Source organism: Priestia sp. 179-F W1.4 NHS (assembly GCF_045369295.1).
In the GTDB taxonomy this organism is placed as follows: Bacteria; Bacillota; Bacilli; order Bacillales; family Bacillaceae_H; genus Priestia; species Priestia zanthoxyli.
On the sequence record NZ_JBIQFF010000004.1, the window covers coordinates 173,015 to 230,685 of the forward strand.

The window sequence follows — 57,671 nt, forward strand, 5'->3', positions numbered from 1 at the left end:
GGAAATATTCACGTAACGGATGCTACAACAGCTGAAATGGTGAAAGTAATTGAAAACACATATCGTGATGTGAACATTGCCTTTGCAAATGAGCTGGCAAAAATCAGTGAAAAAATTGGTGTAAATGCGTGGGAAGCGATTAAGTTAGCGAACTATCATCCACGTGTAAACATCCATTTACCAGGTCCTGGTGTAGGCGGCCACTGTATTGCTGTTGACCCTTGGTTCTTAACGGAGCTTCAGCCAGAACTTGCGAAAATTATTTCTCTTTCTCGTCAGACAAATGATTCAATGCCTGAATATACAGCATTAAAAACGAAAAGCCTACTAGATGAAAAGGGCATTCAACATGGACGTGTAGCTGTTTTAGGTTTAGCTTTTAAAGGAAATATCGATGATATGCGTGAAAGTCCATCAACGGATGTGCTTCATCACTTAGAAAAGCTAGGTGTTGATTACACAGCATTTGATCCTCATATCAAAGAGAATAAAATCGAACGTCAGACGCAAAGTTTGGATGAAGCTGTTGCACATGCAGATGTGATTCTTATTTTAACAGATCATAATGAGTTCAAAGAGCTTCTTCCATCAGCTGTTGAAAATCATATGCGTACAAAGATTATTTTTGATACGAAAAACTGCATTCAGCGTGATCAATGGAAAGCAGCAGGCTTTGACGTAGTGTTACTTGGTGATTCAAAAGTTTCTACTTTATAAAAAGACGGGCTGAACAGCCTGTCTTTCGTTTGTAAAAAACTAAAAAATCAACATACGGGTGATTTAATGAAGGAAAACATCTTAGGAATAGACGTTTGTAGCGACACGTACGATGAGCTAGCGGTAAAGTTACTTCAGGATATAGATAAAGGCCGAAAATCATTTATTGTAGCAATCAATCCTGAAAAAATTATGAAAGCACAAGAAGATCAGGAACTAAAGTCACTGTTAAATCAAGCGACTTATCAAATTCCAGATGGAATCGGTGTGATTTTAGCTTCAAAGCTCAAAAAGGGACGTATTCGTGAGCGTGTAACGGGTATTGATATGATGCTGAAGCTGTGCAAAGAAGCAACAAATAACGGTAAAAGAATTTTTTTATACGGAGCCAAGCCCGGCATTGCAGATGAAGCCAAAGCTAAATTGGAAGAGATGTTTCCAGGGATTTTAATTGTTGGAACATTAAATGGCTATGAAAAAAATGAAGAAGTCATTGAACGTACGATTAATGATTCAGGAGCAGAAATTGTGTTTGTCGCTTTAGGCAGTCCAGCGCAAGAAAATTGGATTATTGCTCATAAAGAAAAACTCAATCCTTCTGTTTATCAAGGCGTAGGCGGCTCGTTTGATGTTATTTCAGGACGATTGAACCGGGCACCGGCTGTTTTTCAAAAATTTGGTTTAGAGTGGCTTTATCGACTATTAAAAGAACCATGGAGATGGAAGCGTCAGTTAGAATTGCCTAGGTTTCTTCTTCGAGTGTTAAGAGGTTAAAAAAGCATGCGGATGATATCCGCATGCTTTTTATTTTTAGATATCTTCTTTTTTGTTTTGTTGCTTGATTTCATCCGTTAGTTCGTGCAAGCTCTGGCGCACATTTCCTTTTCCAGAAAAGTTCTCAATCAATTCCTTTACATCTATACCTGAGGATGCTTTCAGCGATTCTTGAAGAGAAGACATTAAGTTTGTTGCATAACCAGTCACTTTATTAGCTCCGCTGTTTTCACCGTTGCTTCCTGTATCCACAACCGTAATTTTATCGATATTTGCTAAAGGACTTGCAACTTGTTTTGCATATTCAGGAAGCATTTTGATAATCATATCTAAAATAGCTGCTTGACCAAACTGCTCGAATGCTTCCGCAACTTTTTGTTTAGCCTCTGCTTCTGCTAAACCTTTTAAGCGGATAATCTCAGCTTCAGATTCACCTTGGGCACGCTGAGCGTCAGCTTTTGCTAAACCATCAATTCGAACGCGTTCAGCTTCAGCTTTAGCCATTGCTTCAATTCGATATTTGTTGGCGTCAGCTTCCGCAAGCTGTTTTGCTTTTTCAGCTTCTGCGGATTGCTCAACAGAGTAACGATCTGCATCTGCTTTCTTTTTTACTTCAGAATCGTATTGACGCTCACGACGAAGAATTTCTTTTTCTTCTAATTCAATTTGTTTCTGACGTTCAATAATGCGGATTTGCATTTCTTGTTCTGTTACATCTTGTTTCGCGCGAGCTGTTTCTAGATCATACGCTTGGTCAGCACGAGCTTTGGCAATATCTTGTTCGCGACGATATTCAGCGGTTTTTAATTGATTCATTTTTTCAGCTTCCGCGATTTCTGTATTTCGCTCAAGCTCCGCTTTTTGGGCATCTTTATGAGCCTCGGCACGCTTGATTCTTGTTTCTTTTTCAGCTTCCGCTGTTGCAATGTCAGCATCTCGCTTAACTTGAGCAATACGAGGCTTCCCTAGCGATTCTAGATAGCCGTTCTTATCCCGAACGTCTTTAATTGTAAACGATACAATAATTAATCCCATTTTAGCTAGATCTTGTGAAGCTACGCGCTGTACTTCTTGAGAGAATTTTTCACGGTTTTTATAAATTTCTTCGACCGTCATAGAACCAAGAATCGAACGAAGGTGACCTTCTAAGACTTCTCTAGCTTCGGTTTCACGATCTTCTTTTGCTTTGCCCAAAAACTGCTCAGCGGCCGTTGCGATTTCTGAAATAGAACCTCCAATTTTGATGATTGATACCCCATCAGCCATAACTGGAACACCTTGTTCTGTATATACTTCAGGTGTAGATACTTCCAGTTTGCTTGACAGCAAGCTCAGAGGCTCAGCCTGCTGAAAAACTGGCAGCACAAACGTACCGCCGCCGCGAACAATTTTAATGCGGTTTCCGGATTCATCGACGTGCACGTTTTTATTTCCGAGATAGCTCCCTGTTACAATTAACGCTTCATCTGGACCTGCTGTACGGTATTTTGTAATAAATACGGCAATCAGCGCAATTAATAAAAAAACAACAATTCCAACGACAACTAATATAGGTGTTGAAAACATAAAACTCCCCCTAATACTATTTATAATGAGTGATTGGTCATAACTTCTTCGTAAATCACAACGAGTGCGTTGCCCCTTTGTATATCTACCACAAGCACTTTGCTGCCTAAAGGTATAGCAGTGTTTTTAAAGCTGGCAGCGGGTTTGGAGATCGTGCCGCTAACCCCTTCGATAAATACTTCTCCATAACCATCTGCAGGAACGGAAGTAATAATGGTACCAAGTCTTCCTTTTAACGAATCTTCAGTAAAAGCAAGAGACTCTTCAGCCGATGATAAAGGAATCAATACGAAAACGTTGAGCAAAATAACGAGTAGAAGGGCAATAAGAGCGGAAATCGAAATAATCCAATAATTTTGCAATGACGTATAGGTGAACAAATATCCACTGGCACTAAAGAATGTTAAAAAAGAAAAAAGAAGAGTGGGGTTAAAAAAAGGTATCGCTTCAGATAATCCATCTAACAAATCGCTAAATAAAATGTATAAGAAGGTGAGACTTCCGCAGATAATTAATCCATACAAATACACTGTTTGAACAGATAGACCAAACATAGTTCATTCAACACCCCCTTTATGTAAGATGAATGATACTGTTTCTACTATGTATTACGAACCGTATCAAAAAAAGTTTCATTTTTTTGATAAAATTCCTTTTTTTGTTTAATTTTATCTCTGTCCATTTCACTATATTTTAACTTTTAGATGATATAAGATAAGGACAACGATTCAGCGAATGTGGTTTGAAGTAGTGGACATGCATAGGTCAAAAGTTTGTTCATATAATGAGTGGGGCCATGTGAAATAAAAATAAAGGTTTAAATATGCTTAATAAAAAGGAAAAAGAGTTAAAGATGACGAATAAATTAGACGAAAAGGGGGGAGTTCGCTTATATTTTAATAAAATATAGTAAAGAAAATGTTCTACATAAAATAACCACATAAGAATAAAGTAAATCAGCTGTTTATACACCAAAAAATACAGTTCTTTTCTATTAATAGTTTGTAAATGTGCTAATTTTTGAGAATAAATTTCTATTTAAGTAGTAGAATCATTGTGATATAATCCATTTTGGGAATAAGTAAGTAATTATTGTTATACGCAATTTGAAATACTATCCAATTATATAAAGTTGGATACATTTTTTATGGTTTTGGTTAACATAAACCTGAGGAGGGTCTCCATGCTATATTTGACCTTGTTTATTTGTTTTATTACATCTATTCTGATCACTCCGCTGGTTAAGAAGCTGGCGTTTAAAATAGGTGCAACGGATAAACCAAATCAACGAAAAGTTCATCAAAAAATTATGCCTCGCCTTGGAGGTTTGGCGATATTTTTTAGTTTTCTTATTGGATACCTCGTTTTACAGCCTGACAGTAAATATGCGCTGCCGATTTTAATCGGAAGCATCATTATCATCATTACCGGTGTCTTAGATGATATGATTGAGCTATCCGCTAAAATTAAATTAGGCGGTCAGCTAGTAGCGACATTAATTGTTGTTGTATACGGTGGAGTCCAAATTGACTTCATTAACTTGCCGTTTGGCGGAAAATTAGAATTCGGAATGTTAAGTATTCCAATTACGGTATTATGGATTGTAGGAATTACCAATGCTATTAATTTAATTGATGGATTGGATGGATTAGCTGCCGGCGTTTCCTCTATTGTATTGATTACCATCTCTGGTATGGCTATTATGATGGGTAATGTGTTTGTGACAAGCATGGGTTTCATCGTATTGGGAAGTACGCTTGGATTTTTGTTTTACAACTTTCACCCCGCTAAGATTTTCATGGGCGATACAGGAGCACTATTTTTAGGCTATATGATTTCTGTATTGTCTCTGTTAGGATTTAAAAATGTAGCGGTTATTTCCTTCATTGTTCCAGTTATTATTTTAGGGGTACCAATTTCAGATACGTTCTTTGCTATTATTCGCCGAATCGTAAAAAATCAACCGCTATCGGCTCCTGATAAATCTCATTTGCATCATTGCTTGTTGCGCTTAGGGTACAGCCATAGACAAACGGTTTTAATTATTTATGGAATGAGTGCGATATTTGGTTTAGCGGCAGTTATCTTTTCAAAGGTACAAACAATGTGGGGGTCTTTTCTTGTACTAGCTATCCTCCTTGTGGCGATTGAAATTATCGTTGAAAAAATAGGATTAGTTGATAAGACATATAGGCCAATTCTTAACATGGTTCGTGGGCTTCGTTTAAAAAATTAATTAAAAAGACCTCTTGGATATCCAAGAGGTCTTTTTAATTATTCTGTTGTATCTGAAGTTGATTCAATGCCTAAATGCTTGCGGAGCTTTTCACTTACTTTTTCCACTGAATCATTGTCTAGTTTGAAGTAGTAAACGCCGTTAATTTTTTCATCGCTACCGTCTAAGTTAATGGTTTCGATGTCTACTTTTTTCGAAGCGTAATCATAAAACGAAAGCATTTCACCGAACATTAAATTCGTTTTCATATTATCGCCAACCGCTTCGATAAGATTGCCATATTTATTAAGTGATCCAATGGAAGCAGCTTTTTTAATCATGGCTTCGATCAACTGCTGTTGTCTTTTTCCTCGCTCAATATCGTTGTCTTGTTTTCGTGTTCGAGCAACAGCTAACGCTTCTTCACCATTCAAATGTTGGTTTCCTGGTTTTAAGACAATAGCATTATGACGATCTTTTGAGTCCTTTTCACTCATCGCATAAGGTACATCAAAATCGATTCCCCCAAGTGAGTCTACAATGTCTGTGAAAGCTTTAAAATTCACTTTAACATAGTAATCAACAGGGACATTAAACAGCTGTTCTACCGTTTCTACAGTTGCTTTTGGACCTCCGTACGCATGCGCATGCGTAATTTTATCTTTTTTGTTCACTTCAGGTATATAAACCCGCGAATCTCGAGGTATGCTTACAAGCTTTACGGTTTTATTTGTTTCGTTAAAGGTCGCCAAAATCAAAGCATCTGTACGGGCTGATTTTCCGAACTTCCTGGTTTCACTGTCATCTACGCCCATAAATAAAATGGATATATCATCTTTTTTGGGATCGATTTTACGATCACGCATAGGAGAGTTATCGCGATCTCCAAGTCCTTCATAAGAATCAGAAGCTACTGTTTTAGCCTTAACAAATAAATAAGAGCCATAAGCGGTTGCAGAAAGCCCTAAAATAAGGATAGGTAACAGAAAAAATGTAAAAAGCCTTCGTTTTCTTTTCCGTTTGTTTACTCTTTTTTGAAAACGTCTATATTGAGCCATACGGTTTCTCCTTTTATTCGTATATTCGAACACTTATTGTGACACTTAGTATGTGTTATAAATTGGAATGTATGAATCAAACTCGTCAAAGCTATGCGTCTTTACGAGGTTTTTACTCATTGACAAGTAGCGCAACCATCAGAATAGTTGCGCTATTTATCAATTGTACAATGTTTTTTAATAAGAGTAAATAATTCATTCTACATCTTCTTCTAAATAGGTCGTCTCACCTGCTCGAATATCTGCTTGGCCGTTTGTTAGCTCGGTCATCCATTCAATAAATGCTTCTGTTTGAGCTTCCTCTACAAATGTTTCAATCTCTACCATGTCTGCGTAGTGGATTTCTTTTAATAGATAAACGGAACTGCGAAGCTCATTCTCTAATTTTCCAAGCCATGTATAGTCGACGGTTGTATGCATAACCGCCATGAGAGTTCGTTTGACTGTACCTAATTCATTTAACGCTTCGGAAACGGATTTTCCATACGCGCGCACCAATCCACCTGCGCCCAATTTAATACCTCCGAAATAGCGCGTAACGACGACTACCGTATCTTTTAAGCCTCTCTTTTTAAGCACTTCTAACATTGGTACGCCTGCTGTTCCACTTGGTTCTCCATCATCGTTTGCTTTTTGAAATTGATCTCGTTCTCCAATTAGGTAAGCTGAACAGTTATGAGTAGCATTCCAGTGCTGTTTTTTAATGTCTTGAATAAATTGCTGAGCTTCTTCTTCAGTTGTTACACGTTTCATATGACAAATGAATCTAGATTTTTGAATAGTGATTTCATGTGAACCTTCTTGTTTTACGGTATAATATTGTGATAACAATCAAAAAATCCTCCTTAGAGTTATAAATAGAAGAAAAACGGGTATTTACGTACTGTTTACTTGCTATTAGTATAAAATGTTTATGAAAAGACATCAATTAATCAAATTCAACATCACTTAAACAAGCCATACAGAATATACGTTATAATAAAATAGTGTGCAGGCTTGTATAGCTAAATAATGAAATGATTTAAACAGGCAGTTAGTCACTGTTGAAGAGTGAGCGTAAATGGTAATCTATTCAAATAACGCGAGTCAAGAGTCGATTGATGTCGAGTTTGAGGGTACTAAAACAACCGTTACTTTTTGGATATAAAAAGTCAGATAGGGAGAAAATATGGATCTTATCCTCACAATTCAGATAGGTCATACGAATACTATATATAGCATGAACGTATAGACATTTCTCCGAATGTGAGTATAGTTTGGGGTGAGTAAATGTCGAAACATAAATTAACAAGCAAGGCACTTGATGAAATTTTTGAGAAGATTATTGGCACAGTGGGAGATAGTAAAAATGAAGTCTATCGCCTTTCTGAAGATGCCAGACAAGAATATCAGCAAATTAAAGAAGAGTTAGAAGTGTTAAAAGGAAAAGTTCTTGAGACGATAGAGCAAGGTGATAAATTAGAAACTCAGGCAAGGTTGGCTCGAAAGCGTTTGTCTGATGTGAGCCGACATTTTCAAATTTATTCAGAGCCTGAAGTAAAAGACGCTTATGAAAAAGCACACGAATTACAAACCAAGCTGCTGATGAATCAGCAAAGCGAATATCAGCTGCGTAATCGTCGAGATGAACTAGAAAGACGCTTGCTTACATTGGAAGAAACGATTAAACGTGCAGATCACTTAGTAGGTCAAATTTCCGTTGTGTTAAATTATTTAACAAGTGACTTAAAACAAGTAGGGGAAATAGTAGAAGATGCTATTCAAAAAGAGTATTTTGGCTTTCGGATTATTGAAGCTCAGGAAGAGGAACGGAAACGTTTGTCAAGAGAGATTCATGACGGCCCAGCTCAAATGCTTGCAAATGTTATGATGAGATCAGAATTAATTGACCGAATTTACCGGGAACGTAGTGCAAAAGAAGCAATGGAGGAAATTCGGGATTTACGAAAAATGGTTCGTTCTGCCCTATACGAAGTACGTCGAATTATATATGATTTAAGACCGATGGCACTTGACGACTTAGGTCTAATTCCGACGCTGCGTAAATATCTTGATACAATCGAAGATTATAACGAAGGCAAGCCTCGGATTACGTTTATTTCCATTGGACAAGAGAAGCGAACTGCTTCAAAATTAGAAGTAGCACTGTTTCGTCTAGTGCAAGAAGCTGTAACGAACGCATTAAAACATGCAGACGCGACGGAAATCCAGGTGAAGATAGAGTTCAACAATGAACACGCTATTTTGCTGGTCAAAGATGACGGCTGTGGTTTTAATCAAGAAGAGAAAAAAGAGAATTCGTTCGGCTTAATAGGAATGAAAGAGCGTGTTGATTTGTTAGATGGGACTATTTCTGTTCATTCGAAAATTAATCAAGGCACGCTTGTTATGATTAAAGTACCGATTATAGCCGCTTAAAAAGGCAGAGATATGTATATAAATAGGGGTCAATATAGAGTAAAACATTTGTTGTTCGATTTGGGGAGGAATCAAACATGCAGACAAGAATTATCATAATCGACGATCACCAATTATTCCGTGAAGGAGTAAAAAGAATTTTAGATTTCGAAAAAGATTTTGAAGTAGTTGCAGAAGGTGACGACGGTAGCGAAGTTATTGACCTTGTAGAAGAACATCAACCTGATGTTGTAATCATGGATATTAACATGCCGGCTGTGAATGGTGTAGAAGCTACGAAAAAGCTTGTAGAAGTAAATCCGGATGCTAAAGTTATTATCTTATCTATTCATGATGATGAGACATATGTAACTCATGCCTTGCAAACAGGGGCACGAGGCTATCTGCTAAAAGAAATGGATGCGGATGCGTTAATTGAAGCGGTGAAAGTAGTTGCAGAAGGTGGTTCATATTTACACCCTAAAGTAACACATAGTTTAGTAAAAGAGTACCGTCGACTAGCAGCTCAAGGACAGTCGTCTTCTTATCCGCACGAACCAATTGAGATTCGCCGTCCACTGCATTTGTTAACACGTCGTGAGTGCGAAGTGCTACAATTGTTGGCTGATGGTAAAAGTAACCGAGGAATCGGAGAAGCATTATATATTAGTGAAAAAACCGTTAAAAACCATGTGAGTAATATTTTGCAAAAAATGAATGTAAATGATCGCACGCAAGCTGTTGTTGTGGCAATCAAAAACGGTTGGGTAGAAGTAAGATAAGTTCAAAAGTCCGATATACCACTAGGTATATCGGACTTTTTTTTTCTTTTTATAACTTTTTTTGAAATTGTGGGTAAAAAGTCATGTGTAATGAGAGAGGAAACCAACCGATAAGTTAAGGGAAGAAGATATCTTCTAGGAAGGCGAAGGGTGATACCTCTGTGCATTTACTCGTCCTTCAACTTTCGACAAAAGCATCCATACCTCAAAACAATGTCCATCCATTTGATGCAAGCTCTTGTAAAGGAAGGTCTTCAATACATTCAGATACATATGAGGTCGTAAAAGAATTTATTCAAACCTCAACTGGTATACTTTAAAAATTTAAGAGTTATAGCGCAACACATAGAAAATGGATTTAAAGAAGGCAAGAAGGTGATGAAGCTGAATTTTATAACGGAAGAATTAATCTATCATAAATCTCCTCAAGAGCTAACAGCTATGATGTATGAAAAATTTATTCAAAATATTGATGAAGCTGTTAGAGCAATTCAACACAGCGATTATTTTACAGCGAATGAAAAAATTAAACAGTGCAACGATATTTTATATCGTCTAGGAATTGGCTTAACATATCAAGCAGGTATTATTGCAGAGCAGTTAGATACCCTTTACAACTATATGTCTGAGAGATTAATTATGGCTAATTTAAAAAAAGATACGTTTATTTTATGTGAAGTTCAACAAATGATGAAGAAGCTTTCTAACGCTTGGAATGAAGTGTTAAAAGAGACGCCTAAAGTTACCTCTTCGCCCCGCAAAAACAAGCTGTCTTCTTATGAACAGCACATACGTATTACTCTTAGCTAAAGGATAATCATCATATCCACGCATCAGATGCCTCTCGAAACTTTTCAGCTAATCAAGCAAGCACATCTAAAAGTCTAAACTGAATGAAGTGTATACTAACAGAGAAAGGAGAGATACATAGTGGAGTTACAGCGAATTAACGGTCTTTCTTCTTCCGTGAATCTCATTAGAGAAAAAGAAGTAAGTAGTTCGGCTTCATTTACAGGAGTAATGGTAAAGAAACAAAAAGAACTGACCTATGAACATTTAACTCAAGTGATAAATAAAATTGAAGAACAGGGAAAGCAGTTAGTAAAAAGTCAAACTATTGATTCTTTGCGGAAATACAAGACGCTTGTGAAGCAGTTTATGAACGAAGTCGTTAAAAATGGTTTTGAACTGCATGAAGAAAGAGGATTTAACCACAGAGGAACCACTAAAGTATATAAGCTAGTGAAAGAAGTGGATACGAAACTAGTTGACTTGACAAATGATATCCTTCAAAAAGAAAAAGACAGTTTAAATTTACTCAAGCAGGTAGGGGAAATTCAAGGTTTGTTAATTAATATGTATACGTGAAGGAGCTTTTACTAATAGGTAAACCTCTCGTTACATGCATTTTAATCCTAAATGTTGTAGAATAGAGTGAAATTATTTTATATAACAAAGGATGGATCCCTATCTTATGAAAACAGCAATTATTACAGATAGTACCGCCTATATATCAGAGGAAATTCGATCAAACTATCATATACATATGGTACCGCTAAGCGTTATTTTTGGTGAAGAAACATATCGTGAAGAAGTAGATATGACTGCAAATCAATATTTTGAAAAAATTAAAGAAGCAAAAAATCTTCCAACCACTTCTCAGCCTGCTATTGGAGAATTTGTAGAGTTGTTTGAACAGTTAAAACGAGATCAGTTCGATGCTGCTATCGTTATTACGTTATCTAGTGGAATTAGCGGAACGTATCAGGGTGCTTTGACGGCAGGTAGCATGGTAGAAGACTTTGATGTGCACGTATTTGATTCAGAAATCAGCTGTATGGTTCAGGGCTTTTATGCGATTGAAGGAGCCGAGATGGTCCGATTAAATAAACATCCTGACGAAATCATTGCGCGTTTCGAAGAGATGAAACTATCAATGCGTGCGTATTTTATGGTAGATGATTTATCTCACTTACAGCGCGGAGGTCGCCTAAATGCTGCTCAGGCTATTATTGGCAGTCTTCTTCAAGTAAAGCCCGTGCTCCATTTTGAATCTAAAAAAATCGTTCCGTTTGAAAAAATTCGTACGCGTAAGCGAGCATTAAAACGAATTACCGAGCTTCTTGATGAAGATGCAAAAGAAAACGTACCTATGAAAGCTGTAGTTATTCATTCTAATCGTGAAAATGAAGCAAAAGAAATTCAACGAGACTTAGAACAAGAATATCCTCATATTGAATGGAGCCTTTCTTATTTTGGGGCTGTCATTGGCACGCATTTAGGTGAAGGTGCCATCGGTATAGGCTGGTATAAAAAGTAATTGAAAACCAAATCATTTGATTTGGTTTTTTTGCAGGAAAAAACACCTTTTTTTGCGTATATAGATGTGTACGATAAAAATGGAAAGGAATGAAGAGATGCTTTTTACTGTTAAACAAGAACTGCTAGATCCCGTTCAAGTGCCTAGTCCTGATGCTTTTCCTCTCTCTCAAATCGATACGTGGAGAACTCCACCTTTAAATCCTTCATACCCTTACTCTTTAGATCTTCAGCGCTCTTTAAGCGGAAAGCAGCTGCTACTCAATCAGACTCCCTATCCTTTACCCCTCATTCATGAACATTACCTAAACGGATATATTTCCTATCAAAAAGCAATCACCCAAAAAGAAAATCGATATAGATGCAATCGGTGTGGAAGTGATAGCCCTTTTTATTTCGCTTCATTTCCATGCAGTAGATGTCACCAGAACTGCTACTATTGCCGAGCATGTATTGTAATGGGCAAAGTGAGTGAATGCACACCCTTTATAAACTGGGAAGGGCCAGCAAGTAATGTCCTGCCAAAAAGCAGCGTGATGAATTGGAAAGGCACGCTGTCTAAAGCTCAAGAACGTGCTTCAAATGAACTCATTCAAGCTATAAAAAAGGATGGAGAGCTGTTAATTTGGGCTGTTTGCGGAGCAGGAAAAACGGAAATTTTATTTAAAGGTATTGAATCCGCGTTGAACAGCGGAAAGAAAGTCTGTATTGCTACTCCAAGAACAGACGTGGTTATTGAGTTAAAGCCAAGAATTCAATCGGCATTTCCGGATATATCTGTGCTGGCTATGTATGGAGGCAGCGAAGACCGTTTTCATGAATCCTCTCTTATTATTTCCACCACTCATCAACTTTTGCATTATTATCAAGCATTCGATGTGCTGATTATTGACGAAGTAGATGCATTCCCGTATTCAACAGAGCCTATGCTGCACTATGCTGTTGCAAAAGCAGCTAAACACGTTGTGTCAAAGATTTATTTAACAGCGACTCCAAGTGAATCATTAAAAAAAGACGTTGAGCAAGGAAAAAAACAAGTAGTTAAAATTCCAGCCCGCTATCACCGAATGCTTATTCCTGTTCCTCGGTTTGAATGGTGTGGCAATTGGAAGAAAAAAATAAAAACAGATACCTTGCCTGCTAATGTTGAGAAATGGGTAAAAAAAAGAATAGATGAAGGGAAACAATGCTTTGTCTTCGTCCCGCAAATTAAGTGGATTGCTCCGATCACAGACATGATTCGAAAGCTGACCGAAAAGGTAGACGGTGTCCATGCTGAAGATTCCCAGCGAAAAGAAAAAGTAATGAAATTTAGAGAAGGGCAGCTCGTTATTTTAGTAACGACAACCATATTGGAGCGAGGCGTAACGGTTCCCAACATAGATGTTGCAGTATTGGGAGCAGAAGAAACGATTTTTACTGAAAGTGCTCTTGTGCAGATTTCAGGAAGGGTGGGGAGGAGTGCTCAATTTCCAACGGGAGACGTGGTCTTTTTTCATTATGGACAATCTCTGTCTATGCGAAAAGCAAAAGGACATATTGAACATATGAATGCTCTAGCTTATAAGGAAGGGCTGATTGATCGATGACAATATGTCTGATTTGTTTTGAACCTCTTGTCTCTTCTTTCGATTGGAGGTCATTGTTAAAATCTTCTTCAACGGATAGGATTTGCACTGTTTGCTTGCAAAGATGTCCCATCATCACCAGTAGCGTTTGCAGGGGATGCGGCCGCTCTCTTGCAGACCTGGCTCCTTCTCATTATGAGCTAGACACATGTAAGGACTGTCAGAAATGGAATGATGCTTCTTTTTTTAACCGTTCTCTTTATACGTACAGTGATTTTATGCAAAGCATAATAGAGCGTTTTAAATTTCAAGGAGACTATGAAATTATCCAAGCATTCAAGGAGCAGTGGTATAAGTTCTATAAAAAAGAATGTAATCCAAAAGCTATACTAGTTCCTGTACCTTTAACGGAGGAGAGATTATACGAAAGAGGGTTTAACCAATCTTTAGCACTAGCTGAACTGATCAGTGACAACATAGAAATGCCTCTTGTTCGTTGTTCAGGAACAAAGCAATCAAAGAAAAATAGGCGAAGTCGGCTGACAGAAAGGCTGGAATTTAAAGTAGTCGACTCCTCAATGGTTACGAATCAAGAATTTCTCTTGATTGATGACATTTATACAACAGGAGCAACCGTGCGCCAAGCGGCAAAGTGTTTGCAGGAAGCTGGGGCACGTTCAGTTCGTTCGCTCACTTTAATTCGTGCATGAAGATGTATAATTTAAAACTTTGACCGATAGTAAAATAAAAAACAAATGAGGAGTTTCGAATATGGGAACGTTAGATAATTGCAGGGAATGCGGTCATTTATTTGTGAAAATTGGATCAATAAGTATATGTAAATCATGTTTTGACAAAGAAGAAGCTCTGTTTCAACGTGTTTCTTCATTCTTGAAGAAAAGAGCAAATCGTACAGCAACGACTTACGAAGTGATGAAAGAAACGGGCGTTTCAGATTTGTTAATTCATCAATTTATTCGACAAGGTCGCTTAGTGTTAGCTAACTTTCCAAATATAAGCTATCCATGCATGCAATGCAACGCTCAGATTCGGGAAGGGAAACTTTGCCATTCATGCTCTCAAGAAATTAAACATGGGTTAGAAAAGCATAATCGTGAGATGATTCGTTCAAATGAAGAGCCCACGCGTCCCACCTATCGTTCTAACGAAAGGAAAAAAGAGTAAAAGTGTGCTGAATGTTTGCAGACTCTCTATCTATAGACCTATGTTTAAGGTGGACTGTGAAAATGGTCTCAACTTCCTTGCGGATGCTAAAGGTTTAGGTGGAAATTCCGATATAATGAATAGAGATAACGGATACAAATATAAAAAGAGGTGAGAGAGATGAAGATTAACCCATCGAACTTATTTGGAATAAATCCGTACAAAAAACAATCAGAAAAAACAGAACAGGTCTCTAAAAAAAATCCACAAGATCAGATTCATATTTCATCTGAGGCGAAGAAACTTCAGGGAAATGAACCATCTCCAGAAAGACTTGAAAAATTGGAGAAGCTCAAACAGCAAATTAACAGCGGAACATACGAAATTAACGGAAAAGAAATTGCTAAAAGTATTGTAGATTTCTATAAAAAATAAAAGGACTGACATTGATTGAACGTGCAAGAAATTCAAACGATACTAGAAAAACAAGTAACGCTTCATAAAAGTTTGTATGTCATTGTTAAAGAGAAAACGAATTTTATTATTAAACAAGATGTAAAGGCATTGACGGCTTCTTTGCAAAAAGAGCAATCTCATATAGCTGCTATTTCTGCACTGGAAACAAAACGTATAGAAGCAATGGAAAAAAGCGGACATACTGCTCGCTCCATTGAAGAAATAGCAGGCTCATTCTCTGAATACTCCATCTTGATACCCTTTCAAAAACAGCTAATAGATATCATTCAAGATATAAAGTATGCAAATGACTTAAACAATCAGCTGCTCACACAGTCTTTACAGCTGATTCATACCGAACTAGACCTTCTTGTTCCATCGAAGCGAGAGGATTCGTTCAATTACACAAAAACAAATAATAGATCGTTTCAGTCCAACTCTATTTTTAATTCGAAGGCATAAAGAACGGAGGAAAGCAGAATGAGTTCAACATTTCATGGTTTGCAGGTGGCTAAACGAGGAATGGATGCCCAACAAGCGGCTCTTTACACGATTGGCCATAACGTATCTAATGCAAATACGCCGGGCTATACGCGTCAGCGAGTAAGTTTAGAAACGTTCCCAGCTTATCCGGCCCCAGGGATGAATCAGACTGGGACTGCGGGTCAAATAGGAATGGGAGTAGAAGCCAGCACGGTAGAGCGAATACGTGATACATTTTTAGATACCCAGTATCGAGATGAAACCATTAAAGTGGGGTATTGGGATGCACGCGCTGGTGCTCTTGAAAAAATGGAGGAAATTATGAATGAACCTACTGAAGATGGACTTTCAGCTGTTTTTAATCAATTCTTTGAGGCCATTCAAGATGTAGCTTCACACCCTTCAGAAGCAGGAGCCAGGTCTGTTATGATTGAACGAGCTGAAGCAGTAGGCGATACTTTCTCTTATTTATCTACTTCTTTAAAAACCATTCAAGGTGATTTACAAAACGAGCGTGACGTAGCCGTAACACAAGTAAATTCGTTGCTAGAGCAAATAAATAATGTGAACCAACAAATACAAAACGTAGAACCAAATGGCTATTTACCTAATGATTTGTATGATGAAAGAGATCGGCTGCTAGATGAGATTTCTAAATTTATGCCGGTTTCTTTAGAGTATACAAAAAGCAGCGGGAACGCTTCTGCAACGTCAGAAGGAGTGGTAACGGTTCAGCTTCAAACGTCTCAAGGACCTATTACTCTTTTAGATGGGAAAACTCATCAAATAAATGCCATCAGTTTGACAACAAATCAAGATTCCTATGTGACGGGCATTCATATAGGGGATGAGATACGGAACCCTGAGTCATTTCCTCAAGGAAAACTTAAAGGGTTAATTGAGGCTTCTGGATATATAGATAATAGTGGTAATAGAACTGGTGTTTACGCTTCAATGATTGATGATTTAGATGAAATGGCATATGAATTTGTGAACTGGTTTAATGATAAGCACGAACAAGGTGTCACGCTAGATGGTGAGAATGGTGTGTCCTTTTTTAATGAGATTTCTCAAAAAGAAGGAGCTGCAACTGGAATTGTTATTGCTGATAAAATCAAACAAAACACAAACAATATCGCTGCTGCTTCTTCGGCCTCTTCTGAAGATGATGGAACTGGCCGTAAAGGAGATGGACAAAATGCTCAGCTGTTGTCTCAATTTCGTCAAAAGGTGCTTATTAATTCCGGAAACGGAGCTGTTTCATTAGATGGATTTTATCAATCTGTCATTGGCCAAATGTCAGTAGATGCCCAACAAGCCAACCGCTTAAAAAGTAATTCAGAAACTCTCCAAGGAGCTGTGGAGCAAAGGCGCCAGTCTACCAGTGCAGTTTCATTGGATGAAGAGATGACCAATATGATTCAGTTTCAGCATGCATATAACGCTAGTGCCCGTATGGTGACTATGATTGATGAAATGCTTGATAAAATTGTAAACGGTCTTGGAACTGGAGGAAGGTAAAGATGCGTGTCACACAAGGAATGTTAGCGGCTAATTCGTTAAAACAGATTAGCAATAGCTATAATAAGCTGGAAACCCTTCAAAACCAATTATCAACGGGAAAGAAAATTACTCGTCCTTCCGATGACCCGGTAGTCGCTACGAAAGGAATGGCGTATCGGTCTAATCTTTCTGAAGTAAATCAATATAAACGTAATTTAACAGAAGCTCAGTCTTGGTTTGATAGTTCAGAATCAGGACTTGAACAAGTCAATTCCATTCTTCAGCGCACTAAAGAGCTGGTCGTGCAAGGGTTAAACGGTACGAATGAAAGTGATGACCGACAAGCGATTGCACGTGAAATTGAACAGTTAAAGCTGGATTATATGCAAGTCGGCAATACGCAGGTGGCAGGAAACTATATCTTTAACGGTGTAAATGTAGGAGCACCGCCGATTAGTGAGAATGCAAGCGGTATGATAGAATCGAATATTAATCTGGATCCTTTTTCGGTTGAGGTATCAAAAGGTATCCAGCTGAGAGTCAATATTCATCCTGAAAACATCTTTGGACAAGGTGCATTCGACTTAATGAACAATGTTCAAACAGCTTTTGAACAAAACGATGTAAACTCACTAAAAGATCTTTCTACACAGGTAGACACGCAGCTGTCTACGCTATTAGCGGAGCGATCTGAATTGGGAGCAAGGAGCAATCGGCTTGAGCTGATCGAAAACCGCCTTGATTCACAGGAAATTACGGCTACTAAGATGCTTTCAAATAATGAAGATGCAGATATTGAAAAAGTCATTACGGATTTAACCGTACAAGAAAGCGTGCATCGTGCTGCTTTGGGAGTAGGGGCTCAAATTATTCAGCCTACGCTGCTAGATTTCTTGCGTTAAAAAGCTCCTTCTAAACAGAAGGAGCTTTTTTATAATGAAAAAAGATAACAAGAAAAAATTAATTAGCAAAGGTGTGATGAGATGAAAATTTCCACAAGCTATCATGGAGATATAGAAATAGATAATCAGCAAACACTGACATTTAATCAAGGGATTCCAGGTTTTTTGGAAGAAACTGAATTTGTTATTTTACCACTTCCGGAAGCCGAAGCTTTCCAAGTTCTGCAGTCTACTCAAACCAAAGAATTAGCTTTTATTATCACGGATCCATTTCAGTTTTTTTTAGATTATGATTTTCAACTAGAACCTCAGGAAATCGAAAAGCTTCAATTACAACAAGCGGAAGATGCAGCTGTTTACGTATTGCTTACGATGTCAGATTCTGTGGAAAAGATAACGGCTAATTTGCAGGCTCCTGTTATTATTAATACAAAGCAACAGCTTGCTAAGCAAGTGATTTTAATGAATACAGCTTACGAAACGAAGCACAGGTTATTTGAGTAAGAGGAATAGATAAGGAGTGAGTCCATGCTTGTTTTAACACGAAAGTTACATGAAATAATCAAAATAGGTGATGAAATTGAAGTGACCGTCCTTGCAGTTAATGGTGATCAAGTAAAGTTAGGAATTCAAGCTCCAAAGTCTGTAGATATTCATAGACAAGAGATTTATGAAGAAATACGTAACGAAAATAAAAGTGCTTCTCAAATTACATTACATGCTATTGATATGCTGAAACAATTACCGAAAAAGAAATAAAACAATCAGGTTGAAAATAATTAAAAATATACCGTATAAATAATATCTAAATCGGGAAAGATAAACATATAGTATTCCCCACTATGTCTTAAGCCTTTCTCTTTAAGAGAAGGCTTCTTTTTTATCAAAAAATTGAACTGAATTTCTGTTTTTTTCCTTTTTATCGTGTATCATTAAATTTATTAAGTATAATTCAAATAAATTTAACAAAAGAGGAGAAGAGTAAATGAGTGATGTTCAAGAGTATCATGATTTATTAAAAGAAGCCGAAGATGTGGTTGTCAGTGCTTTAGCTGATACGATGGATTTATATGGTGTTACACCTTCAGTAGGAAGGCTGTATGGCATGCTTTATTTTATGGATGAACCTGTTACATTAGATCAAATGAGTGAAGAATTGGGTATGAGTAAACCAACGATGAGTACATCTATTCGTTCGCTGCAAAATATTGACATGGTCCACAAAGTGTGGAAAAAAGGTGTTCGAAAAGACTTATATGAAGCAGAAAAAGATTTTTCTAAGTCCTTTTTTTCATTTTTCTGTAAAAAGTGGCAAAGAGAAATTTCAGTTAATTTAGAGGCAATCGAAGAAGCGGAAAACAAGCTGCAGATTCTTTTAAATGATGAAGATGTACCTGAGGAGATCGCAGTAAAAGCAAAGCGTAATTTAGCGCAGATTATAGAGTCCAAACATTATTATCATTTCTTGAAAAAAGTAGTGAAAGTTTTTGACGACCGAAGAATCATCGATATTTTAAATGAAGAATTAGCGAAAGAGTAACATAAAAAAGGCTGTTGATTTTTCAACAGCCTTTTATCATTTTTATACGGTTAATGGTGTAGCTTCAAAACAGCGGTTATAAATCCATTCGTAACTTTTTACAGTTAAATCACGAGGATTCCCAACTGTTTGAGGATCATTAAATGCTTCTTGCGCTAAGCGAGAAACCGCTTCTTTTGGAACACCTTGTTCTTCTAAAGAAGGGATTTGTACATCTTTAACTAATTGATATACTTCACGAACAGCTGCTTGAGCTGCTTCTTCAAGTGTTAGTTCATGTGTATTAACCCCTAGAGCTTGAGCTATGCGCGCAAATTTCTCAGGCTCACCCATCCAGTTATACTCCATTACAGGACCTAGCATTGCTGCTACGCAAGGGCCATGGGCAATTGGATAAATGCCTCCTAATGTTTGAGCCATCGCGTGAGCTGCTCCTGCAGATTCACTTCCATATGAAAGGCCAGCAAGCATAGCTGCATGCGCCATTCCATAGCGTGCTTCGATATCCTGTCCATTTGCAACTGCACGTCGTAAGTATTTTCCAACGTACTCAATAGCCAATAAAGCAACAGAGTCTGTCATTGGTTGCGCAAAGTGGCATGTATAACACTCAATTGCATGAGCTAATGCGTCAATTCCTGTACCGGCCGTAATATGTGAAGGCATAGATACGTGCAGTTCTGGATCAATAATTGTTAAGTGAGCAGCAATTAAAGGTCCACCTGTATTAAACTTAAACTCACGAACAGGATCCGTAATGACGGCCCATTGTGTGACTTCGCTTCCTGTACCCGCAGTTGTAGGGATTGTTGTTAAAGGAGGGATACGTTTTGTTAAAGGTTTTTTTCCTTCAGCTGCTTCATAATCTAAGACGGGAGCATTATGAGCTACTTCTACACCAATAGCTTTTGCCGTATCCATTGAACTTCCGCCTCCAACAGCTACTAGTCCGTTGCATCCATTTTCCTTGTACATTTTTGTGCCGTCTGCTACTACGTGAATAGAAGGGTTGGCTTCTACTTGGTCAAATAGAATAACGTCTACGTCCGCTTCTTTTAAACTAGCGATTACGGGATCTGCTAAACCTACTTTTTTTACACCAGGATCTGTTACTAATAAAACTTTAGACACACCTAGGTTTTTTACTTCCTCTCCAGTATGTTTTACAGCACCAATTCCATGTTTTACAACCGTTGGCATCTCAAAACTTTTTAAACGTTCCATTCTTTCAAATCGCATAAACATCTTTAAATTCCCCCTTAATTTTTATTGAAACCAGCGCATTGGCTGTGGATTTGTATTGGTATAAATATGTTTAATTTCCGTATACTCTTCTAGACCGATATGGCTAAGCTCTCTTCCAATCCCAGATTGCTTATAACCTCCCCAAGGAGCCTGCGGGAAGTAGGGATGATAATCGTTAATCCAAGTTGTTCCCATACGGAGTGCTTTCACTACACGTTCAGCTCGGTTCATATCACTTGTCCAAACAGCTCCAGCTAATCCATAGATCGTATCGTTAGCAAGTGCGACTGCTTCTTCTTCAGTACTGAAGCGCTCAATTGTCATAATCGGACCAAATGACTCTTCTTGGACAACTTTCATGTCTCCATGACAGTTTGTAAAAATAGTTGGTTCGATAAATAATCCTTTTTGTAAAGAATCCTGAGTTGGACGCTTGCCTCCTAAAACAAGAGAAGCACCTTCTTGTTTCCCTAGCTCAATATAATGTTCCACTTTAGCTAGATGTTCTTTTGAGATAACGGGTCCCATTTGAGTGGCTTCGTCCATGCCGTCCCCTAGCTTAATTTTTTTGGCTTGTTCAATAACTGCTGAAACAAATTTATCGTGAATATCATCTTGAACGAGTAATCTCGCACCAGCTGAACAAACTTGACCAGCATGAAAGAAGACCGCATTTAATGCATAGTCAACCGCAGTGTCAAAGTCAGCGTCAGCAAAGACGATATTCGGATTTTTCCCTCCGAGTTCAAGAGCAATTTTTTTAAAGTTGCCTGCGGCAGCCTGCATGACTTTACGTCCAGATACTCCGCCACCTGTAAAGGAAACTAAATCTACTAAGTGACTCTCTGCCATTTCTTGTCCAACGGTCGCACCTGGACCGAGTACAATGTTAATGACGCCTGCTGGAAAGCCAACTCTTTCAAAAATTTTCATCATATGAATAGTTGTTAAAGGGGTGATTTCGCTTGGTTTAATAACAATTGTGTTCCCAGCAGCAAGTGCGGGAGCCAATTTCCAAGAGGCTTGCAATAACGGGTAATTCCAAGGAGTAATTTGGCTGCACACGCCTACAGGCTCACGGACAACGCGGCTAACAGAATCGGGATTAGGTGACTCAATCATCTGTCCGCCATCTTTATCTGCTAATCCAGCATAGTATTGAAAGACATCAGCAATTCCATCCATGTCTGCTAGGCTTTCAACGAGGGTTTTTCCGGTATTTAAGGTTTCAAGCTTTGCTAGTTCCTCGCGATCATTGCGAATTTCTTCCGCTACTTTAAATAACAAAGAACCTCTTTCGGCCGCTGTAAATTTAGACCATTCACCTGCATCAAAAGCTTTTCTAGCTGCTTCAATGGCTTCTATGGCATCAGCACGATTTCCTTCTGTAACGACAGCGATAACCTCTTGATTAAAGGGGTTTACAATTTCTCTTTTCTCGCCGCTGCGTGCTTCAACCCATTGGCCATTTATGTGCATTTTCTCAAGCATAAGTGTTTGTTCCAATAGCATCGACCTCCAAATAATAGAATTTGTTAAATTTATATTTAACGTTCTTAACAATTTGAATTATAGCATCGGCCATTTAATTTAGTCAAATCCAAAAACTTTAAATGTTCTGAATTTAAATTGATTTTCTTCTCTATTAAGAGCTGATTATTCGGATATTAAGAAAAAATTTAACAAAAAGTAATTAAAAAATACTGATTGCTATGTCCCTTGATACAAAAGGTTTTTTTATGTATGAGCTATGAGAATATTATTCTTTTTTTATATGAAAACCCTTAAACTTTTTTGACAATATCCTAAACATTCAGATATATTAACCATAGTACGATATCTGCTTGCATACAAACCTTGAGAAACAAAGGATTTTGAATGTGGAAATTAAGAAAGGAGTTTAGAGAGAAGATGAAAATAATTATGAATTTTTAGCTGAATAATAAAATAAGTCAATTTAAATTATTTTAATATAATTATATAAACGTAATTTCTCCCCTTCGTATTGGTATTTATAATCCAACTATTTATAGTTTATTCTAAAAAAATCTATTTTTAGGTTTAATTGTATGCTGGTAGGAAAAAGGAATAGAGGACAGTTATGTCTTTAGATTTCTTTATCAATTTAAAGGATGTGAGACGATGCAAAATGCTAAAAAGCCATTTCGTTCAGACACACAACAAGCCAGGCCTGAAAAGTCGAATGAGACTTCTGACTTTTCAGGGAAATCAAACAGAAACAACCGTCTACTAACCCCCTTATGGACAACTATTATAGGATTTTTCATCTTTATGGTTGTCGCATTTATCTATTCTCTCTATAATCCAGATCTCTATTGGCCAGGCCTCATTTTAATGTTCATTATGTATGGTGTTATTTACTTTATTGGTGCTCGAGCTGCTGCAAGTAAAAAAGGAAAATCAGATGATATGCTTGTTGCGGGAAGATCTATGCCGCTATGGATTTCAATGTTCACAATGACCGCTACTTGGGTAGGTGGAGGGTATATTGCTGGAACGGCCGAAACTGTTTATTCCTCAGGACTGACTTGGACGCAAGCGCCATGGTGTTATTCAATCAGCTTAATTTTAGGCGGTATCTTTTTTGCTAGAAAGATGAGAAGGTTTGAGTTTATGACAATGCTCGATCCTCTAGAATCTCGTTTCGGTAAGAAAATGGCTACGGTTCTTTATTTTCCAGCTATATTAGGAGAGCTGTTTTGGAGCGCAGCTATCTTAACTGCTTTAGGAACAACATTCGGTGTGATTTTAGGCCTCAGTTTTTCAATTTCCATCATTCTTTCCGCACTTATTGCCATTGCATACACCGTGATTGGCGGCTTGTGGGCAGTAGCACATACCGATATCTTACAGCTTTCTATTATGTTTTTAGGATTATTTCTGGTGCTTCCTTTTGCATTTTCGAATACGGGAGGGGTGGGAGCCGTTTTTTCTACTTATTCAGAAGGTATGACTGGTTCTCTTCATTTATTTCCTCCATTAAAAGGCTGGGAAGATCCAAAATGGGGAAATACATATTGGCAATGGTGGGATAGCACATTTTTACTTATTTTTGGTGGTATTCCATGGCAGATTTATTTTCAGCGCGTGTTATCTGCTAAAAATGAAAAAGCAGCAATGTGGCTATCTATTACAGCCGGCATTTTTTGCGCTCTAGCGGCCTTGCCTCCAACTTTAATAGGAATGATTGGTTACAGTGCGGACTGGTCTTCATTTGGAGCGTCAAGCCCTGAGAGCGCGTCTATGATTTTAACATACGTATTTAAATATCTAACGCCTGATTTAGTAGGAGCGATTGCGCTTGGAGGACTAGCTGCTGCCGTCATGGCTGCAGTAGCGGCTTCGTTACTTTCAGCTTCGGGAATGGCAGCTTGGAACGTGTATCGTCCGATTGTAAAACCAAATGCGACACAGGCGCAGTTAGATAAAGTTATTAAACGTTCTATCATTATCATTGGAACTGGAGCAACTTTAATTGCTTTAAACTCTGAGAGTGTCTACTCCTTATGGTATTTATCAGGGGACCTAGTGTATTGTATTCTTTTTCCACAATTGGTTTGCGCTTTGTTCTTTAAAGGAGCAAACTGGTACGGATCTTTGGCTGGATTCATTGTGTCTCTTGTTCTTCGAATCGGTGGAGGGGAACCGCTGCTTCATTTAAAAGCGCTGCTTCCGTATCCGATGATAGAAGACGGGGTGGTCATGTTTCCATTTCGTACATTTGCGATGGTAGGCGGGTTGTTAACTATTTTTATTGTTTCTTACGCAACGCGACGTATTTGCCCTCCTCAGCCGCTTCGAAACCTTCATCGTGACATATCGGTTGAGAAATAATCAAAAACAAAATAAAAAAAGCCGCAGATGCGGCTTTTTTTATTTTGCAATATTTTCTGACTCGGAAAATTGATCGTCAGGTCGCTTGTTATTTGTTTTTTTGATGAACGAGTATGAAAGAAGAACAACAGCGGTTAATCCAAGAGTTAAGAAAAACTGTGAGCGCATCGAATCAATAAATGCCATTGATAAGAAGATCACGGTAATAACAGCAATTGTTACGTATGTTAAATACGGGAACAACCACATTTTCATTCCTTTAATTGGCTGGTTGGCTTGAATCATTTTCTTACGCAGGCGTAAATGCGAAATAGCGATAGCTAAGTACACAATAAGAGCAATGGCTCCTGATGCGTTAACTAAGAATAAAAAGAGTTTATCCGGCGAAACGAAGCTAAAGATAGCACATACATATGCGGCAGCTGTGCTAATCCATACGGCTCTTGCCGGCACGCCTGATTTGCTTACCTTTGCTAAAGCACGAGGAGCTTGTCCTTTTTGAGCTAATGATAAAATCATTCGCGAGTTCGTATATAAAGCAGAGTTTAAGCAAGACAAAACGGATACTAATACGACTAAATTCATAATTTGTGCAGCTGCTGGAATGTTGACCATTTCTAACATCGTTACGTACGGACTTTTTAGTAAATCAGCTGAGTTCCAAGGTAAAAGAGTTACTAAAATAGCAACTGAACCAATATAGAAAATTAAAATTCGCCATACGACACTGCGAATAGCAGTTGTAATAGCTTTTGCTGGATTTTCTGATTCACTAGCTGCAATAGCCGCAATTTCAGCTCCAAAATAAGAGAAAATAACGGTAATAACTCCTAAAAAGATAGAGTTCGTACCTTTTGGCATAAAGCCTCCGTGCCCCGTTAAATTAGCTAAACCAGGTGAAGATGTACCTGGGATTAATCCGAAAATAATAGCTAAACCGATTCCCATAAAAGCAACGATTGCCACAATTTTAATCATTGCAAACCAATATTCAAATTCTCCAAATGATTTGACAGAGAATAAGTTTGTTAAGGTTAATGCAAAGGTTAAGATTAAGCTTAAAAGCCAAATTGGTACGGAAGGGAGCCATTCATGAACAATTGCTCCTCCTGCAGTGGCTTCGATTGCAATTACAATTAGCCAGAAAAACCAGTAAAGCCATCCAACAGCATAACCTGCCCACGGCCCAATTCCTTGCTGAGCATATGTCGCGAATGAACCTTTATCTGGATTTACCATAGCCATTTCACCGAGCATACGCATTAATAGAACGACTAACAGTCCGGCTGCTGCATATGAAACTACTGCTGCTGGGCCTGTTGCGTTAATAACGGATCCGCTTCCTACAAACAAGCCGGCCCCGATAATACCTGCAATGGAAATCATGGAAACGTGACGTTGCTTTAACTTTCCGTGTGATTCTGTTTTGTTTCCCATCGTATTCACTCCTTTAAAATTATCGAAAGACTATTAGAAAATAAAGTAAATTCTGAAAATATAAATAGAAATTCCTCCCCTTACCTTTATAATAAGCAAGAAGTGTGCCAATTATCAAATTCCTATAAAAATCGACTTTAAGTTACTAAAATCGACGCATTTTAAGTCGAAAATGACTCGTTTTATTCACTATAGACTTATTCTCCATTTGGGATGTCGAGTATATACGTACATTTTATACAAGTTTTCGACATACATCTTATTTATCTTGTATGATAAAAGATAAATCGGTATTATGTTCCAAGAAGAATGTTTGAAAGGGTGCGTGTGTTTGAGAAAATTTATAGCTGTTATTTTTCTATTTATTATCCTTTTATTTGGGTTGTATTTTTTCGTTAGTCCAGTTAGAAATGTTGAAAAGCTTGATCAGACTGCTTCATTATCTTCACTAGCACAAGAAAAGTCCGCTCGTGCGACGTCGCTAGAACTGAACGGAGGCTCTCCTATTTTAGGCTACCGATTGAGCGAGAGCGATGTTAACGATTATTTGCGCAGCTACCTTTATGAAAATGATGAAACGGTTGAGGGAGCAGAAGCGGAGTTGCTTCCGGAACATATAAAATTTTATATTAATAAACATGTAGTATCTTTTATGGAATCACAGTTTGTAGTTGATGTAACACCAAATGCCGAGAATGGAAAGCTTGTTTTGAAGGTGAATAGTGTGCATTTAGGAAGAATGCCGATTCCGAGGTCTCTTGTATGGGATCGCTTAAATATTAACGAGTCTTCTGATGTCACGGTCGATAAAGAAATGAATGAAATTACTCTGCTCAATAATTTGCCAGATTCCATTTCGTTTGAGCAAGCAGATACAACGGATGAATATATAAATTTATCTGCCTCTGTAACCATTGATTCGTTACGAGATATTATAAATCTAGCACCATACCTTATTCCTAAGGATATTCAAAGGAATTTATCCCAGAAACTGAACTTGTTTGGCCAATAATAAAAAGCTTACTTATTGTAAAAAAATAAGTGAGCTTTTTCTATCTTGTACCCTTTGACCTATGAAAAAAATGTTCGTTTTACCGATACAAAATAGAGAAGTGGTGAACCTATGAACGAATAGGGAGATTCGAAAAAATATACTTATATTTTATGGCTAGCAGTTGATGGATAGATGAATAAAAAAACGGTGGTGATGGTAAGTGGTAAGAGTAAGTGGATTAGCAAGTGGGATGGATATTGATCAAATCGTCAGTGATTTAATGAAGGCTGAACGAATGCCTATTGATAAGATGAAAAAACAAAAGCAAACGTTAGAGTGGCAGCGCGACGATTATCGCTCTATGAATTTGCTGTTATCAGACTTTAATAATCTTGCTTTTAATATGACCTTGCAGTCTTCTTATTCGTCCAAAACGGTATCTTCAGCAGATGAAACAAAAGTAAAAGCAGCAGCTACTTCCTCAGCAGGAAATGCGTCTTATACCCTTTCAAACGTGACAATGGCGACTGCTGCGCAAAATATCAGTAGTGGGAAAATTTCAGAAGGCACTATTGACCCTACTAAAAGTTTATGGGAACAAAAAACCTTGCTTGGCAGTGCGTGGAGTGGAAAAGAGGTCAAGCAACCTGACATTATAATAAGTGCTGATACAAAGACTGCCAAGTTATCCAAAGGAGCCATTTTTGAGGGAAGCCTGCCTTCCTCTATTCAAGTGAAAAATGGAGAATCTTCTCAAGAATTTAATATAAAAACTACAGGTGATCCTACTTTAATAGGAGAGAATGATGTATTCGTTAATATGAATACGGGCGAAATGACATTCGGTTCCACGTTAGCAAACGGTAGTACTGTTCAAGGATTTACGTATAAGCAAAATGTCCTCCAGTTTTCTATTACAACGTATGACAGCAATGGAAAAGCAACAGGAGATAACGGAGACGGCAGTATGTCATTTGAATTTGATGGTTCAGCGTCATTAAATACTGTTTTGACCCAACTTAGTAATTCAAAAGTAGGTATTTCAGCCTTTTACGATGAAGGAACAGATAAAGTTGTCTTTACTCGCAAAGACACAGGAGATTTGTCAAAAACCGGTAGTGCAGGCGGTCAAAAAATGGTGTTCTCAGGAGAGTTTTTAACCAATTTCTTAAAATTAAATACTCAAAAAGAAACCGGCGGAACAGACGCAAAATTTACGCTAAACGGTCTAGAAACAACTCGTAAGTCTAATACATTTACAACGGGAGGCGTTACCTATACCCTTCAAAATAATTTCACAGGAGATGTGCGCGTTAACGTAAGCAATGATACGCAAAAAGTATTTGATACAATCAAAGATTTTGTGACTAAATATAATGAGCTGATTGAGAAAATTAATGGAAAGATTACCGAAGAAAGAGACCGAAACTATCAGCCTTTGACGGATCAAGAAAGAGAAAAGCTAACGGACAAACAAGCTGAGCAGTGGGATGATAAAGCAAAAAGCGGTTTGTTAAAAGGAGACACAATTTTATCAAGCGGGCTGAATCAAATGCGTTCTAACTGGTATGCCTCTGTATCAGGAGTGAGCGGAGCATTTTCACAGCTAACGGACATCGGTATTTCAACTAGCGCAAACTATAGTGATCGAGGCAAGCTAGTGATTGAAGGTGACGGGACTAAATTAAAAGAAGCAATTGAAAAAGACCCGCAGTCTGTTATGGATTTATTTATGAAAAGTGGAAGTACAACAAGTGAAAAAGGGATTGTACGACGTTTACGAGATACGATTACTCAAACCGTATCCAAAGTTGAGCAGCGCGCTGGCCGTTCAACATGGACAAGTGCACAATTTTTGCTTGGGCGGAATTTAAAAAGCGTAAACAGCCAAATTACTAGTTTTGAAAGCAGGCTCACACAAGTAGAGGACCGGTATTATCGTCAGTTTACAGCAATGGAGAAAGCCATTCAAAATGCAAATGCTCAAAGCGCGCAGTTATCGCAATATTTTAGTTAAGAAGGAGTGAACGTTTATGGCAGCAAATAATCCATATCAAGCGTATCAGCAGGGAGCTGTTCAGACTGCCTCTCCAGGAGAGTTAACGCTTATGCTGTATAACGGGTGTTTGAAATTTATCAAACTTGCACGAACAGGCATACAGGAAAAAAATATTGAGCTAAAAAATACGAATTTGTTAAAAGCACAAAATATTATTCAAGAATTAATGATTACCCTTGATACAAACGTGCAAGTTGCTAAGTCTATGATGACTATGTATGACTATATCAACCAGTGTTTAATTGAAGCGAACACAAAAAATGACATAGAGAGCTTGGATGAAGCCGAACAATATGTAACAGAGTTCCGCGATACGTGGAAGCAAGTTGTGCAGCTTCACCGCCAGCAAGTCCATGGAAGCGGCGGCCAAGCATAAATATGATAAACGAACTGTATCAGATAACTGACGAGATTTACCGACTTACTCAAATAACTTCTGACAAAAATCGAGAAGAGGACATTCAGAAATTAGAGTATCTTCTATTAAAAAGGCGTGACCTCATGGAGAAGCTGCCGCCAAAAAGTAGAGATCATGAATGGATGGGTAAGAAAATTGTCGAAATGAATAAGACGATTGATCAAAATCTGATCTTCATCCGGCATCGAATCATGGAAGATCTCCGTTTGCTAAAAGTGAAAAAAAAGCATAATAACAGCTATGTAAACCCTTACGAAATGAAATCGTTTGATGGGATGTTTTACGATAAAAAAAATTAATTTTGCGTAAAAAATACAACCCTTCTTCTTATGAAGAAGGTCTATTTTTTGGGTTTTTTCATAAACTTTTCTCAGGTTCCAAAAATTTTCACTAAATTTTCTAAAAATTTTAATAGTTTAGGAAGGGATTGTGTCGGGTATTGTAGAATTGTAGAGGTATAGCAATGGATTAAAGGAGGAGTTCGAACATGATGTATAACATTCGCGGTGAAAACATTGAGGTGACTCCAGCAATTAGGGAATACGTAGAGAAAAAGCTTGGTAAGTTAGAGCGTTATTTCGACGAGACACCAACTGCTGACGTAAATGTAAACTTAAAAGTCTACAATAACGATCAAAAAATAGAAGTCACAATCCCAATGAATGATCTCGTATTGAGAGCTGAAGAGACCCACAGTGATTTATACGCAGCTGTCGATCTTGTCCTAGATAAATTAGAGCGTCAAATTCGTAAACATAAAACAAAAGTGAATCGAAAAATGCGTGAAAAAGGTGCTGAGAAGTATCTATTTGCAGCATTAGAAAGTGAAGCGAACGTAGCTGTTGCAACTGAAGAGGATGAATTAGAGCTAGTTCGTACAAAACGATTTAATTTAAAACCAATGGATAGCGAAGAGGCTATTTTACAAATGAATATGTTAGGACATAGTTTCTTTGTATTTACAAATGCTGAGACAAACATTACAAACGTTGTGTACCGAAGAAAAGATGGCCGATATGGATTGATTGAACCAAACTAAAGGTTACAGTCTTTCTTAAATAAGAGCAGTAAAATAAAAGCAGCGTGCTTCCGCACGCTGCTTTTTTAGCTATTTAAAAAAATAGTTCCATAACTACATAGCGTGTAGAAGATTTGGTGAATACACGCGTGGTTTCTTTCATTTTGAATGCCTGATAAAAAGATACTTTATTTTCTCGTGCGTTACACCAGACCCTTCGTATCCCAAGATTCTTGAGTTTGAACAAAACCTCTTTTAGCAAATGACTGCCGTACCCTTTTCCTTGTTCTTCTTTGAGCGTAGCAAATTTCCGGAATTGAGCTTCATCACCTGTTATAAATAAGGAAACAACTGATTTTAACTCTCCTTCTGCAAACAGTCCATAGTGCATGCCTGATGGATCCTCTTTCAGCTGAACATAACTGAAATCTTTATGAGGCCACATGACGATATGTCGGACTTCCCAAGCTTGTTCTTTCGTAATCGTTTGAACGTTCATTCTACATTCCCCTTTTTTATTGTAAGAGTGAGGCAGGGAAAATCACAATAGAAAATAACTCCTTAATAGAGTAGTACTAGTAAAGAGACAGACGAAAAAGGGTACAAGTTGCTACTTGTTTAGCTGCAATGTTACAATTTTACTCAGAATGTTTTATAATGAAAGATACAGATATGAATGAAAATAGTATAAAATGTACTGATTATAAATAGAGGAGCGTTTTAATATGCTTGGATTATTTAAAAAAGTGTTTGACGGCAATCAGCGCCAAATCGGCCGTTTAGAAAAAATGGCGGACCAAATTGATGCGTTAGGTCCTGAAATAGCGTCTTTAACGGACGATCAGCTTCGTGAAAAAACAGCTGAATTTCAACAACGCTACCAAAATGGTGAATCGCTCGATAACCTATTAGATGAAGCTTTTGCGGTTGTACGTGAAGCAGCGAAACGTGTGTTAGGCATGTATCCGTACAAAGTTCAGCTAATGGGGGGTATTTCTCTGCATGAAGGGAATATCTCGGAAATGAAAACGGGTGAAGGTAAAACGTTGACAGCTACTATGCCTGTATACTTAAACGCCATTACAGGCAAAGGTGTACATGTAGTAACAGTCAATGAATACTTAGCGAGCCGTGATGCTAGTGAAATGGGTCGTTTATATGAATTCCTAGGCTTGAAAGTAGGGTTAAACTTAAACCATTTAACGCGTGAAGAAAAACAAGAAGCATATGCAGCGGATATTACGTATAGTACAAATAATGAACTAGGATTTGACTATTTACGTGATAACATGGTGCTTTATAAAGAACAAATGGTTCAACGTCCGCTTCATTTTGCTGTAATCGATGAAGTTGACTCTATCTTAATTGATGAAGCACGTACGCCGCTTATTATATCCGGCAGCGCACAGAAATCGACTGCGCTTTATATTCAAGCTAATGCATTCGTTCGCACGCTTGATAAAGAAACCGATTTTACTTTTGATATCAAAACAAAAAGCGTTCAGCTAACCGAAGAAGGTATGTCAAAAGCGGAGCGCGCATTTGGCATTGAAAACTTATTTGATATTTCACACGTAGCGCTAAACCATCACATCAACCAAGCGCTTAAAGCACATGTAACGATGCAAAACGATGTGGATTATGTAATTGATGAAGATCAAGTCGTAATCGTTGACCAATTTACTGGTCGTTTGATGAAAGGAAGACGTTTTAGTGACGGCTTGCATCAAGCTATCGAAGCTAAAGAGAACGTTGAGATTCAAAATGAAAGCATGACGTTAGCTACAATTACATTCCAAAACTACTTCCGTATGTATGAAAAATTATCAGGTATGACGGGTACAGCTAAAACGGAAGAAGAAGAATTCCGTAATATCTACAACATGCACGTTGTCGTTATTCCGACAAACAAGCCAATTTCACGTGATGATAAAGCGGATTTAATTTACAAGTCAATGGAAGGCAAGTTTAATGCGGTAGTGGAAGATATTGCCGAGCGCCACGCAAAAGGACAGCCTGTTCTTGTTGGTACAGTTGCGATTGAAACATCTGAAGTTTTATCAGCATTATTAAAGAAAAAAGGCATTCGCCATCACGTTTTAAATGCAAAACAGCATGAGCGTGAAGCGGATATTATCGAGAATGCGGGTCACAAAGGTGCGGTAACAATCGCAACGAATATGGCCGGTCGTGGTACGGATATTAAACTAGGTGAAGGTGTCGTTGAAGCTGGAGGTCTTGCTGTAATTGGTACAGAGCGTCATGAATCACGCCGTATTGATAATCAGCTCCGCGGACGTGCTGGACGTCAAGGGGACCCAGGGGTGTCTCAATTCTATCTATCCATGGAAGATGAATTAATGCGCCGATTTGGTTCTGATAATATGATGGCGATGATGGATCGTCTTGGTATGGATGATTCACAGCCAATTCAAAGTAAAATTGTAACAAGAGCTGTTGAATCCGCTCAAAAACGCGTTGAAGGTAATAACTTTGATGCGCGTAAACAATTGCTTCAATATGATGATGTTCTTCGTCAGCAGCGTGAAGTTATTTACAAACAGCGCTTTGAAGTGCTTGATTCAGACAACTTACGTGCGATTGTAGAACGTATGATTGAATCAACGCTACAGCGTGTGGTTGAGGTAAATACACCGCGTGAAGAATTAGAAGAAGAATGGAATTTACAAGCGATTATTGATTACGTAAATGCTAATGTTCTTGAGGAAGGCGAAGTCACAGAAGAAGATCTTCGCCGTAAAGAGCCTGAAGAAATGGTAGAACTGCTGGTAGATCATGCAAAAGCTCGTTATAATGAAAAAGAAGAGCAGCTCCCTGAAGAACAAATGCGTGAATTCGAAAAAGTAGTTGTTCTTAGAGCAGTTGATTCTAAATGGATGGATCATATCGATACGATGGATCAGCTTCGCCAAGGTATCCACCTTCGTGCGTACGGCCAAACAGATCCTCTTCGCGAATACCAAATGGAAGGTTTTGCGATGTTTGAAAATATGATTGCAACCATTGAAGAAGAAGTGACGAAGTATATCATGAAAGCAGAAATTAACAACAACCTTGAGCGTCAAGAAGTAGCGCAAGGTCAGGCGGCTGTTCATCCAAAAGAAGGAGACGCGCCGGCTAAGAAGAAGCCAAAAGTAAATGCGATAGAAGTTGGCCGAAATGATCCTTGTATCTGTGGAAGTGGCAAAAAGTATAAAAACTGCTGCGGTAAAGAATCATAAAATAAGAGTCAATTAGTATAGAATGAACTAGTACAGGAAGGAAATGAGTCTTCTCATTTCCTTCCTGTGCGTCAAAAATAAAATAGAGGTGTTTAACTCATGGATTTAGTAGAAATTAAGCAAGAACTTGACAAAACAGCTAAGCGATTAGCGGACTTTAGGGGGTCTCTTTGACCTCGATACAAAACAAGCTCGTATCGATGAATTAGATGAGACTATGGCTGATCCAAATTTTTGGAATGACCAGCAGGCAGCTCAGACTGTTATTAATGAAGCCAATGGTTTAAAAGATGCAGTAAATCAATTTAACCACTTAGATGAAACATACGAAAATTTACAGATATCTCATGAACTTGTAAAAGAAGAATACGATGAAGATTTAGCAGAAGAACTAGTTAGTGAACTAAAAGAGCTTATTTCAGGCATGAACGACTTTGAATTACAGCTGCTTTTAAGCGAGCCGTATGATAAAAATAACGCCATTTTAGAATTGCACCCAGGTGCTGGTGGAACAGAATCACAGGATTGGGGTTCAATGTTACTACGTATGTATACGCGCTGGGCGGAGAAAAAAGGTTTCAAAGTAGAAACACTTGATTACTTACCTGGGGATGAAGCTGGTATTAAAAGTGTAACGCTTTTAATTAAAGGCCATAATGCGTACGGGTATTTAAAAGCTGAAAAAGGCGTTCATCGTCTCGTTCGTATTTCTCCGTTTGATTCATCAGGCCGTCGCCATACGTCGTTCGTATCGTGCGACATAATGCCGGAATTTAACGATGAAATTTCAATTGATATTCGTACGGAAGATTTGAAGGTTGATACGTACCGTGCAAGCGGTGCCGGAGGTCAGCATATCAATACAACAGATTCAGCTGTTCGTATTACTCACCTCCCAACTAATGTAGTCGTATCTTGTCAGACGGAACGTTCACAAATTAAAAACCGTGAGCAAGCAATGAAGATGTTAAAATCTAAGTTGTATCAGTTAGAAATTGAGAAGCAGCAAGAACAGCTAGCTGAAATCCGCGGAGAACAAAAAGATATTGGATGGGGAAGTCAAATTCGTTCTTACGTATTCCATCCGTATTCGTTAGTAAAAGATCACCGCACAAATACGGAAGTCGGAAACACGCAAAGTGTAATGGATGGAGATCTAGATCCGTTTATTGATGCGTATTTACGTTCTCATATTTAATCAAAAGGCAGTATACCTCGGTATGCTGCCTTTTTTTAGTTGTTAGGACTTTGTAAAATTTGAATGAAGAAAAACGAGCGTAAAGAACTATTTGTAGATAGAAAATTAAGAAAATGCAGAAATTTAAAGGTTGCTGTCGTCCGTTCGCTTATTTTGTCAATGAAATAAAATGGTTTAAAATACCTATTTTATGGTAAATGCTTCTTTACAATCCTTTATACCTCTTTTACAAACAGCTTTTATAATTTGAGTTAAATCAAGAGGAAGGGGCATGTGCAGTGGCAAATAAATCGTTACACGAATTAATAGAGCAAGTAAAACAGAACAGTTTTTCTTCGAGTAAAGGGTTTGATAGAAGGCGTTTTTTACAAGGAGCTGGAAAAGTAGCAGGAGTATCACTTGGCTTAACAATTGCTCAGTCTATCGGTTTAAATGCAGTAGAAGTTTCAGCGGCAGCGCCTAAATTTTCAAGTTATCCGTTCACTTTAGGCGTCGCATCGGGAGATCCTTTAGCAGATAGTATTGTTCTTTGGACAAGATTAGCACCAGACCCATTGAATGGCGGGGGAATGCCTAATCAACCCGTTCCAGTAAAATGGGAGCTTGCCGAAGATGAAGACTTTCATCGAATTGTCAAACGAGGAACAGAAATAGCTAGACCTGAACTTGCTCACTCTGTTCACGTTGATGTAAAAGGATTAAAGCCAGGCCGTATTTATTATTATCGATTTAAAAGCGGTCATGAGTTAAGCCCGGTTGGAAAAACAAAAACACTTCCTTCAGCAAATGCAGAAGTAGCCAGCATGACGTTTGCATTCGCTTCGTGTCAACAGTATGAACATGGTTACTTTACAGCTTATGAACATATGGTTAAAGAACAATTGGATTTTGTGGTTCATTTGGGCGATTACATCTATGAATATGGACCAAACGAGTATGTGGCTGCAAGCGGAAATGTTCGTACTCACAGCAGCGCAGAAATTCAAACGCTTCAAGACTATCGAAACAGGCATGCTCAGTACAGGTCAGATGCCAATTTGAAGTCTGCTCATGCTGCTTTTCCGTGGATTGTGACGTGGGATGATCATGAAGTAGAAAACAATTATGCAAATGTAATTCCTGAAAAAGGACAATCAGTAGAAGCATTTATTCAACGCCGCGCGGCAGCTTATCAAGCTTATTACGAACATATGCCTTTGCGTCAAACATCCTTGCTTCACGGAACGGATATGAGATTGTATCGTGACTTTTCATATGGGAAACTAGCTTCCTTTCAAGTGTTGGATACGCGTCAATACAGAGACGATCAAGCAAACGGAGACGGAACAAAGCCGCAAACGCCAGAATCTCTTGATCCTAAACGTACGCTATTAGGGATTGAACAAGAAAAATGGCTTTTTACTAATCTTGAAAAATCAGCGTGTCATTGGAACGTACTGGCTCAACAAATTTTCTTTGCTCCCAGAAAATTTGGAACGGCGGCTAAGCCTACATACAGCATGGATGCATGGGATGGGTATACGGCGAATCGTCAGCGTGTTATTGATTTTATTGAAAAGAAAAAGTTGGACAACGTCATTGTACTAACTGGAGATGTGCACGCTAACTGGGCTTCTAATTTACACACGGATTTTGCCAATCTTAATTCAAGAATTATTGGTGCAGAGTTCGTTGGCACCTCCATCACTTCCGGAGGGAACGGAGCAGATAAACGAGCTGATACGGATAAAATTTTAAGTCAAAATCCACATCTCACATTCTTTAATGATTACAGAGGATATGTAAGGTGTACGGTCACTCCTGATATATGGCAAGCTGATTATCGCGTTGTGCCTTTTGTAACAGAACCTGGTGCGGAAATTTCAACTCGAGCTTCCTTTCAATATAAAAAAGATGGAAAAGGTATGACAGAAGTTGAAGTAAATAACGTGCCGCGTGGGCTAAAGATTTCTAAGGAAGTAGAGGAAGATCGTATGCGGGCACACGGGAAAGCACATGAAAAACAAGAGTTGAAAAAGAAAGAAAAAGTACAGCAGTAAATTGAGTAAGGGAAAGGAGGTCAAGTATGCTTTCTAATATTGGAATTCCTGGTTTAGTTATTATTTTGGTCATTGCGTTAATTATTTTTGGGCCGTCTAAGCTGCCGGAAGTTGGACGGGCGTTTGGGCGAACATTAACTGAATTTAAAGGAGCAGCAAAAGGGCTCGTATCAGATGATGAAAGTGTTAAAGAAAAGCAGGCAGCAACCGTTTCTGAACAAAAAAGGAATGAATCGACATTGTAAGTAAGGAAATAGACGAGGAAACTCGTCTATTTCTACTTGTCAGAAAGGAGAAATAGACAATGGGAGAAATGAGCTTGATGGAGCACCTTGAAGAATTGCGTGTTCGTATTATTAAAACACTTTGTGCATTTGTAGTTTTACTTATTGTCAGTTTTGTATTTGTACAAGATATTTATCAGTGGCTAGTGAAAGATTTGGACGGCAAGCTTGCTGTACTTGGACCAAGTGAAATTGTATGGATTTATATGGTGATTGCATTTGTTTTTGCGCTTGCTTTTACACTTCCAGTAGCTGCTTATCAAGTATTTCGGTTTGTTTCACCGGGATTAAAAAAGGAAGAGTATAAGATTATGATTACCTTCATTCCATTCTTTTTTCTCTTATTTGTAAGTGGCTTGGGGTTTGGTTATTTTGTTTTATTTCCAATGGTTTTAGCATTTTTAACAGGTTTGTCGAATGATCAGTTTTCACTCATGTTTACGGCGGAGCATTATTTCCGTTTTATGCTTAATCTGTGTTTACCATTTGGTTTTTTATTTGAAATGCCTTTAGTTGTCTTATTTTTAACGCGTTTAGGGGTTCTAAATCCAGTGAGGTTAGCTAAAGCAAGGAAGTTATCTTATTTTGCTTTAATTGTGATATCTGTGCTTATTACTCCTCCTGATTTTATTTCGGATATTTTAGTCATTGTCCCGCTTCTGCTCTTATATGAGCTCAGTGTGACAATTTCACGCGTAGTATACAAAAAACGTTTAGGAAACGAATCAATTGCTTGACCTCATACATAAATACGATGAGAGAATTCATGAAATTGAAACAAAGTCCTTGTAAACAGAGTGTTTTAAACATTCTTGAGTAGGTTATAATAGAGTGAAAACTCTACAGCAAGGGGGAGAAGGCTTGAAAAAAGTATTATTAACGTTAACAATTGGCCTAGCGCTTGTTTTGTCCGCGTGCGGCGGAGGCAGTTCCAAAAATGAATCTGCCGGTGAATCTTCAGCGAGTGCAGAAGATATTGTGAAGAAAAACTGTACAGGCTGTCACGGTGTAGATTTAGGAGGAGCAAATGGGCCAAGCTTGCAGCATGTAGGCAGCAAGCACTCAGAAGCTGAAATTGAAAACATTATTAACAATGGTCAAGGCGGTATGCCAAAAGGACTGATTAATGAAGAAGATGCCAAAAAAGTTGCGGCTTGGCTGGCAAAGAAAAAATAAGACGGGTATCCGTCTTATTTTTGTGTTAAAGCTGCTTTAATTGTTCATTTAAGACAATAGCTTGCTGTTGAGCTTTGACATCTTTTGCTATGTCTCCAGGTGCATTGGCTTCTCCAATGATGTATCCGCTAAAGGAAGAACCAATAAAATCGACAATGTATTGAAATTGCATAATAAGAGGAAGGGCCTTTACAGATGCGCCTGTGCCCCCGACTACTAATACATAGACGCGCTTATTTTTCATTTGTTCTTTAAAGTTGATTGTCGAATCTCTAAGGCTTTCAGACCAACGATCCACAAAGTTCTTCATCAATCCGCTCATACCGTACCAGTAGAGAGGCGTAACAAATAAAATAGTATCGTGCGCTGCCATCTTTTTCGCTATATCATAATAATCATCTTGTTGATTGGTAAATCCATGTTCATCGTGACGCATATCAGTAATGGGGTTAATGGTATGCCTACGTAAGTAAACTTCTTCAGTATTGATATCTTTTAAGACTGCTTTAGCCAATTCTTCCGTATTTCCGTTTTCCCGTGAACTTCCATAAATAGTGATCATGTTATCTCTCCTCATCGTTTTTCTTATTTATCATACCTTGTTTGTAAAAAAGTAGACATGAATGTGCTTTGTCTAACGATATTCGTAAAAAAATGAACAGCAAAAAACAACAGAATTAAAAATAAGGATAAATTCTCATACCCTGCTAAAAATATCCTACTTATGTCATATTTGAAATAAAAATGTAATATTTTTGGGGCTTATTTTCACGAAGAGTGATGTTATAATGAGAAAGCGCGTGAGCAGAGTCGAATTTTTGGTTTGAATTGTAGAGTTTTGTCGTATTTTGACAAGTTTTACATAGTATTAAAATAACACACTTGATTAGGTGATTACTTATGATTGAAATGCAAAATGTATATAAAACGTATCCGAACGGTGTAAAAGCAATCAATGGCATTAGCATCAAGATTAATCAAGGTGAGTTTGCTTATATCGTAGGACCAAGTGGAGCAGGAAAATCCACTTTTATTAAAATGATGTATCGTGAAGAAAAGCCTTCTTCAGGAAATATCATTGTAAACGGTGCAAATGTAGCAAAAATAAAAGATAGCAGAGTTCCTATCTTTAGACGTCATATTGGTGTAGTCTTTCAAGATTTCAAGCTGCTTCCAAAATTAACGGTCTATGAAAACATTGCTTTTGCACTAGAAGTAATTGAGCAAAGTCCCGAAGAAATTAAAAAGCGAGTGCTAGAGGTGCTAGAGCTTGTTAAGTTAAAGGGTAAAATGGATTCTTTCCCTGATGAATTATCTGGAGGAGAGCAGCAGCGTGTGTCTATTGCGCGTTCAATTGTGAATAGTCCTAAGGTTGTCATCGCCGACGAACCGACAGGGAACCTTGATCCGGAGACTTCATGGGAAATCATGGATATTTTTGAGGAGATTAATAAACGCGGTACGACTATTTTAATGGCAACGCATAACCGTGAAATTGTAAATACAATTCGAAAGCGCGTAATTGCGATTGAAAATGGAAATGTTGTGCGTGATGAAGTAAGAGGTGAATACGGATATGAAGGCTAGGACATTCGGTCGCCACTTACGTGAAGGATCTAAAAGTTTAGGAAGAAACGGCTGGATGACATTCGCATCTGCAAGCGCGGTTACCGTGACGCTCTTGCTTGTAGGCGTATTTTTTATGTTGATGATGAATTTAAACCACATTGCTAAATTGATTGAAAATGATGTGGAAATTCGCGTTCACGTTGATGCTGCAGCGACAGCGGATGATCGAAAAGCAATGAAAGAAAAGCTAGATGCAATTAAGCAAGTTGATACGGTGACGTTTTCTTCTAAAGATAAAGAGTTAAAAGATTTAATTAATAGTATGGGTGATGAAGGACAAGCTTTTGAACCGTTTGAGCAGCAAAACCCATTAAATGATGTGTTTGTTGTTAAAACAAAAGAGCCGACTGATGTCGCAAAAGTAGCTAAACAAATTGAGAAATATCCGTATGCAGCAAAAGTTCAATACGGACAAGATCAAGTTGAAAAGTTATTTAAAGTGCTGAAAGTAGCTCGTAATATCGGAGTAGTACTGATTTTAGGGCTTCTATTTACAGCGATGTTCCTCATTTCAAATACAATTAAAATTACGATTGTAGCTCGCCGTGAAGAGATTGAAATTATGCGCTTAGTTGGAGCCACAAACTCCTTTATTCGCTGGCCGTTCTTTATTGAAGGTCTGTTTTTAGGAGTGCTTGGTTCTATTGTGCCAATTGCTGTTATTATCGGTGTGTACAGCGTTTTATATAATGAAGTTCAACCTAAATTTGATGGATTCTTTGAACTTTTACCTGCTTTTCCATTCGTGCTTCAAGTATCGCTATTATTACTAGTAATCGGCGGTCTAATTGGGATGTGGGGAAGTACATTATCCATCCGTAAATTCTTACGAAAATAAAGATAGATTTTTAACATAATAGATTATAACAACCTCACATTTGATGTTTATCAGATGTGAGGTTGTTGTGTAATTACAGATAAAAATAGAAAAAAGTGCTAATGGGGGTCTTGCTAATGCCCGTTTATACGGGGAAATATGTGCAAATGGGGAGAAACAAATGACACGTAAGACATTAGTAATGACAGCAGCAGTTTTAGTTGGACTAGGTACAGCTTGGATAGGTAATGAAAAAGTTGCTTATGCAGAAAGTGCCAGCACTACTAAACTCAGTGATTTAGAGAAAAAAAGTAACGATGTGAACCAAAATATTAATCAAAATAAAGAGAAATTAAAAGAAGTTCAAGAACAGCAAAAAAACGAAGAAGCTGAGATTGCGCGTTTGGATTCAGAAGTCGGACAGACAAATGCAGACATCCGCAGCCGTGAAGCTGAAGTAGAAAAAGCAAAGCAAGACATCGAAAAGCTGAAAAATGAAATTGACGTTGTAAAAAAAAGAATTGAAAAACGAAATGAGCTATTAAAAAAGCGTGCTCGTGCTTTACAAGAAAACGGCGGGTCTGTGGATTACATAGATGTACTGCTAGGCTCTGAAAGCTTCGGAGACTTTATTAGCAGAGTGAGTGCGGTTTCGACAATTGTAGGGGCTGACCGCGATTTGTTAATGCAGCATGAAGCTGATAAAAAGGCAAAAGAAGAGAAAGAAACAAAAGTTCAAAACAAGCTAACGGAAGTAAATCAAGCGCTTGAAGAACTTAAAAATCTTCGTGCGCAGCTGCAAAAACAAGTGGATGAAAAGAATCACCTCATGCAAACGCTCAAAGATCAGGAAAAAGAATTTAATGAAGAAGCCGTTGGATTAGAAGAGCAAGCTTCTAGTTTAGCCGATCAAAAAAATGCAGCACAAGCTCAACAGCAAGAAATTGAAAAAGCCGGGGCAACAGAGGAGGCACCACCTGTTACAAGCGGGTCGTTTATGAGGCCGGCAAAGGGCCCGGTAACATCTCATTTTGGATATCGAGAAACGTTTGGAAGAGGACATTACGGTATTGATATTGGAAAGCGAGGAGAAAGTGTGCCAGTTGTAGCCGCAGCAAGCGGAAAAGTAATTAGAGCATATCATTCTTCTTCTTTTGGTAATGCCGTATTTGTTCGTCACAATGTCGAAGGTCAGACGTGGGTTACAGTTTATGCTCACTTAGAGAGCTACAGCGTCTCAAGTGGTCAATCTATCAATAAAGGTCAACAATTAGGTTATATAGGGAACACAGGACGTTCGTTTGGTGCTCACCTACATTTTGAATTGCATAAGGGCGATTGGAAAGGCAAAAGCTCTGCTGTAAACCCTGAACGTTATATTAAATTTTAAGTTCCTAGCATACGTGGTACAAGCTCAACATATAGTTTAACAAAAAGGCATCGCACTTGATTTGTGTGGTGCCTTTTGCTACAAATAACACATGCATCCTTTTTATTACATAGTTTTGGTTGTATCTATTATAATAAGAAGAGATGGCTTAAGGTTGAGGAGGATGAAAGAACTTGAATCGGAAAATCGTTGCACTATTAATGGCACTCTCCTTAGTTGTTGGAGCAGCAGGTACATATTTTGGCATTCAGTATGCAAATGCTGGAACAGTCAGTACCCCCCTTACAACTTCTTCAAATGATAGTAAAGTGGAAAAGGAAGAGCTAGACAAAATCAAGCAGGCTTACGAACTGATATCTTCAAAATATTACAAAGATGTAGATGACAAAAAATTATTAGATGGCGCAATCCAAGGAATGGTACAAACCTTAGGAGACCCTCACTCATCTTACATGGATAAGAAAACGGCACAGCAATTCACGCAGTCTCTTGATTCATCGTTTGAGGGGATTGGTGCTGAAGTAAGCATGGTAGATGGAAAAGTAACAATCGTAGCTCCGTTTAAACAATCTCCTGCGGAAAAAGCAGGATTAAAACCAAATGATCAGATTTTAAAGATCGATGGTAAAAGTATCGCGGGTCTTGAATTGAATGAAGCGGTATTAAAAATTCGAGGTAAAAAAGGCTCTACCGTGACATTAGATGTTCAAAGACCAGGCGTGAAAGAAACGATGAAAGTAAAAGTTGTAAGAGATGAGATTCCAATTGAAACCGTCTATTCTTCTGTTAAAAATGTAAACAATAAAAAAATTGGTTACATGGAAATTACGTCATTCTCTGAGTCAACGGGAGACGAATTTACGAAACAGTTGAAAAAACTTGAAAATAAACATATTGATGGTTTAGTTCTAGATGTTCGTGGAAATCCTGGTGGCTATTTAACGAGTGTTGAAAAAATGCTCGATAAATTAGTAACGAATAAAAAGCCATACATTCAAATTGAAGATCGTAACGGTGAACGTCAAAAAGTGGTTTCTTCAATGAAAAAGCAAAAGGATTATCCAATTGTGGCCTTGATTGATGGAGGAAGTGCATCTGCTTCTGAAATTCTTGCCGGGGCATTAAAAGAAGCAGGCGGATACAAGCTAGTCGGTGAAAAATCCTATGGAAAAGGAACGGTTCAACAAGCTGTTCCAATGGAAGACGGCAGTAATTTAAAATTAACGTTCTATAAATGGCTAACGCCTGATGGAAACTGGATTAACGAAAAAGGTATAAAACCAACGGTAGAAGTCAAGCAGCCGGATTACTATTATGCAAATCCAATTCAAGTTGATAAAAAGCCATTAACACGTGATATGACAGGTGACCAAGTGAAGAATGCTCAAGTGATGCTAAAAGGCCTTGGCTTTGAACCTGGACGTACAGACGGATATTTTAGTAAAGAGACAGAAACAGCTGTAACTGCATTCCAAAAAGCCAATAAGCAAAAAGCTACAGGTGAAATTGATGAAGATACAGCAGCGCTTTTACAAACAAAACTATTAGAAAAAATTAAATCCAAAGATGAAGATCGTCAGCTTCAAACGGCTTTAAAGCTAGCTAGTCAATAAGAAGCAGAAAAAGTTCCGTGCTTTTCCAAAGCACGGAACTTTTTTTAGTAAAAACAACATTGTCGGTTAGTGATGCATTTTGATAAAATAAAGAAGCCTATGATACATAACAATCAATCGTAAATGTTGTAATAAAAATGTGAAAAATACAGGTGGTGAAAAAATGGATTTTGCATTAGAGCTTTTAAAAGGTATCGGGCGTTTATTTTTGCACCCGTTAACTTATTTATTTCTGCTCGTCTCGTTTTTTGTAGGTCTTTCTCGCGTCAAGAGAGAGCGTCAGAATTTTCATGTTCGCGTGTTTGATTTTATTTTAGAAGCAAAATATTTATTTTTTCCAGGTATCATTATTGGTTTGATTTTATCCGTTGTTACCGTGTTGCTAGGTGTCTATGTATCTATAGGAACGATTGTACTTGTAGCTGTTTTAACTTTTATCATAAGCGGCCCGTGGACGTTTAAATGGCTTTCTCCTTCTTATACGGTAGGACTGGCTGTGCTTGCGACCTTGCTTATTCCTGCAGCTGGTTTCGGTGAAGGATTTATTCAAACGTGGTCTGTGCAAGCTCATAACGCAGATTTACCTTCTCTTACTATTTTAATGTCGCTGCTTGTATTAGCAGAAGGATATTTAATTTGGAAGTTTGGAGCAAAAGGTACGTCTCCAGCCATTGTGAAAAGTAAAAGAGGGCAGGAAATTGGGGCTCATTATTCTCAAAAATTATGGGTTGTTCCGCTTTTTGTCTTAATTCCAGGCAGCGCCATTACGTCTGTGTTTCCATGGTGGCCTGTGTTATCTATTGACGGAACATCATTTAGCCTGTTTTTTGTTCCTTTTGCTATCGGTTTTTATCAGCGAATTCAAAGTATGGTTCCGTTTAAATCTATTGAATTTACCGGTAAGCGTGTATTAGCATTAGGCGTGGGATTAACGATTATTACAATTGCTGCTATTTTTTATCCTCCTGCCGCTGTCGCTGTTGTTATTCTAGCGATCATAGGAAGAGAGTGGATTCGTTTGCAGCAGCGTCGAAGCGATGAAAAAGCGCCCGCACTATTTACTAAGCGTACACAAGGTTTGGTTGTGTTAGGAATCATCCCTCATTCTCCGGCAGAGAAAATGGGTTTGAAAGTAGGAGAAGTGATTATTAAAGTAAATGGAATCGCTATATCTGAAGTCCATAAATTTTATGAAGCATTACAAGTGAATAACCGTGCTTTTTGTAAGCTAGAAGTTATTGACGAAAATGGAGAAGTTCGCTTTACTCAGCGAGCATTGTATGACAACGAACATCATGAACTAGGTATTTTGTTTGTACACAATTATACAAAACGTAATTCACAAGCTGGTTAAAAGACGGATAAAAAGGAGAAATGTTTGTGGAAGTCAAAACGATTGCCGCAGTTTTTCTACCCGCCATATTGCTTGTTCTGTTTGCTAGAGTAACATATAACCTATATGTTGCCACAGCGCTGACGCTTTTGTTGATAGCTGTTTCTGTATATAAAGGGTACGCAGATTATCCGCTTATTATTTTAATAGATTTACTTTCAGCAGCCATTGGTTTTATATATGCAAAAGGCATGCTAGCAGCTGGAAAATAAAGATTGTTGCTTTGATGATAAGTGAATCGTCCTATTATCAAAACGTACGCAAAAAGCTCTCTACGAAATGTGGAGAGCTTTTTTATGTCGAAAAACGAGTTAGAACTCATAACACTGTTGTTACGGTTCCATCGATAAATGAGTATAATTAAATTAATTATACAAATATGTTTGTAAATAAAATAACTTAAACAATTTTGTGTAAATTATTTTAAATGTGTGTACAAATATGTAGTTGGGGTATAGAAAAATAAAGAAATTAATCTGAAAATTATATTTATTTTGATTTTTAAAAATAAAAGGAGGTTTAGTATCGATGGAAGTGTTAATGAGAACGATGTTTCAGTCGCTTGGCAAAAATCATTCAATGAATAAATTAGCTAAAAAGTATGGATTGCGGATGGGGGCAGCTCGTTTTGTTGCTGGAGACTCAATTGAATCAGCAATTCAAACATCCAAGGAGCTTAACAATGGTGGGAAAGTTGTGACACTCGATCATTTAGGCGAATTTGTTTTTACAGAAGAGGAAGCTAGGTTATCTACGGTCATGTGCATTCAGACACTAGAAGCCATTGCAGCATCGGGCGTTCAATCAAATTTATCATTAAAGATGACTTCTTTAGGATTGGATATTAGCAAAGAGCTTTGTATGGAAAATATGCGCAGAATTCTACACACAGCCAGAGTGAATGATATTTTTGTTCGAATTGATATGGAAGACTACTTGCACTGCCAAATCTCCCTTGATATGTATAAAGAATTACGTAAAGAATTTGATAATATTGGAATTGTGATTCAAGCGTATCTTTATCGTACAGAACAAGATATGAATGACTTACATCAATATCAAGCCAATTTACGTCTGGTAAAAGGAGCTTACAAAGAATCGCCAGAAGTATCGTTTCCGGAAAAGAAAGACGTAGATGAAAACTATAAAAAAATCATTAAAATGCATTTATTAAATGGACACTATACAGCTGTAGCAAGTCATGATGAGGAAATGATTCAGTATACAAAACGATTAGTAAGAGAAAACGGCATTTCAAATGATCAGTTTGAGTTCCAAATGCTTTATGGAATTTGCGTAGAGCTACAGGATCGTCTGGTCAAAGAAGGATATAAAGTCAGGGTTTATGTTCCTTACGGAATTGATTGGTTTGGGTATTTCATGAGACGCCTAGCCGAACGCCCCGCCAACGTATGGTTCGTATTAAAAAATTTCTCCAAATAAGTTCAGTCCAAGAAACATAAAAAATTCGACACAAGTATCCTGAGCTTCGTGTCGAATTTTTTAATTAGTTTAATCCGTATTCTTTGATTTTGTTATAAAGGGTGCCGCGCGAAATGCCAAGCAGATCTGCTGCTGCACTTTTGTTTCCATAGGTTTTTTGAAGAGTCTCTTCTATTAGCCTAGCTTCTTGGAGAGAATCTTCTTCTTTTTGAACTTCTGTGAAAGAACTGGCATCCTTCAGATTGTCAGGAAGGTGCGTAAGGGTAATCAACGACTGATCACTAAGAAAAATCATTCGTTCAATCGTATTTCTCAGCTCGCGAATATTTCCTGGCCAATCGTATTGCATAAAGGCTTCGAGAACTTCAGAGCTGATGAAAGGAGCCTTCTTTTTATACTTTTTACTAAATTCCTGTACAAATTGCTGCGTTAATGCTTCAATGTCTTCTTTATGGTCTCGAAGCGGCGGAATGATAATATTAATGACGGTCAGCAAATAGTAAAGATTTTCATGGAATTCACCGGCTTTTAGCAACTCTTCCAAAGGCGTCGTAGTAGAGGCTACAATTCGGGTTTGGACTTGAATTTCTTCCGTGCCTCCAACGTGATAAAAGGCTCGTTCTTCCAAGTAACGGAGAAACTTAACTTGAATTTCAAGAGGCATTTTATCAATTTCTTCAATAAATAACGTCCCGTTATGAGCCTGCTCCAGTTTTCCTGCAATGGTCGTTGGATCTTCTGAAAAGACGTCTTTTTGATGACCAAAGAGTTCAATTTCCAGAAGTCCAGATGGAATAGTGGCGCAATTTAAAGATAAAAAAGGTTCTTTATGTTTGGATCCCCCGTAGTGGATGGCCTGAGCCAGCATTTCTTTCCCAGAACCAGGTTCTCCTGTTAATAAAATAGGCATATCTGTAGATGCCACTTTTTTGGCAATGTCAACGGCTTGCTTAATTTCAGGACTGATACCCGCAAAAGAAGAAAATGGATTATCTTTCGGAATGAGAAGAGATACATCAATTTCTTCATTTAGTCTTACAATATTGGTAATGTCATGTTCGGTTGCGACTCCACCTATGACTCGGTTGTTTCTTATAATAGGAGATGCATTGATGAGCACGTGAGTTTGTTCATTAGGACGATGATACGTTCCGCGCACAGGACGCCCTTCATTTAGAATCGTATGTAGAATGATGGATTCATCTTTAAAATGCTCTCCGATTTTTCTACCAATAATATCATCTCTCTGAATCTTATACGTATGTTCCGCAGCAGTATTCCACAAGATTACATTTCCTTCATGATCGACCGCTGTCACTGCATCATTAATGGTTTCTGCCAATGTATCAAAATAGGAAGCTAATATCTCATTTTGGCTATGCAAATGTGTAATCCACTGTGAAGGTGTTACAAGTCCTATTGTGGTTTCTTGGTTTTCTGCTTGAATGAGGACTGGTCTATTCCAGTTTGTGTTGGCTTGTAAATTGGCTAACGTAGAAGTAGAAGATGAAGGCCAATTTGTGTCCGCTATTACTTTTTTAATGGACGATGCCTCGTCATGACCTGTTAAAAGGTATCGTTCATCTTTTTGTATTACATAAAAGGTACTTGCTGTGACTACAACGAAATCATAGTTGGAAAGTTCAGATTTCACTTTAGCTAAAGAAGTTGATTCTTCAACTGTTATAAAGGAGTTATTTATAAGAACTTGATCAACGCTTGCCATACTAAACCCCTCTCAGTACATATTTTTTATACTGTATCATAATTTAGAAATTGGCGCAAAAGCCTATCTTTTTCAAACAATTAGGCAGCTTACTTTCTTTTATTGCTTTCATCTAAAGAGTTGTATTCCCCTCGAAAAGGGTAGTATAAGAATTTAGTGGGTAATAAAGTAACAGGGTAAAAAATCAAAACAAACAAACACTATATAAGATTAATACTCATTAGTTTCATTTATGAGTATAAAGTGATAAAATACGAATATCAGTTCGTGTTTTCGGTTTTTACATATCGTAATAAAAATAGATAAAACAAGAAAATAGAAACGGAGGCCTTCATTTGAAAGATCAGTTTGAATTAGTATCCCCATATCAACCGCAAGGTGATCAGCCAAAGGCAATTGAAAAGATTGTGAAAGGAATTAAAGAAGGTAAGCAGCATCAAGTATTATTAGGTGCTACAGGAACGGGAAAAACCTTCACTATGTCTAATGTTATTAAGGAAATAAATAAGCCGACATTAATTATGGCTCATAACAAAACGCTTGCTGGTCAATTGTACAGTGAGTTTAAAGAGTTTTTTCCTAATAATGCAGTCGAATACTTTGTCAGTTACTATGATTACTATCAGCCTGAAGCTTATGTACCTCAAACAGATACATTTATTGAAAAAGATGCAAGCATTAATGACGAGATTGATAAACTTCGTCACTCAGCAACTTCTGCTCTTTTTGAACGAAAAGATGTCATTATTATTGCCAGCGTATCCTGTATTTATGGATTAGGGTCTCCGGAAGAATACAAAGAAATGGTCGTATCTCTTCGAGTAGGAATGGAAAAAGAACGCAATCAGCTGCTTCGTACGCTAGTGGATGTACAGTACGAAAGAAACGATATTGACTTCAAGCGCGGAACGTTCCGCGTTCGCGGTGATGTTGTTGAGATTTTTCCTGTGTCTCGAGATGAACACTGTATTCGCGTGGAATTTTTCGGGGATGAAATTGACCGCATTCGCGAAGTCGACGCCTTAACAGGAGAAATTATTGGAGATCGTGAACACGTGGCTATCTTCCCGGCATCTCACTTCGTCACGAGGGAAGAAAAAATGCGTGTGGCCATTCAAAACATTGAAAAAGAACTAGAAGAACAGCTAGAGAAGTTAAAAGAAGCAGGAAAGCTTTTAGAAGCGCAGCGCTTGGAGCAGCGCACTCGCTACGACCTAGAAATGATGAGAGAAATGGGATTTTGTTCAGGAATCGAGAATTACTCTCGTCATTTAACGCTTCGTCCGGCTGGTTCTACACCTTATACACTGCTGGATTTCTTCCCGGAAGATTTCCTTCTTGTGGTGGATGAATCCCACGTTACCATTCCTCAAGTTAGAGGAATGTATAATGGAGACCAAGCGCGTAAACAAGTGTTGGTGGACCATGGTTTCCGCTTGCCGTCTGCATTAGATAACCGTCCGCTTAAATTTGATGAATTTGAACAGCATATTAAACAAATCGTCCATGTTTCAGCAACACCAGGTCCTTACGAACTTGAGAAGGCGCCTGAGGTGATTGAACAAATTATCCGTCCAACGGGATTATTAGATCCAAATATTGAAGTTCGACCAATTGAAGGGCAGATTGATGATTTAATTGGAGAAATTCACGACCGGATTAAGCGAAATGAACGAGTGCTCGTCACGACGTTAACAAAGAAAATGTCTGAGGATTTAACGAACTACTTAAAAGAAATTGGCATTAAAGTTCAATATCTTCACTCTGAGGTGAAGACGCTCGAGCGTATTGAAATTATCCGAGAGCTGCGGCTTGGAAAATATGATGTGCTCATAGGGATTAACTTACTTCGTGAAGGTTTAGATATTCCAGAAGTTTCGTTAGTAACCATATTAGATGCGGACAAAGAAGGATTCTTGCGTTCAGAACGATCGCTTATTCAAACCATCGGACGTGCTGCGCGAAATGCTAATGGACATGTCATTATGTATGCAGATCGCATCACAAACTCCATGGACATTGCTATCAATGAGACCAAACGTCGTAGAAGTATTCAAGCAGCTTACAACGAAGAGCATGGTATTACACCGACAACGATTCAAAAAGAAGTTCGAGGCTCAATTCGTGCAACAGTAGTAGCAGAAGATACAGAAACGTATGAAGAAGCACCGGCATTTGATAAACTCAATAAAAAAGAAAAAGCAAAGCTCGTAGAAGAAATGGAACAAGAAATGAAAGAAGCAGCCAAAGCGCTTAACTTTGAACGCGCAGCTGAGCTTCGTGACTTGATTCTAGAATTAAAAGCGGAAGGGTGATAAAACATGGCGATGGAAAAAATCGTGGTAAAAGGTGCACGAGCCCACAATTTGAAAAATATCGATATTGAAATCCCGCGAGACAAATTAGTGGTATTAACAGGGTTGTCAGGTTCTGGTAAATCTTCTTTAGCTTTCGATACAATCTATGCTGAAGGACAAAGACGTTATGTCGAGTCACTTTCGGCGTATGCAAGACAGTTTTTAGGTCAAATGGATAAGCCAGATGTAGATTCGATCGAAGGATTGTCGCCTGCTATTTCAATCGATCAAAAAACAACGAGCCGAAACCCTCGTTCAACCGTCGGAACTGTGACCGAAATCTATGACTATTTGCGCCTTTTGTTTGCTCGTGTAGGAAAGCCGATTTGTCCTAATCATGGAATTGAAATTACGTCTCAAACGATTGAGCAAATGGTAGATAGAATTTTAGAGTACCCTGAACGTACAAAACTTCAAGTACTGGCCCCTGTGGTATCTGGCCGAAAAGGCACCCATGTAAAAGTATTAGAAGATATTAAAAAGGAAGGGTACGTTCGCATTCGAGTAGACGGAGAAATGCGTGAAATAACAGAAGAAATTGAACTGGAAAAAAACAAAAAGCACTCCATTGAAGTAGTGATTGATCGCGTTGTTGTCAAAGAAGGTGTAGCCGCTCGTTTGTCGGACTCTTTGGAATCAGCTCTTCGCCTTGGAGATGGGAAAGTAATTATTGATGTAATAGGTGAGGAAGAATTACTTTTTAGCGAGCATCATGCTTGTCCAAAATGTGGCTTCTCCATTGGAGAACTTGAGCCCCGCATGTTTTCATTTAATAGTCCGTACGGGGCGTGTCCGACGTGTGACGGGTTAGGAACGAAATTGGAAGTGGATAAAGATTTAGTGATTCCTAACTATGACTTAACACTTCATCAGCACGCAATTGCACCTTGGGAGCCAACAAGTTCTCAATACTATCCGCAGCTGCTTGAAGCCGTATGTACACATTACGGCATCGACATGGATGTGCCGGTTCGAGATATCCCGGAACATTTATTTGATAAAGTATTATATGGCAGCGGTAAAGAAAAAATTTACTTTCGCTATGAAAATGATTTTGGCCAAGTAAGAGAAAATCATATCGAATTTGAAGGTGTGCTTCGGAACGTAGAACGCCGTTATCATGAAACAAGTTCTGATTATATCCGTGAGCAAATGGAAAAATACATGGCTCAGCAAGCTTGTCCAAAATGTAAAGGAAATCGTTTAAAACGCGAAAGCTTAGCGGTGCTTATTGACGAAAAGCATATAGGAGATACAACACGCTTTTCAGTAAAAGAAGCATATGACTTTTTTGAAAGTCTCAGTTTATCTGAAAAAGACATGAAGATTGCGGATATGATACTGCGTGAAATTCGTGAGCGTCTAAGCTTTCTCATTAACGTGGGACTTGATTACTTAACATTGAACCGCTCTGCTGGAACTCTTTCAGGAGGGGAAGCGCAGCGCATTCGCTTGGCTACTCAAATCGGTTCTCGTTTGACGGGGGTTCTTTATATTTTAGATGAACCTTCTATCGGTCTTCATCAACGTGACAACGATCGCTTAATTCGCACAATGCAAGACATGCGCGATATTGGAAATACGTTGATTGTTGTAGAGCATGATGAAGATACGATGATGGCAGCTGATTATTTAATTGATATCGGACCAGGAGCCGGCGTACACGGGGGTGCCGTTGTTTCTCAAGGCACGCCTCAGGAAGTGATGGATGATGAAAATTCCTTAACGGGTCAATATCTATCAGGAGAGAAGTTTATTCCACTTCCAGCCGAAAGACGTTCGATAGATAAAGATCGGATGATTGAAATTATAGGAGCAAAAGAAAACAATTTAAAAAATGTAAAAGCAAAGCTTCCGTTAGGTGTATTCACAGCTGTTACAGGTGTATCTGGATCAGGTAAGAGTACGCTTGTAAATGATATCCTTCACAAATCATTGGCGCAAAAGCTGCATAAAGCAAAAAGCAAAGCAGGAGAACATAAAGAAATCAAAGGCATTGAACATTTAGATAAAGTCATTGATATTGATCAGTCTCCCATAGGCCGTACGCCTCGTTCAAACCCTGCAACCTATACAGGTGTATTTGATGACATTCGAGATGTATTTGCCCAAACAAACGAAGCAAAAGTGCGCGGATATAAAAAAGGCCGCTTTAGCTTTAACGTGAAAGGCGGCCGCTGTGAAGCTTGTCGAGGAGACGGTATTATTAAAATCGAAATGCATTTCCTGCCAGATGTATACGTTCCTTGCGAAGTCTGCCACGGCAAACGATATAACCGGGAAACTTTAGAAGTAAAATACAAAGATCAAAACATTTCAGATGTGTTGGATATGACAGTTGAAGACGCGCTTCACTTCTTTGAAAACATTCCAAAGATTAAGCGGAAGCTGCAGACCATTTACGATGTAGGACTTGGCTATATCACGCTTGGACAGCCGGCCACTACTTTATCGGGTGGAGAGGCCCAGCGTGTAAAGTTAGCTTCAGAGCTTCACCGTCGCTCAACAGGAAGAACGCTGTACATTTTAGACGAACCGACTACCGGTCTTCATGTCGATGATATCGCACGTTTATTAAAAGTGCTTCAGCGTTTAGTTGAAAATGGAGATACAGTTCTAGTGATCGAACATAATTTAGACGTGATCAAAGCAGCTGATTATCTACTTGATTTAGGGCCTGAAGGTGGAGATAAAGGCGGACAAATTGTGGCTACGGGTACGCCAGAAGAAGTGGCGAAAGTAAAAGAATCCTATACGGGCCATTATTTGAAGCCAATTTTAGAACGTGACCGTAAGCGTATGGAGAAAAAAGTTGAAAAAGCAGAGGCATTAACTCGTTAAAAGACACCAGCATTGGTGTCTTTTTTATAAAGAATGAAACTTTTTAACTCATTAAAACGTAGTACATGATATAAGGAGCTGATTATTATGGAAGGAAATCGCATACTATCTTCCTTAAATTATTTTAGCGTTTTCTTTGCACCATTTTTATTACCTATTATTATTTATTTTGTTGTTCATAACATAGAAGTAAAGAAACATGCAAAAACTGCATTTTTGTCACATTTATTACCTATCGCTACAGCGATCTTGTTCTTATTTTTCTTGCTTCCTGCTCTTACTGGCTCTAGTGGAACGGTATTTATTCTTTTAATTGTAGCTTTAGTTGTTGTTTCTTTAGTTAATGTTGTTGTGTTTGTATGGAATATTGTAAAAGGGATACAAATATTAAGCAGATAAAAGTTAAATGACTAAAACGTAAAGAGGAGATGGAAGGTATGAGTGAAAAGCGCAAACAAATTTTACAGATGGTAGAAGAAGGGAAACTTAGCGTAGATGAGGCTTTAACCTTGCTGAATTCACTGGAAAAAGACTCAGCTAATGACTCTTACTATGCTACGCCTGATAAAGCTGAGCTATCCCCTTATGTAGGAGGAAAACAGAAAAAAACGTACGCTTCTAAGTCATCTCAAAGCTCTTTAAAGGAAAAATTATTTACATTTGTAGATCAAACGGTAAAAAAAGTAAAAGAAGGAGATTTAGATTTTAACTTTGGTCCTTCGATTGACGTTCAGCACATCTTTCAGCAATCAGAAGCATATATTCAAGAGATTGACGTAGATTTAGCAAATGGAAGCGTTCAACTCCGACCTTGGGGAAGTACAGAAATACGAATAGAGTGTGAAGCTGCTATCTACAAAGTAGAGAATTCGGATGAAGCGCGCCGCACTTTCTTGCAGCATACCGCATTTTCCATCGAAAATGGCAAACTGCGCTTTGCAATTCAGCAAAAGCAAATGAAGGTGAAAGCGATTATTTATATTCCAGAAATGGAATATGAACGCGTCAAGCTCCGTATGTTTAATGGTTCAATCGATGGGGAAAGACTAAGCGTACGAGACCTGAAAGCCAAAACAGCTAATGGCACCATCCGCTTTTACGATGTGAATAGCCATTCTCTTGAAATGGAGACATCAAACGGGCATATGGAACTTTCTCGAATACTCGCTTCGAAATGTGAGCTTGAAACAATCAATGGAACGGTTAAATTTGATGGAGATACAAAAAAGATTGATGTTCAGACATTTAACGGGGATATTGATACGTATTTAAAAGGAGAGCGCATTGAAAAAGCATTTTTCAAAACGACTACAGGAAGCATTACGCTCTATACGCCGTCCCACCTCTCCGTTGATGGAGATTTGAAATCTAACTTTGGGAATTTTACGTGTACACTTCCTGAGATGGAAATAGTAGATGAGAAAAAAGAAACGGTGATGAAACAACTTCGTTTCAAAGCAAATGTCGCTTCGCCGAAAGGCTATAAATTGTTAGCTGAATCCAAAACGGGCTCAATTGTTATAAAATAGAAAATGCTTGTTTTAGTAAAAAAACAAAGGAGATGATTAACGTGCGAAAGTTGTATCGTTCGCGAACAAATCGCAAGCTTGCGGGTGTTATCGGCGGTATTTCTCAGTATATCGGAATAGATGCTTCACTACTCCGCGTATTGTTTATCATCAGTTTATTTTTTACAGTAGGTACTCCGGTCATTTTATATATGATTTTTGTGTTTTTAGTTCCAAATGAAGAAGGAGATTTCTAAAAATGTTATTGCGTGGAATCATTAGTATTTTAATCAATGCCCTCGTATTAATCGTAATCGCAGGTTATATTGACACCTTTCACTTGGAATCGGTCAGTGCAGCTATTATCGCGAGCTTAATTCTATCGATTTTGAATGTGTTTGTTAAGCCGATTTTAATTTTACTTACCCTGCCGGTGACATTTCTTACGCTTGGCCTATTCTTATTCGTCATTAATGCCATTACGCTGATGATTACACAAAGTGTTATGGGAGATTCTTTTAATATTGACGGGTTTGGTACAGCGCTTTTAGCCTCGGTAATTATGTCGCTTCTAAATGCGCTTATTCAACGAGTGATTGTTGAACCGCTTCAAAATAGAAGATAACTTTCTTGCAATATTTAATTTTCTAAAAAAGATGGTAAGGCGATGCAGCCTATGCCATCTTTTTTTTCTTTTCTTTCTGTATTAATGATAAAATAAAGTGGCTAGTAGAACCAAACGCGACATAAAAGCGAGAGTTGGATATACTGTAGACATGAACAGGTATATGACTGTTTATAAAAGGAGGATGCACGGTGGTTAAAGTACGTACAAAAGACATCATTGAGAAATTTAAATTAGAGCTTATTAGCGGAGAAGAAGGAATCGACCGCCCTATTTCAACGAGTGATATTTCACGTCCAGGTATTGAAATGGCAGGTTATTTTACATACTACCCAGCAGAACGTATCCAGCTGTTAGGTAAAACAGAACTATCATTTTTTAAACAGTTAGATGAGGAACAAAAAAAAGTTCGAATGGAAAAAATGTGTACAGATATCACGCCGGCTATCATTGTTTCCCGCGAAATGGATGTACCGAAAGAACTTATCGAAGCTTCAGAGCGTGAATCAGTTCCCGTGCTGCGTTCAAGCTTTAAAACAACGCGACTTTCCAGCCATTTAACGAATTTTCTTGAAAGCAGGCTAGCACCTACTACTGCCCTGCACGGCGTATTAGTTGATATATACGGAATTGGTGTATTAATCATGGGAAAAAGCGGCGTTGGTAAAAGTGAAACAGCTCTAGAGCTTGTTAAGAGGGGTCATCGTCTAGTAGCCGATGACTGTGTGGAAATCCGTCAAGAAGATCAAGACACCCTTGTAGGAAATGCGCCTGGTTTAATCGAGCATTTGCTTGAAATTCGAGGACTAGGGATCATCAATGTGATGACGCTATTCGGCGCAGGAGCTGTACGAAGCTATAAGCGAATTTCACTTGTTATTCAGTTAGAGACATGGGATCAGCAGAAACATTATGATCGCCTTGGTTTAGAAGAAGATAAAATGAAAATTATTGATACAGACGTTACAAAAATTACATTGCCAGTACGTCCGGGACGAAACTTAGCTGTTATCATTGAAGTGGCAGCAATGAACTTCCGCTTAAAGCGTATGGGTATTAACGCAGCAGAACAATTTTCTGCACGTCTAACAGATGTAATTGAAGAAGGAGACCGTGAAGATTTATAAGAAAGGGTGTTAACTTGTGGAAGCAACTATTCAGCCGTTAGATCGCGTTTTCCTTGAAATTGGCCCTCTAACGGTCTACTGGTATGGTGTCATTATCGGTGCAGGTGTTCTGTTGGGTCTTTATATTGCGACAAGAGAAAGCGTAAGAAGAGGCTTATCAAAAGATACATTTGTTGATCTTATTCTATTTGCTGTGCCAATAGCTATTATTTGTGCACGAATTTATTATGTATCCTTTGAATGGGGATACTATTCAAAGCATTTGAACGAAATACCTCAGATTTGGCAAGGCGGGATCGCCATTCATGGTGGCTTAATCGGAGGCGTATTAACTGCCATTGTGTATTCGAAAGTAAAAAAGATTTCATTTTGGAAGTTGGCTGATATTGCTGCGCCTAGTTTAATCCTTGGCCAAGCCATTGGGCGCTGGGGCAACTTTATGAATCAAGAGGCACATGGGGGGCCGGTTACTCGTGCTTTTTTAGAAGGGTTGCACCTTCCAAATTTTATTATTAACCAAATGTATATTAATGGTACATATTATCACCCTACGTTTTTATACGAATCATTATGGGATTTTGCCGGATTTATCCTGTTGATGGTACTTCGCCGCACCAGTCTGCGAAAAGGAGAAATTTTCTTATCTTATTTAATCTGGTACTCAGTTGGACGATTCTTTGTAGAAGGGCTTCGCACGGATAGTTTAATGCTGACGCATACACTCAGAATCGCTCAAGTTGTTTCACTTGCACTGATTGTCATAGCCATTATTTTAATTATTATCCGCCGCGTG

Annotated in this window: 55 protein-coding genes (2 of these 55 running past the window's edge); 45 read left to right on the plus strand and 10 right to left on the minus strand. The window is 38.2% G+C overall.

Annotated features, from left to right (window positions below; all coding sequences use genetic code 11):
* Together ACH0CI_RS19395 and ACH0CI_RS19400 are read left to right on the plus strand one after the other, a co-directional pair.
* Positions 1-717, plus strand: the 3' portion of a protein-coding gene (locus tag ACH0CI_RS19395; protein ID WP_028412002.1) for a nucleotide sugar dehydrogenase. It extends 567 nt beyond the left edge of the window; the window shows 717 of its 1,284 coding nt (coding positions 568-1,284); its start codon lies off the left edge, out of view; its stop codon occupies positions 715-717.
* Positions 718-783: 66 nt separating this feature from the next.
* Positions 784-1,491, plus strand: coding sequence for a WecB/TagA/CpsF family glycosyltransferase (locus ACH0CI_RS19400; RefSeq protein WP_406902111.1), 708 nt, complete (start codon positions 784-786; stop codon positions 1,489-1,491).
* A gap of 36 nt (positions 1,492-1,527) precedes the next feature.
* Here ACH0CI_RS19400 and ACH0CI_RS19405 read toward each other — a convergent pair whose 3' ends face one another.
* Entirely contained in the window at positions 1,528-3,057 is a 1,530-nt protein-coding gene (locus tag ACH0CI_RS19405; RefSeq protein ID WP_028412004.1) for a flotillin lipid rafts scaffold protein FloT, read from the minus strand.
* Between the two features lie 20 nt (positions 3,058-3,077).
* A complete protein-coding gene (locus ACH0CI_RS19410; protein WP_013059777.1) occupies positions 3,078-3,611 on the minus strand; it encodes an NfeD family membrane protein in 534 nt (177 codons plus the stop codon).
* A gap of 629 nt (positions 3,612-4,240) precedes the next feature.
* Here ACH0CI_RS19410 and ACH0CI_RS19415 point away from each other — a divergent pair.
* Complete coding sequence (locus ACH0CI_RS19415) at positions 4,241-5,293, plus strand: glycosyltransferase family 4 protein (protein ID WP_013059776.1); 1,053 nt, start codon at positions 4,241-4,243, stop codon at positions 5,291-5,293.
* 38 nt (positions 5,294-5,331) lie between these two features.
* Here ACH0CI_RS19415 and ACH0CI_RS19420 read toward each other — a convergent pair whose 3' ends face one another.
* Together ACH0CI_RS19420 and ACH0CI_RS19425 are read right to left on the minus strand one after the other, a co-directional pair.
* Complete coding sequence (locus tag ACH0CI_RS19420; protein ID WP_028412005.1) at positions 5,332-6,330, minus strand: LCP family protein; 999 nt, start codon at positions 6,328-6,330, stop codon at positions 5,332-5,334.
* 195 nt (positions 6,331-6,525) lie between these two features.
* Complete coding sequence (locus ACH0CI_RS19425) at positions 6,526-7,161, minus strand: YigZ family protein (protein WP_028412006.1); 636 nt, start codon at positions 7,159-7,161, stop codon at positions 6,526-6,528.
* Between the two features lie 438 nt (positions 7,162-7,599).
* Between ACH0CI_RS19425 and ACH0CI_RS19430 the strand changes: the two genes are divergently transcribed.
* The 15 genes from ACH0CI_RS19430 to cudC all read left to right on the plus strand — a co-directional run bounded on the left by ACH0CI_RS19430 (position 7,600) and on the right by cudC (position 19,444).
* Positions 7,600-8,748 (plus strand): sensor histidine kinase, encoded by a 1,149-nt coding sequence (locus tag ACH0CI_RS19430; RefSeq protein WP_013059773.1) that lies wholly within the window; start codon positions 7,600-7,602, stop codon positions 8,746-8,748.
* A gap of 77 nt (positions 8,749-8,825) precedes the next feature.
* Entirely contained in the window at positions 8,826-9,509 is a 684-nt protein-coding gene (locus ACH0CI_RS19435; protein WP_013059772.1) for a response regulator, read from the plus strand.
* 378 nt (positions 9,510-9,887) lie between these two features.
* Positions 9,888-10,319 (plus strand): flagellar export chaperone FliS, encoded by a 432-nt coding sequence (gene fliS / locus ACH0CI_RS19440; RefSeq protein WP_081732844.1) that lies wholly within the window; start codon positions 9,888-9,890, stop codon positions 10,317-10,319.
* Positions 10,320-10,439: 120 nt separating this feature from the next.
* The gene (locus tag ACH0CI_RS19445; protein ID WP_033580405.1) at positions 10,440-10,877 is read left to right on the plus strand and encodes a YaaR family protein; all 438 of its coding nucleotides are present in this window, start codon (positions 10,440-10,442) and stop codon (positions 10,875-10,877) included.
* A 106-nt stretch (positions 10,878-10,983) separates the two neighbouring features.
* Positions 10,984-11,829, plus strand: coding sequence for a DegV family protein (locus tag ACH0CI_RS19450; RefSeq protein WP_033580406.1), 846 nt, complete (start codon positions 10,984-10,986; stop codon positions 11,827-11,829).
* Between the two features lie 97 nt (positions 11,830-11,926).
* Positions 11,927-13,417 (plus strand): ATP-dependent helicase ComFA, encoded by a 1,491-nt coding sequence (locus ACH0CI_RS19455; RefSeq protein ID WP_406902112.1) that lies wholly within the window; start codon positions 11,927-11,929, stop codon positions 13,415-13,417.
* A gap of 95 nt (positions 13,418-13,512) precedes the next feature.
* Complete coding sequence (locus tag ACH0CI_RS19460) at positions 13,513-14,106, plus strand: ComF family protein (protein WP_224980623.1); 594 nt, start codon at positions 13,513-13,515, stop codon at positions 14,104-14,106.
* A 61-nt stretch (positions 14,107-14,167) separates the two neighbouring features.
* Positions 14,168-14,581 (plus strand): TIGR03826 family flagellar region protein, encoded by a 414-nt coding sequence (locus ACH0CI_RS19465; RefSeq protein ID WP_028412012.1) that lies wholly within the window; start codon positions 14,168-14,170, stop codon positions 14,579-14,581.
* A 159-nt stretch (positions 14,582-14,740) separates the two neighbouring features.
* Positions 14,741-14,995 (plus strand): flagellar biosynthesis anti-sigma factor FlgM, encoded by a 255-nt coding sequence (gene flgM / locus ACH0CI_RS19470; RefSeq protein ID WP_014457790.1) that lies wholly within the window; start codon positions 14,741-14,743, stop codon positions 14,993-14,995.
* Positions 14,996-15,016: 21 nt separating this feature from the next.
* Positions 15,017-15,478: a flagellar protein FlgN gene (locus ACH0CI_RS19475; protein ID WP_223546706.1), complete on the plus strand. Its 462-nt coding sequence runs from the start codon at positions 15,017-15,019 to the stop codon at positions 15,476-15,478.
* Between the two features lie 18 nt (positions 15,479-15,496).
* On the plus strand, positions 15,497-17,020 hold the full coding sequence (flgK, locus tag ACH0CI_RS19480) for a flagellar hook-associated protein FlgK (RefSeq protein ID WP_028412014.1): 1,524 nt from the start codon (positions 15,497-15,499) through the stop codon (positions 17,018-17,020).
* A 2-nt stretch (positions 17,021-17,022) separates the two neighbouring features.
* Entirely contained in the window at positions 17,023-17,904 is an 882-nt protein-coding gene (gene flgL / locus ACH0CI_RS19485; protein ID WP_028412015.1) for a flagellar hook-associated protein FlgL, read from the plus strand.
* 81 nt (positions 17,905-17,985) lie between these two features.
* Positions 17,986-18,408, plus strand: coding sequence for a flagellar assembly protein FliW (gene fliW / locus ACH0CI_RS19490; RefSeq protein ID WP_028412016.1), 423 nt, complete (start codon positions 17,986-17,988; stop codon positions 18,406-18,408).
* A gap of 24 nt (positions 18,409-18,432) precedes the next feature.
* A complete protein-coding gene (csrA, locus tag ACH0CI_RS19495; RefSeq protein WP_328154256.1) occupies positions 18,433-18,663 on the plus strand; it encodes a carbon storage regulator CsrA in 231 nt (76 codons plus the stop codon).
* Positions 18,664-18,889: 226 nt separating this feature from the next.
* A complete protein-coding gene (gene cudC, locus ACH0CI_RS19500; protein WP_028409671.1) occupies positions 18,890-19,444 on the plus strand; it encodes a choline uptake/conversion transcriptional regulator CudC in 555 nt (184 codons plus the stop codon).
* A 42-nt stretch (positions 19,445-19,486) separates the two neighbouring features.
* Here cudC and gbsB read toward each other — a convergent pair whose 3' ends face one another.
* Both gbsB and betB read right to left on the minus strand, forming a co-directional pair.
* Positions 19,487-20,689, minus strand: a complete 1,203-nt coding sequence (gbsB, locus tag ACH0CI_RS19505; protein ID WP_016765895.1) for a choline dehydrogenase — start codon at positions 20,687-20,689, stop codon at positions 19,487-19,489.
* Between the two features lie 21 nt (positions 20,690-20,710).
* The gene (betB, locus tag ACH0CI_RS19510) at positions 20,711-22,201 is read right to left on the minus strand and encodes a betaine-aldehyde dehydrogenase (protein ID WP_406902113.1); all 1,491 of its coding nucleotides are present in this window, start codon (positions 22,199-22,201) and stop codon (positions 20,711-20,713) included.
* Positions 22,202-22,831: 630 nt separating this feature from the next.
* On the opposite strand from betB, the gene ACH0CI_RS19515 reads away from it, so the two are divergent.
* Positions 22,832-24,544, plus strand: a complete 1,713-nt coding sequence (locus ACH0CI_RS19515) for a high affinity choline transporter 1 (protein ID WP_028412019.1) — start codon at positions 22,832-22,834, stop codon at positions 24,542-24,544.
* Positions 24,545-24,583: 39 nt separating this feature from the next.
* Here the strand turns inward: ACH0CI_RS19515 and ACH0CI_RS19520 are convergent, their stop codons facing one another.
* Entirely contained in the window at positions 24,584-25,981 is a 1,398-nt protein-coding gene (locus ACH0CI_RS19520; RefSeq protein ID WP_028412020.1) for an amino acid permease, read from the minus strand.
* Positions 25,982-26,306: 325 nt separating this feature from the next.
* Here ACH0CI_RS19520 and ACH0CI_RS19525 point away from each other — a divergent pair, with 325 nt between their 5' ends.
* The 5 genes from ACH0CI_RS19525 (at position 26,307) to hpf (ending at position 30,491) form a co-directional block, all read left to right on the plus strand.
* Positions 26,307-26,993: a YpmS family protein gene (locus ACH0CI_RS19525; protein WP_224980629.1), complete on the plus strand. Its 687-nt coding sequence runs from the start codon at positions 26,307-26,309 to the stop codon at positions 26,991-26,993.
* Between the two features lie 202 nt (positions 26,994-27,195).
* The gene (gene fliD, locus ACH0CI_RS19530; protein WP_406902114.1) at positions 27,196-28,992 is read left to right on the plus strand and encodes a flagellar filament capping protein FliD; all 1,797 of its coding nucleotides are present in this window, start codon (positions 27,196-27,198) and stop codon (positions 28,990-28,992) included.
* 16 nt (positions 28,993-29,008) lie between these two features.
* Complete coding sequence (fliS, locus tag ACH0CI_RS19535; protein WP_028412023.1) at positions 29,009-29,410, plus strand: flagellar export chaperone FliS; 402 nt, start codon at positions 29,009-29,011, stop codon at positions 29,408-29,410.
* A 2-nt stretch (positions 29,411-29,412) separates the two neighbouring features.
* On the plus strand, positions 29,413-29,751 hold the full coding sequence (fliT, locus tag ACH0CI_RS28265; protein ID WP_483880017.1) for a flagellar protein FliT: 339 nt from the start codon (positions 29,413-29,415) through the stop codon (positions 29,749-29,751).
* 188 nt (positions 29,752-29,939) lie between these two features.
* Complete coding sequence (gene hpf, locus ACH0CI_RS19545; protein ID WP_013059750.1) at positions 29,940-30,491, plus strand: ribosome hibernation-promoting factor, HPF/YfiA family; 552 nt, start codon at positions 29,940-29,942, stop codon at positions 30,489-30,491.
* Positions 30,492-30,564: 73 nt separating this feature from the next.
* Here the strand turns inward: hpf and ACH0CI_RS19550 are convergent, their stop codons facing one another.
* Positions 30,565-30,969 (minus strand): GNAT family N-acetyltransferase, encoded by a 405-nt coding sequence (locus ACH0CI_RS19550; protein ID WP_034264301.1) that lies wholly within the window; start codon positions 30,967-30,969, stop codon positions 30,565-30,567.
* Between the two features lie 226 nt (positions 30,970-31,195).
* On the opposite strand from ACH0CI_RS19550, the gene secA reads away from it, so the two are divergent.
* The 6 genes from secA (at position 31,196) to cccB (ending at position 38,409) form a co-directional block, all read left to right on the plus strand.
* Positions 31,196-33,712 (plus strand): preprotein translocase subunit SecA, encoded by a 2,517-nt coding sequence (secA, locus tag ACH0CI_RS19555; protein ID WP_013059748.1) that lies wholly within the window; start codon positions 31,196-31,198, stop codon positions 33,710-33,712.
* Between the two features lie 99 nt (positions 33,713-33,811).
* Positions 33,812-34,910, plus strand: a protein-coding gene (gene prfB / locus ACH0CI_RS19560; RefSeq protein ID WP_114896991.1) for a peptide chain release factor 2 whose coding sequence is annotated in 2 segments (ribosomal slippage) — positions 33,812-33,874 and positions 33,876-34,910 — 1,098 coding nt in all. Because the reading frame shifts where the segments join, the coding sequence is not laid out codon by codon here.
* Positions 34,911-35,215: 305 nt separating this feature from the next.
* Entirely contained in the window at positions 35,216-36,949 is a 1,734-nt protein-coding gene (locus tag ACH0CI_RS19565) for an alkaline phosphatase D family protein (protein WP_406902157.1), read from the plus strand.
* A gap of 26 nt (positions 36,950-36,975) precedes the next feature.
* Entirely contained in the window at positions 36,976-37,194 is a 219-nt protein-coding gene (locus ACH0CI_RS19570; protein ID WP_028412028.1) for a twin-arginine translocase TatA/TatE family subunit, read from the plus strand.
* A gap of 59 nt (positions 37,195-37,253) precedes the next feature.
* The gene (gene tatC, locus ACH0CI_RS19575; protein ID WP_028412029.1) at positions 37,254-37,970 is read left to right on the plus strand and encodes a twin-arginine translocase subunit TatC; all 717 of its coding nucleotides are present in this window, start codon (positions 37,254-37,256) and stop codon (positions 37,968-37,970) included.
* 124 nt (positions 37,971-38,094) lie between these two features.
* Positions 38,095-38,409, plus strand: coding sequence for a cytochrome c551 (cccB, locus tag ACH0CI_RS19580; RefSeq protein WP_013059743.1), 315 nt, complete (start codon positions 38,095-38,097; stop codon positions 38,407-38,409).
* 25 nt (positions 38,410-38,434) lie between these two features.
* Here cccB and ACH0CI_RS19585 read toward each other — a convergent pair whose 3' ends face one another.
* Positions 38,435-38,971, minus strand: coding sequence for a flavodoxin family protein (locus tag ACH0CI_RS19585; protein WP_028412030.1), 537 nt, complete (start codon positions 38,969-38,971; stop codon positions 38,435-38,437).
* A 338-nt stretch (positions 38,972-39,309) separates the two neighbouring features.
* Here ACH0CI_RS19585 and ftsE point away from each other — a divergent pair, with 338 nt between their 5' ends.
* From ftsE to ACH0CI_RS19620, 7 genes are all read left to right on the plus strand, one after another.
* On the plus strand, positions 39,310-39,996 hold the full coding sequence (gene ftsE, locus ACH0CI_RS19590; protein ID WP_013085414.1) for a cell division ATP-binding protein FtsE: 687 nt from the start codon (positions 39,310-39,312) through the stop codon (positions 39,994-39,996).
* Positions 39,986-40,876, plus strand: a complete 891-nt coding sequence (ftsX, locus tag ACH0CI_RS19595) for a permease-like cell division protein FtsX (protein WP_014457813.1) — start codon at positions 39,986-39,988, stop codon at positions 40,874-40,876. The genes ftsE and ftsX overlap by 11 nt, the downstream gene beginning before the upstream one ends.
* Before the next feature lie 160 nt (positions 40,877-41,036).
* The gene (locus tag ACH0CI_RS19600) at positions 41,037-42,245 is read left to right on the plus strand and encodes a murein hydrolase activator EnvC family protein (RefSeq protein WP_406902115.1); all 1,209 of its coding nucleotides are present in this window, start codon (positions 41,037-41,039) and stop codon (positions 42,243-42,245) included.
* A gap of 173 nt (positions 42,246-42,418) precedes the next feature.
* On the plus strand, positions 42,419-43,858 hold the full coding sequence (locus ACH0CI_RS19605; protein ID WP_028412032.1) for a S41 family peptidase: 1,440 nt from the start codon (positions 42,419-42,421) through the stop codon (positions 43,856-43,858).
* Between the two features lie 163 nt (positions 43,859-44,021).
* On the plus strand, positions 44,022-45,212 hold the full coding sequence (locus ACH0CI_RS19610) for a PDZ domain-containing protein (RefSeq protein WP_028412033.1): 1,191 nt from the start codon (positions 44,022-44,024) through the stop codon (positions 45,210-45,212).
* Positions 45,213-45,232: 20 nt separating this feature from the next.
* Positions 45,233-45,463, plus strand: a complete 231-nt coding sequence (locus ACH0CI_RS19615) for a DUF2198 family protein (RefSeq protein ID WP_205689522.1) — start codon at positions 45,233-45,235, stop codon at positions 45,461-45,463.
* Positions 45,464-45,779: 316 nt separating this feature from the next.
* Complete coding sequence (locus ACH0CI_RS19620; protein WP_406902116.1) at positions 45,780-46,694, plus strand: proline dehydrogenase family protein; 915 nt, start codon at positions 45,780-45,782, stop codon at positions 46,692-46,694.
* Positions 46,695-46,758: 64 nt separating this feature from the next.
* Here ACH0CI_RS19620 and ACH0CI_RS19625 read toward each other — a convergent pair whose 3' ends face one another.
* Positions 46,759-48,420, minus strand: a complete 1,662-nt coding sequence (locus tag ACH0CI_RS19625) for a sigma-54 interaction domain-containing protein (protein ID WP_047749599.1) — start codon at positions 48,418-48,420, stop codon at positions 46,759-46,761.
* A gap of 335 nt (positions 48,421-48,755) precedes the next feature.
* On the opposite strand from ACH0CI_RS19625, the gene uvrB reads away from it, so the two are divergent.
* The 8 genes from uvrB to lgt form a co-directional block, all read left to right on the plus strand.
* Positions 48,756-50,735: an excinuclease ABC subunit UvrB gene (uvrB, locus tag ACH0CI_RS19630; protein ID WP_406902117.1), complete on the plus strand. Its 1,980-nt coding sequence runs from the start codon at positions 48,756-48,758 to the stop codon at positions 50,733-50,735.
* A gap of 6 nt (positions 50,736-50,741) precedes the next feature.
* Positions 50,742-53,618 (plus strand): excinuclease ABC subunit UvrA, encoded by a 2,877-nt coding sequence (gene uvrA, locus ACH0CI_RS19635; RefSeq protein ID WP_028412038.1) that lies wholly within the window; start codon positions 50,742-50,744, stop codon positions 53,616-53,618.
* An 87-nt stretch (positions 53,619-53,705) separates the two neighbouring features.
* Complete coding sequence (locus ACH0CI_RS19640; RefSeq protein ID WP_013059730.1) at positions 53,706-54,017, plus strand: hypothetical protein; 312 nt, start codon at positions 53,706-53,708, stop codon at positions 54,015-54,017.
* 38 nt (positions 54,018-54,055) lie between these two features.
* Positions 54,056-55,147 (plus strand): DUF4097 family beta strand repeat-containing protein, encoded by a 1,092-nt coding sequence (locus tag ACH0CI_RS19645; protein ID WP_406902118.1) that lies wholly within the window; start codon positions 54,056-54,058, stop codon positions 55,145-55,147.
* 41 nt (positions 55,148-55,188) lie between these two features.
* Positions 55,189-55,383, plus strand: coding sequence for a PspC domain-containing protein (locus ACH0CI_RS19650; protein ID WP_013059728.1), 195 nt, complete (start codon positions 55,189-55,191; stop codon positions 55,381-55,383).
* A gap of 2 nt (positions 55,384-55,385) precedes the next feature.
* Positions 55,386-55,751: a phage holin family protein gene (locus ACH0CI_RS19655; RefSeq protein ID WP_013059727.1), complete on the plus strand. Its 366-nt coding sequence runs from the start codon at positions 55,386-55,388 to the stop codon at positions 55,749-55,751.
* A 191-nt stretch (positions 55,752-55,942) separates the two neighbouring features.
* A complete protein-coding gene (hprK, locus tag ACH0CI_RS19660) occupies positions 55,943-56,878 on the plus strand; it encodes an HPr(Ser) kinase/phosphatase (RefSeq protein WP_028412040.1) in 936 nt (311 codons plus the stop codon).
* A gap of 16 nt (positions 56,879-56,894) precedes the next feature.
* Positions 56,895-57,671, plus strand: the 5' portion of a protein-coding gene (gene lgt, locus ACH0CI_RS19665; protein ID WP_028412041.1) for a prolipoprotein diacylglyceryl transferase. 57 nt of this gene lie beyond the right edge of the window; the window shows 777 of its 834 coding nt (coding positions 1-777); the start codon lies at positions 56,895-56,897; its stop codon lies beyond the right edge, outside the window.

Bases quoted from the DNA above. Each gene is read 5' to 3' on its own strand.
- ACH0CI_RS19400 (WP_406902111.1), top strand. From the start codon at position 784: ATGAAGGAAAACATCTTAGGAATAGACGTTTGTAGCGACACGTACGAT.
- ACH0CI_RS19405 (WP_028412004.1), bottom strand. From the start codon at position 3,057: ATGTTTTCAACACCTATATTAGTTGTCGTTGGAATTGTTGTTTTTTTA.
- ACH0CI_RS19410 (WP_013059777.1), bottom strand. From the start codon at position 3,611: ATGTTTGGTCTATCTGTTCAAACAGTGTATTTGTATGGATTAATTATC.
- ACH0CI_RS19415 (WP_013059776.1), top strand. From the start codon at position 4,241: ATGCTATATTTGACCTTGTTTATTTGTTTTATTACATCTATTCTGATC.
- ACH0CI_RS19420 (WP_028412005.1), bottom strand. From the start codon at position 6,330: ATGGCTCAATATAGACGTTTTCAAAAAAGAGTAAACAAACGGAAAAGA.
- ACH0CI_RS19430 (WP_013059773.1), top strand. From the start codon at position 7,600: ATGTCGAAACATAAATTAACAAGCAAGGCACTTGATGAAATTTTTGAG.
- ACH0CI_RS19435 (WP_013059772.1), top strand. From the start codon at position 8,826: ATGCAGACAAGAATTATCATAATCGACGATCACCAATTATTCCGTGAA.
- fliS (WP_081732844.1), top strand. From the start codon at position 9,888: ATGAAGCTGAATTTTATAACGGAAGAATTAATCTATCATAAATCTCCT.
- ACH0CI_RS19450 (WP_033580406.1), top strand. From the start codon at position 10,984: ATGAAAACAGCAATTATTACAGATAGTACCGCCTATATATCAGAGGAA.
- ACH0CI_RS19455 (WP_406902112.1), top strand. From the start codon at position 11,927: ATGCTTTTTACTGTTAAACAAGAACTGCTAGATCCCGTTCAAGTGCCT.
- ACH0CI_RS19465 (WP_028412012.1), top strand. From the start codon at position 14,168: ATGGGAACGTTAGATAATTGCAGGGAATGCGGTCATTTATTTGTGAAA.
- flgM (WP_014457790.1), top strand. From the start codon at position 14,741: ATGAAGATTAACCCATCGAACTTATTTGGAATAAATCCGTACAAAAAA.
- flgK (WP_028412014.1), top strand. From the start codon at position 15,497: ATGAGTTCAACATTTCATGGTTTGCAGGTGGCTAAACGAGGAATGGAT.
- flgL (WP_028412015.1), top strand. From the start codon at position 17,023: ATGCGTGTCACACAAGGAATGTTAGCGGCTAATTCGTTAAAACAGATT.
- fliW (WP_028412016.1), top strand. From the start codon at position 17,986: ATGAAAATTTCCACAAGCTATCATGGAGATATAGAAATAGATAATCAG.
- csrA (WP_328154256.1), top strand. From the start codon at position 18,433: ATGCTTGTTTTAACACGAAAGTTACATGAAATAATCAAAATAGGTGAT.
- cudC (WP_028409671.1), top strand. From the start codon at position 18,890: ATGAGTGATGTTCAAGAGTATCATGATTTATTAAAAGAAGCCGAAGAT.
- gbsB (WP_016765895.1), bottom strand. From the start codon at position 20,689: ATGTTTATGCGATTTGAAAGAATGGAACGTTTAAAAAGTTTTGAGATG.
- betB (WP_406902113.1), bottom strand. From the start codon at position 22,201: ATGCTATTGGAACAAACACTTATGCTTGAGAAAATGCACATAAATGGC.
- ACH0CI_RS19515 (WP_028412019.1), top strand. From the start codon at position 22,832: ATGCAAAATGCTAAAAAGCCATTTCGTTCAGACACACAACAAGCCAGG.
- ACH0CI_RS19520 (WP_028412020.1), bottom strand. From the start codon at position 25,981: ATGGGAAACAAAACAGAATCACACGGAAAGTTAAAGCAACGTCACGTT.
- fliS (WP_028412023.1), top strand. From the start codon at position 29,009: ATGGCAGCAAATAATCCATATCAAGCGTATCAGCAGGGAGCTGTTCAG.
- fliT (WP_483880017.1), top strand. From the start codon at position 29,413: ATGATAAACGAACTGTATCAGATAACTGACGAGATTTACCGACTTACT.
- hpf (WP_013059750.1), top strand. From the start codon at position 29,940: ATGATGTATAACATTCGCGGTGAAAACATTGAGGTGACTCCAGCAATT.
- ACH0CI_RS19550 (WP_034264301.1), bottom strand. From the start codon at position 30,969: ATGAACGTTCAAACGATTACGAAAGAACAAGCTTGGGAAGTCCGACAT.
- secA (WP_013059748.1), top strand. From the start codon at position 31,196: ATGCTTGGATTATTTAAAAAAGTGTTTGACGGCAATCAGCGCCAAATC.
- ACH0CI_RS19570 (WP_028412028.1), top strand. From the start codon at position 36,976: ATGCTTTCTAATATTGGAATTCCTGGTTTAGTTATTATTTTGGTCATT.
- tatC (WP_028412029.1), top strand. From the start codon at position 37,254: ATGGGAGAAATGAGCTTGATGGAGCACCTTGAAGAATTGCGTGTTCGT.
- ACH0CI_RS19585 (WP_028412030.1), bottom strand. From the start codon at position 38,971: ATGATCACTATTTATGGAAGTTCACGGGAAAACGGAAATACGGAAGAA.
- ftsE (WP_013085414.1), top strand. From the start codon at position 39,310: ATGATTGAAATGCAAAATGTATATAAAACGTATCCGAACGGTGTAAAA.
- ftsX (WP_014457813.1), top strand. From the start codon at position 39,986: ATGAAGGCTAGGACATTCGGTCGCCACTTACGTGAAGGATCTAAAAGT.
- ACH0CI_RS19600 (WP_406902115.1), top strand. From the start codon at position 41,037: ATGACACGTAAGACATTAGTAATGACAGCAGCAGTTTTAGTTGGACTA.
- ACH0CI_RS19610 (WP_028412033.1), top strand. From the start codon at position 44,022: ATGGATTTTGCATTAGAGCTTTTAAAAGGTATCGGGCGTTTATTTTTG.
- ACH0CI_RS19615 (WP_205689522.1), top strand. From the start codon at position 45,233: ATGTTTGTGGAAGTCAAAACGATTGCCGCAGTTTTTCTACCCGCCATA.
- ACH0CI_RS19620 (WP_406902116.1), top strand. From the start codon at position 45,780: ATGGAAGTGTTAATGAGAACGATGTTTCAGTCGCTTGGCAAAAATCAT.
- ACH0CI_RS19625 (WP_047749599.1), bottom strand. From the start codon at position 48,420: ATGGCAAGCGTTGATCAAGTTCTTATAAATAACTCCTTTATAACAGTT.
- uvrA (WP_028412038.1), top strand. From the start codon at position 50,742: ATGGCGATGGAAAAAATCGTGGTAAAAGGTGCACGAGCCCACAATTTG.
- ACH0CI_RS19640 (WP_013059730.1), top strand. From the start codon at position 53,706: ATGGAAGGAAATCGCATACTATCTTCCTTAAATTATTTTAGCGTTTTC.
- ACH0CI_RS19645 (WP_406902118.1), top strand. From the start codon at position 54,056: ATGAGTGAAAAGCGCAAACAAATTTTACAGATGGTAGAAGAAGGGAAA.
- ACH0CI_RS19655 (WP_013059727.1), top strand. From the start codon at position 55,386: ATGTTATTGCGTGGAATCATTAGTATTTTAATCAATGCCCTCGTATTA.